The organism is Kaistia adipata DSM 17808 (genome assembly GCF_000423225.1).
Taxonomy (GTDB): Bacteria; Pseudomonadota; Alphaproteobacteria; order Rhizobiales; family Kaistiaceae; genus Kaistia; species Kaistia adipata.
Genome location: NZ_KE383991.1, coordinates 1 through 54,542 on the forward strand (window position 1 = coordinate 1; position 54,542 = coordinate 54,542).

60 protein-coding genes and 1 pseudogene (1 of these 61 running past the window's edge) are annotated in these 54,542 nt (G+C 67.8%); 20 read left to right on the top strand and 41 right to left on the bottom strand.

Annotated features, from left to right (window positions below):
* From G539_RS26730 to G539_RS0112890, 9 genes are all read right to left on the bottom strand, one after another.
* On the bottom strand, positions 1–203 hold a 203-nt coding region (locus G539_RS26730; RefSeq protein WP_156911956.1), incomplete at its 3' end, for a transposase.
* Positions 204–445: 242 nt separating this feature from the next.
* The gene (locus G539_RS0112850; RefSeq protein ID WP_029075560.1) at positions 446–658 is read right to left on the bottom strand and encodes a rcc01693 family protein; all 213 of its coding nucleotides are present in this window, start codon (positions 656–658) and stop codon (positions 446–448) included.
* Complete coding sequence (locus G539_RS0112855) at positions 655–969, bottom strand: gene transfer agent family protein (RefSeq protein ID WP_029075561.1); 315 nt, start codon at positions 967–969, stop codon at positions 655–657. Before G539_RS0112855 ends, G539_RS0112850 begins: the two co-directional genes overlap by 4 nt.
* Positions 969–1,385: a phage major tail protein, TP901-1 family gene (locus G539_RS0112860; protein ID WP_029075562.1), complete on the bottom strand. Its 417-nt coding sequence runs from the start codon at positions 1,383–1,385 to the stop codon at positions 969–971. Before G539_RS0112860 ends, G539_RS0112855 begins: the two co-directional genes overlap by 1 nt.
* A 48-nt stretch (positions 1,386–1,433) precedes the next feature.
* The gene (locus G539_RS0112865; RefSeq protein WP_029075563.1) at positions 1,434–1,832 is read right to left on the bottom strand and encodes a DUF3168 domain-containing protein; all 399 of its coding nucleotides are present in this window, start codon (positions 1,830–1,832) and stop codon (positions 1,434–1,436) included.
* A gap of 418 nt (positions 1,833–2,250) precedes the next feature.
* The gene (locus tag G539_RS0112875; RefSeq protein ID WP_029075565.1) at positions 2,251–2,580 is read right to left on the bottom strand and encodes a phage head closure protein; all 330 of its coding nucleotides are present in this window, start codon (positions 2,578–2,580) and stop codon (positions 2,251–2,253) included.
* Entirely contained in the window at positions 2,577–3,146 is a 570-nt protein-coding gene (locus G539_RS0112880) for a head-tail connector protein (RefSeq protein WP_029075566.1), read from the bottom strand. The genes G539_RS0112875 and G539_RS0112880 overlap by 4 nt, the downstream gene beginning before the upstream one ends.
* Before the next feature lie 258 nt (positions 3,147–3,404).
* Positions 3,405–4,634: a phage major capsid protein gene (locus G539_RS0112885; protein WP_029075567.1), complete on the bottom strand. Its 1,230-nt coding sequence runs from the start codon at positions 4,632–4,634 to the stop codon at positions 3,405–3,407.
* A complete protein-coding gene (locus G539_RS0112890; RefSeq protein ID WP_029075568.1) occupies positions 4,631–5,194 on the bottom strand; it encodes an HK97 family phage prohead protease in 564 nt (187 codons plus the stop codon). The genes G539_RS0112885 and G539_RS0112890 overlap by 4 nt, the downstream gene beginning before the upstream one ends.
* A 59-nt stretch (positions 5,195–5,253) precedes the next feature.
* On the opposite strand from G539_RS0112890, the gene G539_RS0112895 reads away from it, so the two are divergent.
* Positions 5,254–5,466 (top strand): hypothetical protein, encoded by a 213-nt coding sequence (locus G539_RS0112895; RefSeq protein ID WP_029075569.1) that lies wholly within the window; start codon positions 5,254–5,256, stop codon positions 5,464–5,466.
* A 512-nt stretch (positions 5,467–5,978) separates the two neighbouring features.
* Here the strand turns inward: G539_RS0112895 and G539_RS0112905 are convergent.
* Together G539_RS0112905 and G539_RS0112910 are read right to left on the bottom strand one after the other, a co-directional pair.
* The gene (locus tag G539_RS0112905) at positions 5,979–6,167 is read right to left on the bottom strand and encodes a hypothetical protein (protein ID WP_018184130.1); all 189 of its coding nucleotides are present in this window, start codon (positions 6,165–6,167) and stop codon (positions 5,979–5,981) included.
* Positions 6,155–7,372 carry a phage portal protein gene (locus G539_RS0112910; RefSeq protein ID WP_084640101.1) on the bottom strand — a complete coding sequence of 406 codons (1,218 nt, stop codon included), beginning with the start codon at positions 7,370–7,372 and terminating at the stop codon, positions 6,155–6,157. The genes G539_RS0112905 and G539_RS0112910 overlap by 13 nt, the downstream gene beginning before the upstream one ends.
* Before the next feature lie 222 nt (positions 7,373–7,594).
* On the opposite strand from G539_RS0112910, the gene G539_RS24675 reads away from it, so the two are divergent.
* A complete protein-coding gene (locus G539_RS24675) occupies positions 7,595–8,812 on the top strand; it encodes a GGDEF domain-containing protein (RefSeq protein ID WP_156911957.1) in 1,218 nt (405 codons plus the stop codon).
* Here G539_RS24675 and G539_RS0112920 read toward each other — a convergent pair.
* The 3 genes from G539_RS0112920 to G539_RS0112930 form a co-directional block, all read right to left on the bottom strand.
* Entirely contained in the window at positions 8,809–9,585 is a 777-nt protein-coding gene (locus G539_RS0112920) for a bestrophin-like domain (protein WP_245576880.1), read from the bottom strand. The genes G539_RS24675 and G539_RS0112920 overlap by 4 nt on opposite strands.
* A gap of 153 nt (positions 9,586–9,738) precedes the next feature.
* Positions 9,739–11,019 carry a DNA-packaging protein gene (locus tag G539_RS0112925; RefSeq protein ID WP_210162833.1) on the bottom strand — a complete coding sequence of 427 codons (1,281 nt, stop codon included), beginning with the start codon at positions 11,017–11,019 and terminating at the stop codon, positions 9,739–9,741.
* Positions 10,979–11,452 carry a hypothetical protein gene (locus tag G539_RS0112930; protein WP_029075574.1) on the bottom strand — a complete coding sequence of 158 codons (474 nt, stop codon included), beginning with the start codon at positions 11,450–11,452 and terminating at the stop codon, positions 10,979–10,981. The genes G539_RS0112925 and G539_RS0112930 overlap by 41 nt, the downstream gene beginning before the upstream one ends.
* A gap of 300 nt (positions 11,453–11,752) precedes the next feature.
* On the opposite strand from G539_RS0112930, the gene G539_RS0112935 reads away from it, so the two are divergent.
* Together G539_RS0112935 and G539_RS0112940 are read left to right on the top strand one after the other, a co-directional pair.
* A complete protein-coding gene (locus G539_RS0112935) occupies positions 11,753–12,529 on the top strand; it encodes a bestrophin-like domain (RefSeq protein ID WP_156911958.1) in 777 nt (258 codons plus the stop codon).
* Between the two features lie 105 nt (positions 12,530–12,634).
* On the top strand, positions 12,635–13,405 hold the full coding sequence (locus G539_RS0112940; protein ID WP_029075576.1) for an SDR family NAD(P)-dependent oxidoreductase: 771 nt from the start codon (positions 12,635–12,637) through the stop codon (positions 13,403–13,405).
* Positions 13,406–13,435: 30 nt separating this feature from the next.
* Here the strand turns inward: G539_RS0112940 and G539_RS0112945 are convergent, their stop codons facing one another.
* The 5 genes from G539_RS0112945 to G539_RS0112970 all read right to left on the bottom strand — a co-directional run bounded on the left by G539_RS0112945 (position 13,436) and on the right by G539_RS0112970 (position 18,480).
* Positions 13,436–14,299, bottom strand: a complete 864-nt coding sequence (locus tag G539_RS0112945) for a protein-L-isoaspartate O-methyltransferase family protein (protein WP_156911960.1) — start codon at positions 14,297–14,299, stop codon at positions 13,436–13,438.
* 159 nt (positions 14,300–14,458) lie between these two features.
* Positions 14,459–14,788, bottom strand: coding sequence for a DUF2322 family protein (locus tag G539_RS0112950; protein WP_029075578.1), 330 nt, complete (start codon positions 14,786–14,788; stop codon positions 14,459–14,461).
* 152 nt (positions 14,789–14,940) lie between these two features.
* Positions 14,941–15,921 (bottom strand): aldo/keto reductase, encoded by a 981-nt coding sequence (locus G539_RS0112955; protein ID WP_029075579.1) that lies wholly within the window; start codon positions 15,919–15,921, stop codon positions 14,941–14,943.
* 199 nt (positions 15,922–16,120) lie between these two features.
* On the bottom strand, positions 16,121–16,993 hold the full coding sequence (locus G539_RS0112960) for an aldo/keto reductase (RefSeq protein WP_029075580.1): 873 nt from the start codon (positions 16,991–16,993) through the stop codon (positions 16,121–16,123).
* A gap of 548 nt (positions 16,994–17,541) precedes the next feature.
* Positions 17,542–18,480: a phytanoyl-CoA dioxygenase family protein gene (locus G539_RS0112970; RefSeq protein ID WP_029075581.1), complete on the bottom strand. Its 939-nt coding sequence runs from the start codon at positions 18,478–18,480 to the stop codon at positions 17,542–17,544.
* A 151-nt stretch (positions 18,481–18,631) separates the two neighbouring features.
* On the opposite strand from G539_RS0112970, the gene G539_RS0112975 reads away from it, so the two are divergent.
* Positions 18,632–19,507, top strand: coding sequence for a helix-turn-helix domain-containing protein (locus G539_RS0112975; protein ID WP_029075582.1), 876 nt, complete (start codon positions 18,632–18,634; stop codon positions 19,505–19,507).
* Between the two features lie 396 nt (positions 19,508–19,903).
* Here G539_RS0112975 and G539_RS0112980 read toward each other — a convergent pair whose 3' ends face one another.
* Positions 19,904–20,434 (bottom strand): YcgN family cysteine cluster protein, encoded by a 531-nt coding sequence (locus tag G539_RS0112980; RefSeq protein ID WP_084639974.1) that lies wholly within the window; start codon positions 20,432–20,434, stop codon positions 19,904–19,906.
* Between the two features lie 265 nt (positions 20,435–20,699).
* Between G539_RS0112980 and G539_RS0112985 the strand changes: the two genes are divergently transcribed.
* The 3 genes from G539_RS0112985 (at position 20,700) to G539_RS0112995 (ending at position 25,005) form a co-directional block, all read left to right on the top strand.
* Positions 20,700–22,811 (top strand): transglycosylase domain-containing protein, encoded by a 2,112-nt coding sequence (locus G539_RS0112985; protein ID WP_051231732.1) that lies wholly within the window; start codon positions 20,700–20,702, stop codon positions 22,809–22,811.
* A 177-nt stretch (positions 22,812–22,988) separates the two neighbouring features.
* A complete protein-coding gene (locus tag G539_RS0112990) occupies positions 22,989–23,720 on the top strand; it encodes an outer membrane protein (protein WP_051231359.1) in 732 nt (243 codons plus the stop codon).
* Between the two features lie 148 nt (positions 23,721–23,868).
* Positions 23,869–25,005, top strand: a complete 1,137-nt coding sequence (locus G539_RS0112995) for a serine hydrolase domain-containing protein (RefSeq protein WP_029075586.1) — start codon at positions 23,869–23,871, stop codon at positions 25,003–25,005.
* Positions 25,006–25,395: 390 nt separating this feature from the next.
* On the opposite strand, the gene G539_RS24680 is transcribed toward G539_RS0112995, so the two are convergent.
* Positions 25,396–25,851 carry a PACE efflux transporter gene (locus tag G539_RS24680; protein WP_051231360.1) on the bottom strand — a complete coding sequence of 152 codons (456 nt, stop codon included), beginning with the start codon at positions 25,849–25,851 and terminating at the stop codon, positions 25,396–25,398.
* 111 nt (positions 25,852–25,962) lie between these two features.
* On the opposite strand from G539_RS24680, the gene G539_RS0113005 reads away from it, so the two are divergent.
* Entirely contained in the window at positions 25,963–26,844 is an 882-nt protein-coding gene (locus G539_RS0113005; protein WP_029075587.1) for a LysR family transcriptional regulator, read from the top strand.
* A 36-nt stretch (positions 26,845–26,880) separates the two neighbouring features.
* Here G539_RS0113005 and G539_RS0113010 read toward each other — a convergent pair whose 3' ends face one another.
* Both G539_RS0113010 and G539_RS0113015 read right to left on the bottom strand, forming a co-directional pair.
* Positions 26,881–27,528 carry a DUF2161 domain-containing phosphodiesterase gene (locus tag G539_RS0113010; RefSeq protein WP_029075588.1) on the bottom strand — a complete coding sequence of 216 codons (648 nt, stop codon included), beginning with the start codon at positions 27,526–27,528 and terminating at the stop codon, positions 26,881–26,883.
* A 176-nt stretch (positions 27,529–27,704) separates the two neighbouring features.
* The gene (locus tag G539_RS0113015) at positions 27,705–28,394 is read right to left on the bottom strand and encodes a Crp/Fnr family transcriptional regulator (protein WP_035831321.1); all 690 of its coding nucleotides are present in this window, start codon (positions 28,392–28,394) and stop codon (positions 27,705–27,707) included.
* Between the two features lie 291 nt (positions 28,395–28,685).
* Between G539_RS0113015 and G539_RS0113025 the strand changes: the two genes are divergently transcribed.
* Together G539_RS0113025 and G539_RS0113030 are read left to right on the top strand one after the other, a co-directional pair.
* Positions 28,686–29,708, top strand: a complete 1,023-nt coding sequence (locus G539_RS0113025; protein WP_029075590.1) for a DUF1214 domain-containing protein — start codon at positions 28,686–28,688, stop codon at positions 29,706–29,708.
* On the top strand, positions 29,705–31,072 hold the full coding sequence (locus G539_RS0113030; protein WP_029075591.1) for a DUF1254 domain-containing protein: 1,368 nt from the start codon (positions 29,705–29,707) through the stop codon (positions 31,070–31,072). The genes G539_RS0113025 and G539_RS0113030 overlap by 4 nt, the downstream gene beginning before the upstream one ends.
* A gap of 108 nt (positions 31,073–31,180) precedes the next feature.
* On the opposite strand, the pseudogene G539_RS27590 reads toward G539_RS0113030, so the two are convergent.
* Positions 31,181–31,435, bottom strand: a pseudogene (locus G539_RS27590) (hypothetical protein); the annotation flags it as partial.
* A gap of 426 nt (positions 31,436–31,861) precedes the next feature.
* On the opposite strand from G539_RS27590, the gene G539_RS26740 reads away from it, so the two are divergent.
* From G539_RS26740 to G539_RS0113035, 3 genes are all read left to right on the top strand, one after another.
* Positions 31,862–32,935, top strand: a complete 1,074-nt coding sequence (locus G539_RS26740) for a DGQHR domain-containing protein (protein WP_084639975.1) — start codon at positions 31,862–31,864, stop codon at positions 32,933–32,935.
* The gene (locus tag G539_RS27070; protein WP_156911961.1) at positions 32,919–33,722 is read left to right on the top strand and encodes a hypothetical protein; all 804 of its coding nucleotides are present in this window, start codon (positions 32,919–32,921) and stop codon (positions 33,720–33,722) included. Before G539_RS26740 ends, G539_RS27070 begins: the two co-directional genes overlap by 17 nt.
* A gap of 390 nt (positions 33,723–34,112) precedes the next feature.
* A complete protein-coding gene (locus tag G539_RS0113035; RefSeq protein WP_029075592.1) occupies positions 34,113–34,547 on the top strand; it encodes a lipid-binding SYLF domain-containing protein in 435 nt (144 codons plus the stop codon).
* A gap of 193 nt (positions 34,548–34,740) precedes the next feature.
* On the opposite strand, the gene G539_RS0113040 is transcribed toward G539_RS0113035, so the two are convergent.
* Together G539_RS0113040 and G539_RS0113045 are read right to left on the bottom strand one after the other, a co-directional pair.
* Positions 34,741–35,184, bottom strand: a complete 444-nt coding sequence (locus tag G539_RS0113040) for a CBS domain-containing protein (RefSeq protein WP_029075593.1) — start codon at positions 35,182–35,184, stop codon at positions 34,741–34,743.
* A gap of 120 nt (positions 35,185–35,304) precedes the next feature.
* Positions 35,305–36,219: a DMT family transporter gene (locus G539_RS0113045; protein ID WP_029075594.1), complete on the bottom strand. Its 915-nt coding sequence runs from the start codon at positions 36,217–36,219 to the stop codon at positions 35,305–35,307.
* Between the two features lie 221 nt (positions 36,220–36,440).
* On the opposite strand from G539_RS0113045, the gene G539_RS0113050 reads away from it, so the two are divergent.
* Positions 36,441–37,016 (top strand): DUF1214 domain-containing protein, encoded by a 576-nt coding sequence (locus G539_RS0113050; protein ID WP_029075595.1) that lies wholly within the window; start codon positions 36,441–36,443, stop codon positions 37,014–37,016.
* Positions 37,013–37,603 carry a DUF1254 domain-containing protein gene (locus G539_RS24685; protein WP_051231361.1) on the top strand — a complete coding sequence of 197 codons (591 nt, stop codon included), beginning with the start codon at positions 37,013–37,015 and terminating at the stop codon, positions 37,601–37,603. Before G539_RS0113050 ends, G539_RS24685 begins: the two co-directional genes overlap by 4 nt.
* Before the next feature lie 6 nt (positions 37,604–37,609).
* Here the strand turns inward: G539_RS24685 and G539_RS0113060 are convergent, their stop codons facing one another.
* Positions 37,610–37,804: a hypothetical protein gene (locus G539_RS0113060; protein WP_029075596.1), complete on the bottom strand. Its 195-nt coding sequence runs from the start codon at positions 37,802–37,804 to the stop codon at positions 37,610–37,612.
* Between the two features lie 230 nt (positions 37,805–38,034).
* Between G539_RS0113060 and G539_RS0113065 the strand changes: the two genes are divergently transcribed.
* Entirely contained in the window at positions 38,035–39,549 is a 1,515-nt protein-coding gene (locus G539_RS0113065) for a hypothetical protein (RefSeq protein ID WP_156911962.1), read from the top strand.
* A gap of 72 nt (positions 39,550–39,621) precedes the next feature.
* Here the strand turns inward: G539_RS0113065 and G539_RS0113070 are convergent, their stop codons facing one another.
* The 4 genes from G539_RS0113070 to G539_RS24695 form a co-directional block, all read right to left on the bottom strand.
* Positions 39,622–39,963 carry a DUF1491 family protein gene (locus G539_RS0113070; RefSeq protein WP_029075598.1) on the bottom strand — a complete coding sequence of 114 codons (342 nt, stop codon included), beginning with the start codon at positions 39,961–39,963 and terminating at the stop codon, positions 39,622–39,624.
* Positions 39,964–39,999: 36 nt separating this feature from the next.
* Entirely contained in the window at positions 40,000–40,806 is an 807-nt protein-coding gene (locus tag G539_RS0113075) for a peptidoglycan-binding domain-containing protein (RefSeq protein ID WP_029075599.1), read from the bottom strand.
* A complete protein-coding gene (locus tag G539_RS24690) occupies positions 40,799–42,541 on the bottom strand; it encodes a PAS domain-containing sensor histidine kinase (RefSeq protein ID WP_051231362.1) in 1,743 nt (580 codons plus the stop codon). The genes G539_RS0113075 and G539_RS24690 overlap by 8 nt, the downstream gene beginning before the upstream one ends.
* A 190-nt stretch (positions 42,542–42,731) precedes the next feature.
* Positions 42,732–45,110, bottom strand: a complete 2,379-nt coding sequence (locus G539_RS24695; RefSeq protein ID WP_084639977.1) for an alginate lyase family protein — start codon at positions 45,108–45,110, stop codon at positions 42,732–42,734.
* A gap of 87 nt (positions 45,111–45,197) precedes the next feature.
* Between G539_RS24695 and G539_RS24700 the strand changes: the two genes are divergently transcribed.
* Positions 45,198–45,569, top strand: coding sequence for a DUF5330 domain-containing protein (locus tag G539_RS24700; protein ID WP_051231363.1), 372 nt, complete (start codon positions 45,198–45,200; stop codon positions 45,567–45,569).
* Between the two features lie 84 nt (positions 45,570–45,653).
* Complete coding sequence (locus G539_RS0113095) at positions 45,654–46,094, top strand: SufE family protein (protein ID WP_029075600.1); 441 nt, start codon at positions 45,654–45,656, stop codon at positions 46,092–46,094.
* Between the two features lie 7 nt (positions 46,095–46,101).
* Here G539_RS0113095 and G539_RS26745 read toward each other — a convergent pair whose 3' ends face one another.
* Positions 46,102–46,905, bottom strand: a complete 804-nt coding sequence (locus tag G539_RS26745) for a DUF6456 domain-containing protein (protein WP_084639979.1) — start codon at positions 46,903–46,905, stop codon at positions 46,102–46,104.
* The gene (locus G539_RS24710; protein ID WP_156911963.1) at positions 46,902–47,288 is read right to left on the bottom strand and encodes a helix-turn-helix domain-containing protein; all 387 of its coding nucleotides are present in this window, start codon (positions 47,286–47,288) and stop codon (positions 46,902–46,904) included. Before G539_RS24710 ends, G539_RS26745 begins: the two co-directional genes overlap by 4 nt.
* Before the next feature lie 194 nt (positions 47,289–47,482).
* Between G539_RS24710 and G539_RS24715 the strand changes: the two genes are divergently transcribed.
* The gene (locus G539_RS24715) at positions 47,483–47,830 is read left to right on the top strand and encodes a DUF6477 family protein (RefSeq protein WP_245576882.1); all 348 of its coding nucleotides are present in this window, start codon (positions 47,483–47,485) and stop codon (positions 47,828–47,830) included.
* Between the two features lie 43 nt (positions 47,831–47,873).
* On the opposite strand, the gene G539_RS0113115 is transcribed toward G539_RS24715, so the two are convergent.
* The 8 genes from G539_RS0113115 to G539_RS0113150 all read right to left on the bottom strand — a co-directional run.
* Positions 47,874–48,290, bottom strand: coding sequence for a Ros/MucR family transcriptional regulator (locus G539_RS0113115; protein ID WP_029075601.1), 417 nt, complete (start codon positions 48,288–48,290; stop codon positions 47,874–47,876).
* Between the two features lie 269 nt (positions 48,291–48,559).
* Entirely contained in the window at positions 48,560–50,242 is a 1,683-nt protein-coding gene (locus G539_RS0113120) for a proton-conducting transporter transmembrane domain-containing protein (RefSeq protein WP_029075602.1), read from the bottom strand.
* Complete coding sequence (locus tag G539_RS0113125) at positions 50,235–50,453, bottom strand: hypothetical protein (protein ID WP_029075603.1); 219 nt, start codon at positions 50,451–50,453, stop codon at positions 50,235–50,237. The genes G539_RS0113120 and G539_RS0113125 overlap by 8 nt, the downstream gene beginning before the upstream one ends.
* 1 nt (position 50,454) lies before the next feature.
* A complete protein-coding gene (locus G539_RS0113130; RefSeq protein WP_035831324.1) occupies positions 50,455–51,918 on the bottom strand; it encodes a proton-conducting transporter transmembrane domain-containing protein in 1,464 nt (487 codons plus the stop codon).
* On the bottom strand, positions 51,915–53,396 hold the full coding sequence (locus G539_RS0113135) for a monovalent cation/H+ antiporter subunit D family protein (protein ID WP_029075605.1): 1,482 nt from the start codon (positions 53,394–53,396) through the stop codon (positions 51,915–51,917). The genes G539_RS0113130 and G539_RS0113135 overlap by 4 nt, the downstream gene beginning before the upstream one ends.
* Positions 53,393–53,773: a cation:proton antiporter subunit C gene (locus G539_RS0113140; protein WP_029075606.1), complete on the bottom strand. Its 381-nt coding sequence runs from the start codon at positions 53,771–53,773 to the stop codon at positions 53,393–53,395. Before G539_RS0113140 ends, G539_RS0113135 begins: the two co-directional genes overlap by 4 nt.
* Positions 53,770–54,189, bottom strand: coding sequence for a Na(+)/H(+) antiporter subunit B (locus G539_RS0113145; protein ID WP_029075607.1), 420 nt, complete (start codon positions 54,187–54,189; stop codon positions 53,770–53,772). The genes G539_RS0113140 and G539_RS0113145 overlap by 4 nt, the downstream gene beginning before the upstream one ends.
* Positions 54,189–54,542 carry the 3' portion of a DUF4040 domain-containing protein gene (locus tag G539_RS0113150; protein WP_029075608.1) on the bottom strand. 186 nt of this gene lie beyond the right edge of the window, so the window shows 354 of its 540 coding nt (coding positions 187–540); the start codon falls outside the window, past its right edge; its stop codon occupies positions 54,189–54,191. Before G539_RS0113150 ends, G539_RS0113145 begins: the two co-directional genes overlap by 1 nt.

Here is a 54,542-nt window from a genome sequence, read left to right on the forward strand (position 1 = left end):
ACCGAACGCCATTGGCACCCCGTCGACAACACATACAAGAGCGCATTGACGACCGCCCGCATCGACGTGGACGGCGGGCGGCCCAGCGCCGACTTCGCCGGCAAAAATGGCAGGATCAGCGCCCATTCCGTATCCGTCAAATCGCTTGCATAGCGCCCCGCCGCACGCTCATGCTGCCGCCGGGTGGTCTTGGTCCAAACCATGCTGTGAGCCTCCCTGATCTTCGCAAATCAAAGAGAATCACACTTGATCAGGACCACCTAGACATTACGGGCCAGACACTGAGGCGCTTCGCGCCAGCGAAGCCTCGAAGGAGGGTCCAGCGAACTCCGCAGCCCTCCGGATCGCCGAAGGGAGCCAACTGGACCCTCCTTCGAGGCCCGGCTTTGCCGGGCACCTCAGGATGATGGCGGTGCTGGCCCTTTCGCTGCGCCCCAGAGAGCTGTCAGGGCGTCCGATCCGGAAACCGCCGCGCCAGGTCGTCGAAGGCGGCGCGGTCCATCGGCGCGGGCGTCCTTCCGGTCAGGCCCTCGATCGCGGCGGCGAGCTCGCGTGGCGTCAGCGCCCAGAACTCGCGGCTCGAAAGCCGCAGCCGACCGAAGCCGACCGCCATCGCCTCGCGCCAAGGGAAGGCGGCGACCTCGCGCGGCGGCGTCATGCCGTGCCCCCGAACGTCGCGCCGAGCAGTTCCGCGACGATCCCGGCAAAACCCGCCGCGCCGCCTTCGGCGCGCATGGCGGCGACCCGATCGTCATCGATCGCCGCGCCCGCCCCGCGCAGGCCGGCGCCGAGGATGCGGATCGCGTCGCGCGCCGACAGCCGGCCCTCGCCGAAGCGGGCGGCGAGCGCGGAAAGATCCTCCGCGCCGAAGGAAGCCTCCAGTTCCGCCAGCGCGCCGAGCGTCAGGCACAGCGTGTGCCTCGTGCCGTCCAGCTGGGCCTCGATCTCGCCGCGATGCCGGTTCGCCATCACGCAGCCGCCGTGAAGCTGACGAGACCTGCCGATTCCAGCGCGATCTCGTAGGTGACGGCGCCGTCATGCTCGCCGGCATAGTCGAGCGCGGTGAGCTGGAACGGCCCGGCAAGCGTGCCGAAATCCGGCACGATCAGCTGGAAATCGCGGATCGCGCCGTCGAAGAACAGGCTGCGCATCGCCCCGTCCGTCGTTGCATCACGAAAAATGCCGGAGCCGGAGACGCTGGCGCGCCGGACGCCGGCGCCGGCGAGCAGTTCGCGCCAGCGCCCGGCGGAATCCGCGTCGGTGGTGTCGACCGTCTCGGCGTTGAGCGCGAAGCGCCGCGCGCGGAGCCCGGCCACGGTGGCGAAATCGCCGGAGCCGGAGGTGTCGATCTTCAGGAGCAGATCCCTGCCCTTCTGCGCGGTCATGGCGGGTCCTTTCGATGCGGCCGTCGGGCCGTTCGGAATTGACTGCGGCTAGTTCTCGATGAGCGCCGCAACACGGACGACGCCATGCTCGGTCTGGCCGTCCGGGTCGAGGCGGACCTCGGCGAAGGCGACGCGGACGAGCACCAGCGCGCTGTCCTCGAGGACGAGCGGCGCGTCGTGCAGCCGGCGCATCAGATGGCCGATGATCGTCCAGGCTTCGCGCTTGCCGATCGCGCGCGACCAGACATGCAGCGTCAACCTGACATCGCCGCCCGGCTCGTTGTCACTCGACCAGTCGGATTGCCAGGCCTCGCCGAAGGTGACGGCCGGAAATTCCATGGCGCGCGGCGCGCCGTCATGGATGCGGTCGCCGACCAGCGCGGCGAGGTTGAGATCGGCGGCGAGCGCGGCGACGATCGCCGCCTGCAGGTCGAGGGCTGCGATCATCGGGATCTCCTCCGCAGGCGCTCGATCGCGGGCGCGAGAACAGGATCGGCGGCTGCGTCGAACGCGCCGAACTCGCGGCCGAACAGGGTTTCGCCGGCGAGCGTGACGTCGAGGGAGAGGCTCCCCGACACGCGCAGCGCAGCGGGAAAGCGCTCCGTTTCCCTCTCCCCTTGTGGGAGAGGGTCAGGGTGAGGGGTACCGGCGCCGATGTCGGGAGGTCCAGCTCGTAGCGCGGAGCTGGTACCCCCCTCTCCAACTCTCCCCCACAAGGGGGGAGAGGGCCGACCGAGGCCCTCCCCGGTATCGGCAACCGCGACCCGCAGCCTTTCAGCATTCCGCTCCAGCGCCCCCGAGATCGCCGGAATCGCCGCCTTTCGCAGCGCCGCGGCGAGCGCCGCGCCGGTCAGAGCCCGCGCGTTCATGCCCGTACCTCCTCGGCGTCGAGAACGAGAAAGCGCCGCTGCTCGTCCGGGTCGCGCCAGGCGACGACGGCGAGCACGCGGCCGCGATGGCGGATTCGCATGCCGCCCGCGACATCGGCCCGGAAGCGGAGCGTGATCCGGTGGCTGACGCGGGTCGCGAGACGGTCGGCGGCGAAGCGCTCGCCGGCCGCGACGGGTTCGATCCGCGCCCAGAGGGTCGCGACCTCGACCCAGTCGACGGTGGCGCCGCCGGCGCCGTCCGCCGCCCGGACCGGCCGTTCGAGGACGACGCGGCTCGAAAGCTGGCCGGGATCGAAGCCGCTCACAGCGAACGCACCCGGTAGGGCGCGACCAGCGCCTCGAAGCCGAGCGGCGCGACATCGCCGGCCTGGTCGAAGCCGACCGCGCCGCGATGCTCGTACCAGTGCGCGACCAGCATCATCACCGCCTGGCGCAGCGGCGCCGGCACGGCGAGGCTGGTGACGCCATAGCCGGCCGTCACATCAATCTCGATGCCGTTGTCATAAAGCGCGACCGCCGGCTTCAGCTTCGCCACGATGCGCGGCGGCTGGCGGGCGGCGTCGACGCGGTAATCGTCGGGATCCAGCACATGCGCCGCGCCGACAATGTCGTAGAGCGTGACGCTCTCGACCGAGATCAGGGGCAGGATCGGCAGCTCGATCGCCCGGCCGGACGGCCATTCGTCGAGATAGACGCGCCAGGATTGCGCGATCAGCTTGCGCCGCGTCGTGCTCTCGACATGGGTGCGCGCCGCGACGATGGCGGCGGCGATCAGCTCGTCCTCGGCCGTGCCGTCGACGCGCAGATGCGCCTTGGCATCGGCGAGCGACACCGGCTCCGTCGCCGGCCCGGAAATCAGCGCTGCGGTCATGAGGGCGCTCCTGCGAAAGATGGATGAGGGCGGAGCGGCACCGGCGCGAGGCCGGCGCCGCTCCGGGCCGCTCCCGGCGGGAGGGAGACCGGGACCGGCCGAAGGCTGGCTTGTTCCCTCCCCCTTGTGGGGAGGGTTAGGGAGGGGGTACCACCTGCCAGGTCGCAGGACGGGCACGTTGCGGACCGGATGGATCGGCGCCGGTACCCCCACCCCGCCCCTCCCCACAGGGGGGAGGGAGAAATGGAGGCACGCCCGCTAGCTCGTGCCGAACTTCAGCAGCTTGATGGCATCAAAATCCTGGACGCCGCCGCCGACGCGCTTGGTGGTGTAGAAGAGGACATAGGGCTTGGCGGAATAGGGATCGCGCAGCACGCGGACGCCGAGACGGTCAACGACCAGATAGCCGCGGCGAAAATCACCGAAGGCGAGCGCCAGCGCATTGGCGCCGATATCGGGCATGTCCTCGGCCTCGGTGACCGGGAAACCCAGCAGCGACGCCTCGCCGCCCGCCACCGCCGCCGGCTGCCAGAGATAATGGCCATCGGCATCCTTCAGCTTGCGGATCGCCGCCTGGGTGCGGCGGTTCAGCACGAAGCGGGCATTGGCGCGATAGCCTGCCTTCAGCGTGTAGATCAGGTCGACCAGCACGTCGGATGGATGGGAGGACGGCAGCGCGCCGGACGCACCGGTGACGACATAACCGATCTTGCCCCATTCCCAGCTCGCCTCGGCGACGGTCGAATAGCCGAGGAAGCCCTTCGGCTTGTTGGTGCCGTCGCCGGATACGAAGGCGGTGCCCTCCTGCGCGGCGAAGGCGCTCTCGACCTCGGCGGCGATCCAGTCGTCGATGTTGACGGCCGAGTCGTCGAGCAGGGCCGCCGTCGCCGCCGGCATGGCGTAGAGCTCCATGGCCGGGAAATCGAGCGCGGCGATGGCCGGCGACGTGGTCTGCGAGCGCGCGCCGGTCTCCGCCACCCAGCCGACCGCCGGCCCCGCCGTCATGAAGGGTTTGCGATAGGTGCCGGTCGAGACCTGGCGGACATCGGCGATGGCGCGGATCGGCGAGAGCGCGGCGAGGCGCCTGCCGATCTCGGTCTCCGTCTCGACCGGCACGAGATAGCCGCCATCGGCGTTCGAGCCGGCCGACAGCGCCTTCTGCTCGAGTTTGCGATAGCCGTCCTCGTCGCCGCCGCGCACATAGCCCTCGAAGGCCTGCTTGTGCTCGGACGGGCGCGCCGTCGCGCGCTCGGCGGAAAGCGGCGGCCGGCGGCCCTTCAGCGTCAGCTCGTCCAGCGCCTTGTTGATGCGGTCGAGCTTCTCCGTCGTCACCACGTCGGCGGAGAGCTTGGTCTCGATCTCGACGAGCCGCTCGTCATTCGTGTCCTTGAACGCCTCGAAGGCGCGCATGAAGTCGTCGAAGGCGGCGGAAACGTCGCCGCCCTCGGCTGCCTTCGCCTCGGGTGCGGCAGGAAGGGTCTCGGTCATCGGCTGGTCCTCGAATGGTGGGAGGGGCTGGTCGGGTTGAGGGAACGGGCCGCCCGGCGCATTTTCGCCGCGAGGCCAGTGGTCTTGACGCTCGAGACGCGGGCGTCGGGCTGCATCGGGAAGGTGACGACGGAGATCTCCCAGAGGTCGATCTCGGTGAGGCGGCGGATGCCGGCCGCCCGGTCGGGGCGCGCCTTCACGGTCTTGAAGCCGATCGAGAGCCCGTCGAGCGCGCCGGCGCGCATCAAACTCGCCACCTCGCGGCCGCGCGCCACGTCGGCCATGAGACGGCCGCGCACGAAGAGGCCGCGCGCGTCCTCGCGGATCTCGGTCCAGACCCCGATCGGCTCGGCCGGATCGTGCTGGTAGAGCATGCGGATGCCGCCGGCACCGCGCCGCGCCAGCGAGCGGGAGAACGCGCCCGGCATGACCAGGTCGCCGGAGAGGTCGGCCGTGCCGAACAGGCTGGCATAGCCGGAAAAGACGCCCTCGCCGTCGATGCCGGAGAGATCGGCGGCGGCGAACTTGGTCTCGAGCGCGGGAGGCTGGGTGATGGCCATGCGGTCTCCTTCGCGGGCGAGGCCGCGTGGAAGATGAGGAGTCGGATCAACGGGTTGGGGTGGACGGCTCAGGCGTCGATTCAGGCGGCGGTTTCGCGCTCATCGACCTGACCGCCGACCAGTTCGGCGCCGCGCCGGTGATCGTCACGCCGGCCGACGATCCACGCTATGGCGCGCATACGCAGGACACGGCGACGCCCGAGGCCATCGCCGCCCGGCTGCGGACGGTCGACGAACTCTGGCGCGACTGGCTGGCGCGGCCGAGAAGCTAGCCACGCGACATCAGGCGCTCCAGCGCACCGATGAAATCGCGGAACACCTGCCGATGATCCGGGCCAAGGCGTCGCAGCATGCGGTTCAGGAGGACTGTCATGTCGGCATGTTCTCCGGTTTGCATTCCACGTTTTGCAGCACGCTCACCGTCATCCCGGGCTTGCCCCGGGATCCACTCGGCGGCCGTGTCGGTAGGTTCGCGTCGAACGCCCGGGCTGCATGGATCCTCGCCTCCGCGAGGATGACGGCGGAGGGCGACGTCGGACTGAGAGGGGCGGAGGTTCCTCACCAGAGAGCCTGCAGGCACGGCCTATCCATTCAGCTCGCCGTCATCCCTGCGCAAGCAGGGATCCATATTCATGCAGGCAAGGCTTCGGGGATCGGTGCCCGCGAGCGGCATGGATCCCTGCTTGCGCAGGGATGACGGTGGCGCGTGTGGCGACGGCCTGACACCCACGAGAGGAAGAAGGCCGCTCCGACGGAGCCCGAAATCCCGAATCCTAGGAATCCCTTAGCGACGGTCGTTGAAGAAGCGATTCAGCCGCGCGATCTCGGCGACGAAGTCGTTGAAGCGGCGGTTGGAGCTGGCGAGTTCGCGGAGCGCCCAGACCAGCAGCGCGCTGGCGCCGGACGCCCAGAGGAACAGCGCCAGATGCGCCAGGTCGCCACGGCTGGCGAAGATGCGGGTCAGGTCGTCCACCCCTCTTCTCCCTCTTCGAGAGCCCGCCCCACCCCGTATCCCACTGCCTGCCGCTTCTCGTCGCGGGAGAGGAAGTCGGCCGTGCCGACCCTCGCCCAGAGCGCGGCGCGCTCGGTCGAGAGCGCGTCGACGGCATCGGTGTCGAAGCCGAGACGCAGCGCGCCCGGATAATGCGGGCCGAGCCAGGCGGCGATCGCCTCGGCTGTGCGGCCGACCAGCGGCAGCACGGTCTGGCGCCAGAACACGCGGTTGGCCTCGGCGTAGTTCGCATAGGTGTTGTCGCCCGGAATGCCGAGCAGCATGGGCGGCACGCCGAAGGCGAGCGCGATCTCGCGCGCCGCGCCGTTCTTCGCCTCCATGAAATCCATGTCGTGCGGCGTGAGCGCCATCGACGTCCAGTCGAGCCCGCCCTCGAGCAAGAGCGGCCGCCCCGCATTGACCGCGCCGGTATAGTTCGCCTCCAGCTCGCGCTTCAGCCGCTCGAACTGCTCCTGCGAAAGGCTGGCGCCGCCCTCGCCCTTATAAACCAGCGCCCCGGAGGGCCGGGCCGCGTTGTCGAGCAGCGCCTTGTTCCACGAGCCGGCGGCGTTGTGCAGGTCGAGCGCGATGGCCGCCGCCTCGAGCGGCGCGAAGCCGTAGTGGTCGTCGAGCGGATGATAGGTGCGCAGATGCAGGATCGGCGACAGGCCGTCCTCGACGGGAAAGCGCACCGACCGGCCGGCGACAGTGTATTCATAGGCCTCCGGCCAGCCATCCGGCCCCGGCACCACCTTCATCCGGTCGGGCCGGAGCGCATGCAGTTCGGCCGGGCTGCCGCCGAGCTGAACCAGCTCGGCATAGGCGTTGCCCGAGACGAGCAGATTGCCATAGAGGCCGGCGAGCCAGTCGCCGCCCGATTGCCGCGCGTTCGGCCGCGCCAGAAGCGCGAGCAGCGGATGCTCCGGCCGCTCGGCGTCACCCTCGTAGAGAAGAAGCGGCACCGAGGCGGCCGCTTCGGCGATCATCGTCACGGCGCGATAGACGATGGCGTTCTTCATGAAGCCCTCGCGGGCGAGCGTCGCCGGGTCGCGCGCGGACCAGGCGGGCCGTCCCTGCCCCTGCAGGGCGATCAGCGCGCCGGTCCGTGACGCCTTGGTCTCCGATACGAGGTGCTCGGGCGCGGCATCGCGACCGCCGAACAGGCGGAGAAGAAAATTCTGTCTCACGGGCTTCTCCCATCGGGCAGGACGCTTGCGCAGGGCGTTGTTCACCTTGCCGCAAGGTCATGGCGTAGTTTTCCTTGCGTTCCGGGCCACAAGCGGGACTAAGTGGCGCACTTTTTACGAGCAAGGCGGCGATCGAAGCTCCGGCGACCCTTGCGACAGCTGCACGCCCGCCCGCAGGCGCCACTCTTGGCCCTGGTCCGGCGGACCCGGAAGGACGAACCGGTGCTCGATTTTGCCTCGCTCCTGGTCGCCATTGGTTTCTCGACGGCATTCCTGGCGGCGATCCTGCTAGCGGCCTGGAAGACGACGCGGCGGGACGGCTTCCTGTTCAGTTGCGCCGCCGGCGCGCTGTTGATTGCCGTCAGCGTCGGCTTCTCGACGATCGACAGCATCAGCCCTTCCCTGTGGGCGCAGAGCCTGGGCCTTGGCCTTCTGCTGGCAGGCGAAGCCTATCTCTATGGCAGCGCGGCCCAGTTCCGGCTCGGCACCTCGCCCTCGCGCCGGATCGCCGTCGCGACCGTCGCATCGGTGGTGCCGCTGCTGCTGTCGCTGCTCGCCGGCTATAACGGTCTCGCCTATTCCGTCAGCTATATCGCCTCGGCGATCCTGCTGTACCTGGTGGCCTACGAGTTCTGGCGCGCGCGCACGGAAGCCCCGATGACCGCCATCGGCATCGCCGTCCTGTACTTCCTCGTCGGACTATCCTTCTTGCCGCGCGCGCTGCTGGTGCTGACCTGGGACGGCCTCATCGTCGCCGGCCCGCCGCGCAACTGGGCGCAGGATCTGTCGCTCATGCTCATCATCGGCGCGATCCCGGCGCTCGGCGCCATGACGATGGCGCTGAGCCAGATCCGCACGACCCAGGCGCACCGGCGCGAGGCACTGACCGATCCGCTGACCGGGCTGCTGAACCGGCGCGCGCTTTTCGAAACCCTCGAAAACGGCTTGCCGCCTTCCGGCGTCGCCGTGCTGTTCGACATCGACGAATTCAAGGCGATCAACGACACGCACGGCCACGCCATGGGCGACCGCGTCATCACCCTGTTCGCCGAGACCCTGCTGCAGGACCTCCCCGCCGACGCCTCCGCCGCCCGCATCGGCGGCGAGGAATTCGCCCTCATCCTGCGCGATACGACAATGGACCAGGCCCTGCGCCGGGCCGAGGATGTTCGCGCCCGCTTCATCGCCCGGGTCCGCGGCGCGACCCGCCTCGACTGCACCGTGAGCGCGGGCCTCGCGCCCGGCGGCCGCGACCATGCCAACATCGATCGCGTCCTCGCCGAGGCCGATCGGGCGCTCTACGAGGCCAAGCGCGGCGGCCGGAACCGGGTCGTCGCGGCGCGGCAACAAGCCAATTCGGGCGCCCCGCCATCGGGAGCGGCGCCGGCCTCGTCCGGCGCGGACGACACCACCGAACCGATCCCCTCGCCCCTCGCCTAGGGCGCGTCGAAGGCGAGATCGAGGTTCTTGTGGTTGGTGTAGAGCAGTGACGGGTGCAGCTCTTCCAGCCCGTCATAGGGATTGGCGTGGATGGCCAGGATCCAGAGGCTGATCGATGCCGTGATCGCATAGATCGCAATCGCGCGCTTCGCGGCGCGCGGCCGGTCGGCGTGGGTGGCGGCGATGGTGATCGCGGTCAGCAGCGTCAGGAAGATCACCAGATACCACTTGTAATAGTCGATCGACGTGTTGCCGACGGCGAGGCGCAAATTGCGCGCGTCCTGCAGATCGTTGAAATCGTGCACGGTCTGCGAGAGCAGCACGGACGGCTTGTCGCCGCGCGCCAGCCGGGCGATCTCGCCGGTAATGTCGCGCAGTACCGCCTCGACCTCGGGGTCCGGCGCTGTGTTCTTGCCCTGCAGCCATTCGCGCGCCGCGACCTGCTTGCGGTAGGCCTCGACGCTCGCGGCCAGCGGCGCGGAATCGAGCACGTCCGGCTCGGCGCTGCGCAGCATATGGGTGATCGCCGAGCGTTCGAGGCTCGTCGCATGATCGGCCCGGGCGTTGACGGTCCAGATGTCGGCGGCGATGAAGCCGAGCGACAGGGCCCAGGCGGTGGCGATGGTACCCAGAAAGGCGGCCTGCGGTATCGAGAGGCTGTCGCGGACGGCGTGTCGCGACAGGCCATAGAGCGCCAGCCGGCCGACACCATAGAAGAACAGGCCGAAGCCGACGAACACGCCAAACAGCACCAGCAACGACAAGTGGTTCATCGGCTCCATCGAATGCGCCCCGCTCCGTCCGCCCAGACTGCCGGGCCGAACGCCGCCTTGCGGGGCCGATCGTAAGGCTCGACTACAGACCGATGCATCCGGGGATTCGCATCACAAGGCAACCTGTGATCGTCCGCTCGGGAGCGTGAAGCGCTACATGGCGCGGATGCGCGGTTCGCCCGGCGCCCGCAGCATCAGCGCCGAAAGCGCCCAGACCAGCGCGTCGAGCCGGTCCGGCGATCTGCCGTTCGCCAGGCCTTCCGGGCCGAAATCCGCCATCTCGTCCTCCAGCGCCGGAAACGTCCCGGCATGGCGCACCCGGCCCTGCGCATAGAGCGCCGCCACCGGCTCGGCCCGCAGATATTTGCCGCGCGTCGCCCGGACCGCCGTCACCGGCACGCCGGGATCGACCTCGTTGATCACGCTCGCCACCATGTCGCCGCCCTGGTTGACCTCGGCGACGAGCAGATCCGCGTCGAGCGCGCGAAACAGCCCGACCGCGGCGGCGGCCCAGGCGGCCGGCTTCACCTCGGCGAGGCTGCGATCGGCCAGAACATAGGCGACGCCGTCCGCCGCGAGGCCGCAGGCGACGATGCCGCAGGCGTCCGCTCCCTTCCGCCTGGAGGCGGGCGGGTCGACCGCGACGGCGATGCGGACCAGTTCCGGCGCCTTCTCCACGCGCTGCCGCTCGATGTCGTCGCGGCTCCACAGCGCATCGGCGCGATCCTCGATCCACTCGCCGTCGATCTCCTGCCGGCCGAGCCGCGTGCCGCGATAGCGCCCGACGACGCGTTCCAGAAAGCCCGGCGCCAGGTTGGCGAGGTTGGCGGAAGTGCCGGCCCGGGTGACGACGCTTCGCTCGGCCTGAAGCAGGCGCTTCAGCAGCGGGATCGGGCGCGGCGTCGTCGTCACCAGCTGGCGCGGCAGCGCGCCGACGCGGAGACCGAACTGCAGCATGTCCCAGCACGCCTCCGGATAGCGCCACTTGCCGAGCTCGTCCGCCCAGGCCGCCTCGAATTGCGGTCCGCGCAGGCTCTCGGGATCCTCCGACGAAAAGCAGAGCGCCACCGCGCCGTTCGGCCATTCGAGCCGCCGGCGCGAGGGCTGCCAGTTGGGCCGCTCGGCGCGCGGATGCACCGCGAGCAGGCCGGAAACGCCCTCGACCATCACGTCGCGGACATCGGCGAAGGTCTCGCCGATGAGCGCGATCCGTCCGACCGGCGTTTTCGCGAAACCGGGGCGGCCGCCTGCGAGGCCGCGGATCCATTCGGCGCCGGCGCGCGTCTTGCCGGCGCCGCGCCCGCCGATCATCAGCCAGGTGAGCCAGTCGCCCTCGGGCGGAAACTGGTCGTCACGGGCCCAGAAATCCCAATCATACTGGAAGGCCTCGAGTTCAGCCGGCCGCAGCGCCGCCAGCAGCCGCGTCGGCCGCAGGCCCCGTCGCGCCGAGTCGTTCCAGGCGTTCCTGAAGGCGCGCCCGGAGAGCGGCGATGTCGATGCCTGCTCCGTCGCCGTCATCCTCCGTGCCTCCCCTCAGCTTCGCCAGAGTCTCCAGCGTCCGGGCAAGGACGGAGAGCGTGCGGGCGTCCTTCTCGTCGACGCCGCCCTCGCCATTCGCGAAACGCAGCTCCAGCTCGGCGACCTGGCGCTCGAAGGTGCGGTAGAGCCGCGCCACCAGCTTTTCCTCGGCCGCCTCGTCCGGCAGCGGCGGCGCCTCGCCCGGCCGGAGCCAGCCATGCCGCTCCGCCTGCTTCGTCACCGAGACATGGCTGACGCCATGCGCCGCCGCGATCTCCCGCAGCGGCAGCGCCGAGGTCTCGTAGACGACGCGGATCGCCGCCCACTGATCGAGGGTGAGTTCGGGCATTCTTCCTCGCCTCGGTGAGGGGAATGGCAGAAACGCGGCACGCCGAACGGATGAGGCGGCCCGCGAGACCTGCGAAGAAGGGGCACGACCGGAAATCTTCCCCCGCCGGACGCAACTCTTGGACGATGGCTGAACCCTATCCGAACAGCGTCACGCTGTCAAGGATTATTTTCCTATATCTGATCGCGCCGCGTCCGCCGTCCGGCCGGCCCGCGATGCCCGCGAAAGGCCGCGGAAGCGCTTTTCTTGGTTTTGGGCGACTGTTAGGCTGTCGTCGGATGTGGTGCGGGGGAGGCAAGCGTGTCGGCTGCTTTCGGGCTGTCCTATGAGATGACGGTCGCTCTCCTGACATTCGCCTGCCTCTGCGTCGCGTCGCTCGGCACCCTGCACGCCTATCACCACCTGCCGCCCTCCTGGCGCGAGGACGAGACGCTCCGGACCGTCCGGCTCGTCGCCAACCTCTTCGGCATGCTGAGTTCCCTCGTGCTCGGCTTCATGGTCGGCTCGGCGAACAGCAATTTCGGCGACGCCGACAAGGCGGTTCACGCCTATGCGACCGAGATCATCCTGCTGGACCACGCCTTGCGGGGCCTCGGCCAGGATGCCGCCGCGATGCGGACCGAACTGGCCGGATATGTCGCGACGATCGTCGGCTCGCGCGAGGTCGAGCGGGCCGCGCTGCCGGGCGAAAACCGGACGGCCGAGGCCACGCTCCGCGACATCCGCGCCCGGCTTCTGTCGCTGCCGCCGCGCGATCCCGCCTGGACCGCCGACCGCGACCAGGCCAGGGCCCATCTCGACACAATGCTGCGGAACCGCTGGGAGCTGATCCATCGCCCGGAAGCGGTCATCCCCCTTCCGCTGGTCGCCTCGCTCGTGCTCTGGCTCAGCATGACCATGGCAAGCCTCGGATATTGCGCGCCGCGAAACGGGCTGGTCAGGGCCAGCTTCGTCGTCGCGTCGCTGCTTCTGTCCGGCGCGGTCCTGTTGATCCTCGACATGGCCAACCCGTTCGACGGCCCGATCCAGGCGTCGGCGCAGCCCTTCCTCCGCGCCCTCGCGGAACTGAAGCTCTAGGACGACGCGTCCGCCGCCGTCCGCCCGTCGCAACCGGCGACAGACAAGCGTCCGCCCCTCCTCTATCCTCGGCGAAAACCAGAAAATCCCTGGGAGGGGACCATCATGACCGATCTGCCGAGCTTCGATCTCACCGGCCGCACGGCCCTCGTCACCGGCGCCGCGCGCGGGCTGGGCCGCGCCACGGCGCTGGCGCTCGCCGCCGCCGGGGCCGACGTGGCGCTCGGACTGCGCGATGCCGCCTCCGATGGCGGGCTGGTCACGGAAATCGAGGCGATGGGCCGGCGGGCGCTGGCGCTGCCGATGGACGTGCTCGACCTCAAGCAGGCCTGCTCCGCCATCGACACGGCGATCGCCCGGTTCGGCCATCTCGACATCCTGGTCAACAATGCCGGCGGCGGCACGGAAGGCCCGGTCGAGGACTTTCCCGAAGACGAGTTCGACTTCACGATCAATCTGAACGTGAAATCGACCTTCTTCCTGTCGCAGCATGCCGGCCGCCACATGATCGCGCGGAAATCCGGCGTGATCGTCAACATGGGCTCGCAGGCCGGCTCGATCGCGCTGCCGGGCGAGGCGATCTACTGCCTGAGCAAGGCGGCGGTCGGCCACATGACCAAGTGCTTCGCGGTCGAATGGGGCAAGCACAATGTCCGCGTCAACTGCGTGGCGCCGACCTTCATCCGCACCGACGGCACCGCCGGGATGCTGTCCGACCCCGCCTTCCACGCCGACGTCATCGAGCGCATCGCCGCGCTGCACCGGATCGGCGAGCCGAAGGAGGTCTCGGGCGTCGTCGTCTTCCTCGCCTCCGACGCCGCCTCGATGATCACCGGCCAGACGATCCTCGTCGATGGCGGCTGGACGGCACGGTAGCCGCTGCCGGCCCCACAGGGGCGCAACCGCTCACCCGGTCGGGTCGACCGGGCCCGGCTCCAGCCGCGACAGGCACCAGCGGTCGCCATGCAGCCAGCACGAGGCGTCGGCCCGGTGCTCGTCGCGGCGCAGCGAGCGGACGGCATCGCCCCCATCCCGCGACAGGGCGGCGGCGAGACGACGGCTGACGCTCTCGTCGCGCGCGCCGACAAAGGGGATGAAGGCGGCGCCGCAGAGGAACTCGGCCGCATAACCCTCCGCCTGCCGCGTGACGAGCAGCATCGCTCCCGGTCCATGGGACGACGTCATTGGAAAGAGCAGCTGCCCGCCCGGCCGCAGCGCATCGAGCCAGAGCGCCAGCGGATGGGTGGCGCCGGCGCTGGCGACGACGAGGTCGGCGCGCGGCAGCGCCATCTGCGCCCCGTCGCCGGCGACCACCCGCACCTGCGGCCAGGCCGCGAGCGCGTCGCGGGCCAGCGCCGCCAGGTCCGGCTCGATCTCGATCGCCGTGATCGAGGCCGACGGCCCCACGACCTCGGCGAGGATGGCGGTGTAATAGCCCGTGCCGCAGCCGAGATGCACGATCGTCATGCCGGGCCGCAGCTCGAGCCGGTCGAAGACCTGCGCCCACAGGCTCGGCTGGCCATTGTTGATGCCGCGCATCCGGTCGAGCGAGACCAGCACGTCCTGGTACAGCAGGCGCGGATCGGGGCCGGTCGTCGTCCAGAACTCGGTATAGGCGGAGGGATCCTTGATCCGCCAGGGTGGCGGCCCGGCGAAGCGCTCGCGCGGGACCGTGGCGAAGGCGTCAACCAGCGCCTCCGAACGGAGAACCGCCCGGCGCCGCAGATCTTCGGCATAGGCCCGCCGCACCGCGGCGATGTCATCCATCATGGCGCCGTCCTCGGGTCCGAGCGGCCGGCCGGCATGTTGCACCCGCCGCCGGCGCCGGTAAAGAGGCGCGTGCCGCTCGGGAGCGGCAGCCCTTCCGGCCGGGTTACATCCCGGCCGACCTGCACGTTCAGGTCCGGGCGATCGGCCTGCCGTGCCGCATCAGGCAGGGACAAGCCCGATGCGGAGCGGGGCGCCGCCGCCGAGGATCTCCAGCAGGCGGTCGACATTGGGATGGGCACCCGGCCGGTTCCTGGCATCGGCCGTATGCTCGGCGAAAACCTCGAGGCCATGGGCCGCCGCCTCGGCATGGAGCGCGCCGAAGCTCTGCTGGAGATATTGATAGACGGCCAGCGAACCCTGCTTGCCCGGCTGGTTCTCGATGCTCGCCACGATCACGCCCGAGGAATCGATGAGGTCGATACGGGCAAGACCGTCGATCGAGGGCAGCAATTGCAGGTTCTCTTTGAAGGAAGCCGTGGGCTGGATCACCGTGAAATCCTCTGGATGACGCCGAAATGTTCCGGCACGTCTAACAGCTCCGGACGGCTTCCTCCACATCCGCCCGCCGACGACAGGGGCGCCCGCGCGGCGCCGCTTCAGAGGGGCAAGACAGGCGCCCGGACCGTTCCTGGCCTGCCCGCTCACATGAAGCCAGCCACCGCGTGCGGGACATAGGCGGCCTCGAGCGCGGCGATCTCGAAATCGTCGAGCCGGACGGAAAGCGCCGCGACGGCGTCGTCGAGATGCTGCATCCTGGTGGCGCCGACGATCGGCGCGGTGATGACGTCCTTCGACAGAAGCCAGGCAAGCGCGATCTGGGCGCGCGGCAAGCCGCGTTGCGCCGCCACCTTGGCCACCGCCTCGACCACCTGCCGGTCGGCCTCGGCGGTGCGGGCATAGAGCCCCTTGCCGAACTCGTCCGTTTCGGCGCGCGCCGTCATCTCGTCCCAGTCGCGCGTCAGCCGGCCCCGCGCCAGCGGGCTCCACGGGATGACGCCGATGCCCTCCGACGCGCAGAGCGGCAGCATTTCGCGCTCCTCCTCGCGATAGAGCAGGTTGACGTAGTTCTGCATCGAGACGAAACGCGCGAGCCCGAGCCGTTCCTGCGCGCCGAGCATCTTGGCGAACTGCCAGGCATGCATCGACGAGGCGCCGATATAGCGCGCCTTGCCCGCCTTCACGACCTCGTCGAGCGCCTCCAGCGTTTCCTCGATCGGCGTCAGATAGTCGAAGCGGTGGATCTGGTAGAGATCGACATAGTCGGTGCCGAGCCGCGCCAGGCTGGCGTCGATCTCGTGCAGGATGGCCTTGCGCGACAGACCGGCGCCGTTTGGGCCGCGACGCATGCGGCCATGCACCTTGGTGGCGATCACCACCTCCTCGCGGCGGGCGAAATCCTTGAGCGCGCGGCCGACGATCTCCTCGCTGGTGCCGTCGGAATAGACGTTGGCCGTGTCGAAGAAATTGATGCCGAGGTCGAGCGCCTTGCGGATGAAGGGCCGGCTCTCCGCCTCGGGCAGGGTCCAGGCGTGGTTGCCGCGTTCCGGATCGCCATAGCTCATGCAGCCGAGGCAGAGGCGGGAGACTTCGAGGCCGGTGCGGCCGAGACGGGTATGGTCCATGACGATGCTCCTTCGACGACCGGCGGGCGGCGCGACGCCACCCGCAATCTGAACGATATGCGGGCAGCGGGCGCGGCATCAACTGGCGATGCCAGCCGGACGCGACGGAAGCAGCGCCATCGACGCGAAACGGCCGGCCGCGGGATGGCGGCCGGCCGGGGATCCGTCGACGGGAGCTTCGTTCGCGAACGCTTCGGGCTCAGGCGGCCCGGCGCGCCTCGTCGTCGAGCGCGGCGAAATCGGCGTCGGAGAGGACGAGCGCCGCCGCGGCGGTGTTCTCCTCCAGATGCCGGACGCTGCCCGTGCCTGGGATCGGCAGCATCACCTTCGACCGCTTCAGCAGCCAGGCAAGCGCCACCTGGCCCGGCGTCGCGCCGAGCTGATGGGCGATCCGGGTCAGCACCGAGCCCGGCCGGGCGAGATCGCCGGAGGCGAGCGGCGCCCAGGGGATGAAGCCGATGCCGTTCGCCTCGGCAAAGTCGAGCACCGCCTCGCTCTTGCGATCGACGAGGTTGTACTGGTTCTGCACCGTGGTGACGGGGAAGAACTTGCTGGCCGCCTGGATCTCCTCGATCGAGACCTCGGACAGGCCGACATGGCGGATCAGCCCTTCCTTCCGCATCTCGGCGATCACCTGGAACTGCTCGTCGCGCGGCACGCGCGGATCGATGCGGTGCAACTGCCAGAGATCGATGCGGTCGAGCTTCAGCCGGCGTAGGCTCATCAGCACCGCCTGGCGCAGATATTCCGGCCGGCCGAGAACCCGCCAGATGTCCGGGCCATGCCGGGTCAGGCCGCCCTTGGTGGCGATGACGAGCCCCCGATAGGGATAGAGAACGTCGGCGATCAGGTCCTCGCTGACATAGGGACCGTAGCTGTCGGCCGTGTCGATCAGGTCGATGCCGAGCTCGGGCACGCGCTTCAGCGTGCGCTCGGCCTCGACGAGATCGCTCGGCTCGCCCCAGATGCCGCGCCCGGTGACGCGCATGGCGCCGAAGCCGAGGCGGTTGACGGTCAGGTCGCCGCCGATCTTGAACTGCCCGGATGCGGCAGCGGAAATGTCCTTGGGCATTGTCTCGTCCTTCGATGATGGAGCCGAAGCACGCCCGCGAGCGGCACGCGCATCCGGCCATGGGGTCGAGTTGGTTTCCCTCGATCCGCCGTTCCGGAGGCGCCACGTGGTGCCGGGCGGCGGATGCCCCTGGGAAGGGCTCCCGAGACATGGGAGCCCGCGGCCCGATGTCAAAGGGCGGCCATCATCACGGACGCGTGAAGACCATGCCTGCAAGGCGGCCCGGGACGGCCCTGCCCTCCGCCGTCATCCGCGCGCAGGAAGGCATCCATGCAGCCGCGCCATCGGGAGCTTCGCGCGGCCGGGAACCCGGCGGAAATGGATTCCGGGCCGAGCCCGGGATGACGGCGAGCGCGGGGCGGCGCGCAATCACCTCTCCCTGAGGGAGAGGTCGACGGCCGAAGGCCGGCGGGTGAGGGGTTGCGGCCTCTCCGGTGAGTTCCCTACCCCCTCACCCGGAGCTTCGCTCCGACCTCTCCCCATGGGAGAGGTGAAAGGGAGGTTTCGGCCATTCAGACAAGATTGAGTGCCCCGCCAAGGCCGCCCCCCTACTCCCGCCAGCTCTTCAGGCCGAGCAGCTTCTCGCCGAGCTCCGTCAGCGTCGCGACTTCAGCGTTATGGCGCTCCCATTCGCGCGGGTCGCCCGGAAACGCCTCGCGCTTCGGGTGGTCGCGCTCGCGCCAGAGTCGGATGCGCTCGGCGCGCCCGGCGACATCAGCCTCCTCGGCCGGATGCATGGAGATATACTGCGCCATGCGGACGCGGCCGTCGGAATGGTTGGGCCGGACGCCATGGGCGAGCAGCGAGTTGAAGATCAGCAGGTCGCCCGCCTCCATGTCGATGTTGGTGATCGAAAGCCCGGTCGTGTCCGGATGCATCGGGTCGCGATCCCCAGGCTGCGTCTTCACCCAGTCGTCGAAGCCGGAGAAGAGTTCGGGGATGCACTGGAAGCCGCCGACGTCGCCATCCTGCTTCTTCAGGCTCAGCACGCCCTGCACGCCGATCGGCGGCGGCACGAGCGAGGTGTCGGCGTCCCAGTGGATGAAGCCGTTCGGATTGCCCTTCACCTTCTTCGGCGGGTTCAGATTGGCGCGGTCGATCGTCACCCAAAGATCCTCGCGGTCCCAGATGTCGACGAAGGCGTCGTAGACACGCTGTTGCTGGCGATTGTCCCAGAGATGCTGGTGATTGTAGATCTCCAGCATGCCGGTGCCGTTCAGCTCCTTCATCAGGTGATCGCGGCGCTGCGGCGCGTACCAGGTCGCGGGGTCGGCCGGGTCCTTCTCGTCGAAGCGCCAGAGCGTCTCGACCAGCCGCTCGACATTTTCCGCCGGCACGGCCTGGCGGACGATGACATAGCCACGCGTGATCCAGTGCTGCCAGTCGGCTTCCGAGAGCACGCGCAGCGGCAGCGTCTTTTGGATGTCCTTGAGCTGCTGCTCCTGCTGCGTGGTCGGGTGGCTGTCGCGCTTGATCGCGCTGCCCATTCCGGCGGCCATGGTCATTCGATCCTCCCTCTCCTCGACCGTCCCGATGGACGGTCCATGCAGCAAGCCTAGCGCCGCGACGGCGGCCATGTTCGCGGATCCCGGCCAATACTGATACTATTCCAGCGTTGCGTGGGATCCGGGGACCAGAATGAGGCCATTTCTCGAAAGGCTCGCCGTGCCGGAGGGCGCGTCCTGGGCGACCTTGAACCGCCGCCTCGACGACGAGATCCCGTTCCAGTGGCACCATCACCCCGAATTCGAGCTGACGCTGACGCTGAACTCGCGCGGGCAGCGCTTCATCGGCGACCATATCGGCACCTATGACGACGGCGATCTGGTTCTGGTCGGCCCCAATTTGCCGCACAGCTGGTGCTCTTCAGACAAGATCGATCCGGCCCGCCCGCATGTCGCGCTGGTGATGTGGTTCCTGCCGCAATGGACGGCACCGCTCGGCGGCGTGTTCACCGAATTCCGTAGCGTGGCCGAGATGCTGGCGCGCGCCCGCACGGGACTGAAATTCTCGGACGAGGCGGCGCGCGCGGTTCGGCCGCGGATCGAGATGCTGTTCACGCTGCCGCCGGAGGAGCGGCTGATCGAGCTCTTGCGCGTGCTGGCAGGCCTCGCGCGCGACACGGGCGCGGAACCGCTCGCCTCGCCGCTGGCGCTTCCCGCCGCCGCGCCGGAGCGACAGGCCGATCGCGGCCGCATCGACCGCGTGCTCGAGAATCTGCACCGCCATTATGCCGAACGGCTCAGCCTCGACGCGCTCGCCGACATCGCGGCGCTGAGCCCGTCCGGCCTGCATCGGCTCTTCGTGCGCCAGACCGGGCAGAGCGTGACGGGCTATCTGGCGAAGATCCGCATCGGCGCCGCCTGCGCGATGCTCTCGGGCGGCGGCAAGCCGATCGCCATGATCGCGGCCGATTCCGGCTATGACTCGCTCGCCCACTTCAACCGCCAGTTCAAGGCGCAGCGCGGCGTGACGCCGAGGGAGTACCGGCAACGGTTCCGGACGGGTGGGTAGGGTTCGTCGCCGTCATTCGCGCGGCGGCCCATACCCTCCGCCGGCCTCCCCGCGCGGGCGGGGATCCAGGCGCCCGCGACATGGGGAGGCTCACGCGGCGCTCAACCCGGCGGAAATGGATCCCGGCTCGGAGGCCGGGATGACGGCGAGCATGGGGCGGAGCTGCAGCCATGGACTGCGCTGGATTCACATCTCTCCGGGGAGGTTGTGGGACAGCGTCCACAACAGGCTGAGGAGGCCCGAAGGGCCATCTCGAAGCACGCAGAGCGGTCCAGCGGCTGCCCCACGACCGCGCATCCTTCGAGACGGCCTGGCTCGCCAAGCCCCCTCAGGATGATGAGGATCGGGACCTGCATGGCCGCACGCGCCGCGCTCCGACTGGACCGAGGCGGCGTCTCAGTCCTTCGGCTTCTCCGGCTCGATCCGCTCGCCGGGCCAGGCGACGATATAGTCCTCGTATTCCTCGACCGGGATGTCGCTTTCGCTCACCGTGCGGCCGGAGGTGGAGATGCCGGCCTCGTGCACCGTCTCGGGGTCGCCGGAGACAAGCGGGTGCCACCAGTAGAGGTCGCGCCCCTCGGCGATCAGCCGGTAGCCGCAGGTCGGCGGCAGCCAGGTCAGCGTGCGCACCGTCTTGGGATCGAGCGGAATGCAGTCCGGCACGAAATCATGCCGGTTCGGATAGTCGCGGCAGCGGCAGGTGTCGTCGTCGAGCAGTTCGCAGGCGATCGCCGTCCAGACGATCTCGCCGGTATCCCAGTCCTCGAGCTTGTTCAGGCAGCAGCGCGCGCAGCCGTCGCAAAGCGACTCCCACTGCTCGGTGCTCATCTCCTCGAGCGTCAGGCGCTTCCAGAACGGCACCTCTTCTGCGGCATCGTGCGCAGCCGGGACCGCCACCGATCGCGCGTCCTTTCCTTGCAAGGGCATGGAGATTGCGTATCCTCTTGGCATCGGCGAGAACGGCCCCGACCGGGGGACGGTTTCGTGCGCCGGGCACTCCCCTTAGCGCCGCGGCGCGGGAATGCGATGTTTCGAACCGCGTTCTAGAACCATTCGACCTTCAAGGGAACAGGCGTTGCGCAAGCTCAGGGATCGCATTTCGGGATGGACGGCGGCGCTCGGCGCCCGCTTCGCCCGCAAGGCGCCCGCGCCTGCCGAGAAGGAAGCGACGCCACCCGCGCCGAAGGCCCCGATCCGCCTGATCGAGATCGACGCCTATATCGACAGCACGCTCTTCCGGATCTGGACGGCGCTCAAGGACGGCGCCGAGGCCCTGTCGCGCTTCACAAGGCGTTTCCGCATGACCGGCTGGCGCCGCGCGCCGATTGAGCTGCTCGGCGACGGCCTGACCATGGGCGTCGGCGCGGGCCTCGTGATGCTGACGCTGGCGCTGCCCGCCTTCGACGCCACCAAGCAGGACTGGCTGGCGCAGTCCGACTATTCCGTCACCTTCCTCGACCGCTACGGCGCCGAGATCGGCAAGCGCGGCGCGCGGCATTCCGAGGCCGTGCCGCTGGAGGAAATGCCGGACAGCCTGATCAAGGCGACGCTCGCCACCGAGGACCGGCGCTTCTACGCGCATTTCGGCATCGACATCATCGGCACGGCGCGCGCCCTGATGGAGAACCTTCGCAACGACGCCGTGCGCCAGGGCGGCTCGTCGATCACCCAGCAGCTGGCGAAGAACCTGTTCCTGTCGAACGAGCGCACGCTCGACCGCAAGATCAAGGAAGCCTTCCTGGCGCTCTATCTGGAGAGCAACCTCTCCAAGCACGACATCCTGCAGCTCTATCTCGACCGCGCCTATATGGGCGGCGGCAATTTCGGCGCCGCGGCGGCGGCCGAGTTCTATTTTGGCAAGAAGGTGACCGACATCACGCTGGCGGAAGCCGCGATGCTGGCCGGGCTCTACAAGGCCCCCGCCCGCTACGCGCCGCACATCAACCTGCCGGCGGCGCGCGCCCGCGCCAATGACGTGCTCACCAACATGGTGCAGGCCGGCTTCATGACCGAGGGCCAGGTGATGGGCGCGCGGCGCAAGCCCGCCGACGTCGTCCGCAAGGCGGCCGACGCCTCGCCCGACTATTTCCTCGACTGGGCCTTCGACGAGGTCAAGAAGCAGGTGCCGAACGGCGACCGCAACCTGATCGTCCGCTCGACCGTCGACATGAACATCGCCAGGGCGGCCGACGAGGCGGTCGAGAGCGCGCTGCGCGAATCCGGCGAACGCTACCGCGTCAGCCAGGCGGCGATGGTGGTGGCCGAGCCGGACGGCGCCGTGCGCGCGCTCGTCGGCGGCCGCGACTATGGCGAGAGCCAGTTCAACCGCGCCACCGACGCGCTGCGCCAGCCTGGCTCGTCCTTCAAGCCCTTCGTCTACACGGCGGCGGTGCAGCACGGCTATACGCCGAAGAGCATCGTCCTCGACGCGCCGATATCGATCGGCAACTGGTCGCCGAAGAACTATGGCGGCCGCTTCATGGGCTCGATCCCGCTGACCACGGCGCTGGTGCGCTCGCTCAACACCGTCGCCGTGCGGCTCGCTGGCGCGGTCGGCCGGCCGACCATCATCGACCTCGCCCACAAGATGGGCATCACCACCAACATCATCAATTCGAAGTCGCTGCCGCTCGGCGCCACCGACGTCCGCGTCGTCGACATGACCGGCGCCTATGCCGTCTTCGCCAATGGCGGCTACAAGGCGACGCCCTACGCCTTCACCCAGATCGTCAACAGCCAGGGCAAGGTGATCTTCGACCGCAAGCGCGACGTCGGCCCGCCGGAGCGGATCCTCGACGAGAAGACGATCGGCGCCATGAACTACATGCTCGGCCAGGTGCCGGAGCGCGGCACCGGCCGCGCCGCCAAGCTGCAGGGCATCAAGACCGCTGGCAAGACCGGCACCACCAACGCCTATCGCGACGCCTGGTTCATGGGCTTCACCGGCAACTATGTCGGCGGCGTCTGGTTCGGCAATGACGACTTCACCTCGACCAACAAGATGACGGGCGGCTCGCTGCCGGCGCAGACCTGGAACCGGGTCATGACCTACGCCCATAATGGCATCGACCTGAAGCCGATCCCCTATATCGACGAACCCGCCTCGGACGGCGACCGGCCGGCCCCGGCGATCGCCAGCGCCGGCGGCGACGCGCAGCGCCCGCTGTCGCTCTCCGCCCGCACCACCGAACGCCTGATCGCGCTGGAAAAGCTGTTCGAGACGGCGCCGCCGCTGAAGCCGCAGAGCGCCGTCTCCTACGAGGCGACGCCGCCGCTGCGCGCCGCCGCCCTCGCCGGCCAGTAATCTGAAATCAAATATAAATTCAAATCAATCCAAGAATAGAGTCATATATTCTTGATTCAACTTCCGGACCGACAGGGCATTCGCGCAACAACGCCCCGAAAGAAGCGCGAACAAGTCGTTCCTGGCACTGACATTCACACTTCTTTATCGACGATATCCTCTATTGTGGCTGATCATATGGCCGGCATAGTGGAGGTCGATTTGAAGCAGGCGGTGACGGGTATTCTGCTGGCCCTTGGATTGGCCGGCACGGCGCAGGCGGCGGACCTGTCCATTCCCACGCCGGCCGAGGCGCCGCCCGCGCCAGCGTTCCGCTGGACCGGCCTCTATGTCGGCGGCCATGCCGGCTACGGCTGGAGCGATTTCACCGCCGCGCCGACCGACTCCTATGGGGTGGAGCAGCCGAACGGCTTCTTCGGCGGCGGCCAGGCCGGCTTCAACTACCAGTTCGACAACCGCCTCGTGCTCGGCATCGAGGCCGACGCCTCGTTCGGCGACCAGAAGACCGGCTATACCGCCCGCTTCGGCGACGACGACGTGGCGATGCAATTCGGCCACGACTTCGAGATCCAGTCGTTCGGCACCGTGCGCGGCCGCGCCGGCTACGCCTTCGACCGCCTCCTGCCCTACGTCACCGGCGGCCTCGGCTGGGCCCGGGCGGAGATGACGTTCCGCAACAATCTCACCGTCGGGGATACCGTCTTCCTGGACCAGACGGTCTCGGACCGCCGCACCTTCACCGGCTGGACGCTGGGCGCCGGCCTCGAATATGCCATCACCGACAACCTCACCGCCAAGGCCGAATATCTCTATTCCGACCTCGGCACGAAGGATTTCGACCTCGGCACGCCGGTCAGCGCCGACCTGACGATGCAGACCGTCAAATTCGGCCTGAACTACAGGTTCTGATCGGCGCCTGTCGCCCTTCGCGAGCCCCCGCGCCACCCGGCCCGGGGGCTTTTTTGTGCGCGCCGCAGGCCGTCATTTTCACGCCGCAAGGGTTGCGGGAAGCCTCCATCCTGATTCATTCTGTCTGCCCTGCCGCACGGAGCCCAGCATGACCCTGATCGACGCCGCCATCACCGCCGCCCAGGAGAAGCGCGCCGCGCGCCTCGACGCCGTGATCGACGCGGCGATCCGCGACGAGCAGATCGTCGGCGCCGTCGTGCTGGTCGCCGAGGACGGCGCCATCGTCTATCGCCGCGCCGCCGGCCATGCCGATCGCGAGGCCGGCCGCAAGGTCGCCGAGGACACGATCTTCCGCCTCGCCTCCGTCACCAAGCCGCTCGTCGCCGCCGCGACCCTGTCGCTGGCCGAGGCCGGCGTCATCGGCCTGGACGATCCGGTGACCCGCTTCCTGCCCGACTTCCGGCCGAAGCTCGCCGACGGCAGCGAACCGGTGATCACCATCCGCCAGCTGCTCACCCATACGAGCGGACTGATCTACGGCTATCCGAAGGAAGCCGGCATCTCGGAAGGGCTCGACCAGCCCGGCCGCGGCATGGCCGAGAACCTCGAAAAGATCGCGGCCCAGCCGCTCGCCTTCGCGCCGGGAAGCTCCTGGGCCTATTCGGTCGGCATCGACGTGCTGGGCGGCCTGCTCGAAAAGGCGACCGGCCTGATGCTGCCGGAAATCGTCGCCCGCCGCGTCACCGTTCCGCTCGGGCTCAAGGACACCGCCTTCCTGCCGAGCGACCGGGCGCGCCTCGCCACCGCCTATGCCGATGGCGATCCGCGCCCCGTGCCGATGGCGGCGCACCAGCCGGTGATGGGCAAGGCCGGCCTGCTCAACTTTGCGCCCGACCGCAATTTCGATCCGAACTCGTTCCCATCCGGGGGCGCCGGCCTGTTCGGCACGGCCGGCGACATCCTCGCCTTCCTGGAGGCGATGCGCAAAGGCGGCGCGCCGATCCTTTCGGCCGAGAGCCGCGCGCTGCTGGCGCAGAATGCGATCGGCAATTTCGACACCACCGTCGCCGGGCGCGGCTTCAGCCTCGGCTGGTCGATCACCTATGACCCGGCCGCGAGCGGCACGCCGTTCTCGCCGGGCACGTGGCAATGGGGCGGCGTCTACGGCCACTCCTGGTTCGTCGACCCCGTGCGCAAGCTTTCGGTCGTGTCGTTCTCGAACACTGCGGTTGCCGGCGTCAACGGCCCCTACCCCGACGCCATCCGCGCCGCCGTCTACGGCTGAGGGCCGGCCAGGTCATCCGTCGCGGCCGCCTGTGGCCGTTTCAAGGGGCGCGCTTCGAGACGGCCCTGCGGGCCTCCTCAGCATATCGGGGTTCCGGATGCCGTTATCGGCGACGTCAAAACCCTCGACATCCTGAGTGTCTGGCCCGAAATGCAGGGGACACTCTACTTTCACCTCTCCCTGAGGGAGAGGTCGACGGCCGAAGGCCGGCGGGTGAGGGTTTACGGCCTCACCGGATGGTTTCCTAAACCCTCACCCGGAGCTTCGCTCCGACCTCTCCCTCAGGGAGAGGTGAAGGGAAGGCGGCGTGGCGGGCCTTGTCCAATTACGGGCCAGACACTGAGGAGCGACCGGCAGGTCGCGTCTCGAAGGACGCACGATCTTCAGACGTCACGCGGCGGCTTCCGCCTCGTCGCCGATCTGGCCCTTGGTCACCGAATCCGGCAGGCCGAAGACGAGGTCGAAGGCCCAGTTGTAGACGAACATGTAGATCGGGAAGAACACGATCAGCACCGCGTCGAGCAGCAGCGCCTCGATGAGCGAGATCTGCATCCACCAGGCGATCAGCGGGATCAGGAACATCACCAGCGTCGTCTGGAAGCCGGCGGCATGCAGGATCCGCCGTGCGAACGACCGCGTGCGCGCCGCCTGGCGCGATTCCCAGCGCTCGAACAGCCACGTATAGACCAGGTTCACCGTCACCGCAGTGGTCGAGATCATGACCGCGAGCGGCCCGGTATGCGACGCCTCGGTGCCGGACAGATAAGCCAGCATGAAGGCCGAGATGATGGTCCCCGAGATCTCGAACACGGAAACATAGACCACCCTGCGAAGAACGCCTTGCACAAAACACCTCAATGGAGAAACGGCCGAACGGCCAAGATTGGTGGCCTTCTATCAGCACCGGACGAGACAGGAAAAGTTGCCATCTGTCAGATTGACTGATAGATCGATCGCATGGTGTTCTCCAGCGAAACCATCGCCCTGTTCCTCGCCGTGATCGACAACGGCTCGTTCTCGGCCGCCGCGCGGACGCTTCACCGCGTGCCCTCGGCCGTCAGCATGGGCATCGCCAATCTCGAGGCCGAGCTCGGCTATCCGCTCTTCCTGCGCGAGGCGCGCCAGGTGCGGCCAACGCCGGCGGCGCTGGCGCTGGTGCCGCATGCGCGCGTCATCGCCGAACAGCTCGAACAGCTCGCCGCGCACGCGACCGAGCTTTCCGACGGGCTGGAGACGCGGCTCGCCATCGGCATCGCCGCCGACATCGACAACGCCCGGCTGATGGACGCGATCTCGGCCGTCTCGGCGCGGCACCCGCTGCTCGCGATCGAGATCACCACGGCGCCGCAGGACGTCGTCGTCGAGCGGCTCGAGGCCGGCCGCGTCGATCTCTGCATCGCCTATGGCGGGCTGGAGACCAGCCTCAAGGAGGATTTCCACTTCATCGGCACGGAGACGCTGGTCGCCGCCGTCTCGGCCCATCACGGCTCGGAGCTGCTGGACGTCGAGACGCTGAAGCTCGACGACCTGTTCCACCACCGGCAGATCCTGATCGCCAGCCCCGAGCACCCGATCCGCGATTTCCGCCAGCTGATCGCCGGCACCTACTGGCGCACCGACAGCCTCGCCACCGCCGTCAACATGGTGAAGGCCGGGCTCGGCTGGGGCAACCTGCCGCTCTCCGTCGCGACGACGCTGGCCCGCGAGGGCAGCGTCCGCATCCTGCCCTTCTCGAATGTCGCGAACGGGCTGAAGCTGCCGCTGCATCTGCGCTGGATGCGCCAGAACCCGCTCGGCAAGGCGGGCCAGGAACTGCTGGCGCTGCTGAAGGACGGCTGAACGGCCTCGGCCCTCGCCCGGTCCGGCGTGGGAAGCTCAGTCCTGCGCGGGCTCGACGGCGGCGCGGCCGAGTTCGGTCAGCCCGTAGATGCCCCGGCTCTCGCGGACAAACCAGCCATAGACGTTGCTCTGCAAAATCCCCGGCGCGCGCGCGACCACCGTCTTCAGCTGCTTCGGGCTCTGCGGCCCGGACGTGAGCGCCGTCGCGATCCGGATGCAGTCCTGCCGGTAGGCGGTCATGATCGGCTTGCCGCGCCCGCCGCCCTTCACGGGATCGCCGACCCGGCGCTTGTGCTCGTCGAGCAGGCGCGAGCGTCGCTTCGGATCGCGGCGCGGCGTCTGCGCAAAGGGCGCGACGATGACGTCCACCGTGCCGGCGGCCGAGACGGCGATCAGCCCGAAGCCGAGGCGCCGGCAGAGATTGCGGAAGCGCGCGTCATGCTCGCGGCCCTTGCCCTTCGAGGCGCGCGCCGCGAGCCAGACCTCGTCCGAGATCGTCGCCCGGTTGACGCCCTGCATGACGAGCTCGAGGTTGAAGGAAAGCTTCATCTCGCAGACGACGAGGACGGGCGGATCGCCATCCCGCACGCCGACCAGGTCGCAGCCATTGACCTCGCCCTTCACGGCATAGCCCGCGCCCTCCATGAAGGCCTTCAGGGGAAGATAAAGATCGGTCTCGGCCATCGATCCAGTTCGGGTCCCGGAGGGTTCGGGAGGGTTCGGGAGGGTTCGGGAGGGTTCGGGAGGGTGTTTAGCTGAGTCCCGGAGGTGGTGCACCTGAAGCCTGCCAGGGTCGGCACTCGATTGGCAATGCGGCAGCGCTGGGCCAGAATCGCGCGCGGTCTCACCGCCTGCGGCAGCTACACATCCGAATCGTCGCCATCCGAGAATTCCCGCAGCGCCTCCGGGTCTGTCACGGTGATGGATCGATAGGTCGAGGTCACCCAGCCCGCAGCGGCAAAGCGGCTCACCGCGGCATTGACCTGCTTGCGCGAGGCATTCGCCATGATGCCGAGGGCGGACTGGGTGAGCGGGATCGGCATGTCCCCGAGCCATCCGGCGCGCTCGATCACGGAAGCGATTCTCCGGCTCACGTCGCGCTTCTGCAGATCGCGGATGATCCGGACGAGCACATCGACGGTAAAGGCGGTATTCACGCTCACCGCGCGCACGACGCGCGGATCCTGCGCCGCCATCTGCTCCAGGGCATCCAGCGGCACATGCATCATCCAGGCGACGCCGAGCGCCCGCATCTCGATCCGTCGCGGCTGGCCGGTCAGGAACGGGCCTTCGCCAGTCCAGGCTCCCGGCATGCCGAGATGGATGAGTTGCGGCGTCAACTCGGGCGGCGCCGAGTTGATCGTGAGGGATCCGGCGACAAGCCCGTACATGCCGCCGCCAATATCGCCATGTCTGTAGATGACTTGCCCCGGCGCAAAGCGGAGCAAATGGGCGCTGCGCAGGAGAGCGGTCTGGAATGGCTCCCCCATGTGCGAGAGCCATGCACCGTTCCGCATGACGCGCTGGGCCTGCTCAAGCGTCAAATCCAACTTCAGCCCCCGGTTTCGCAATACAGGTATGTGTCGTTTCCGACGCTCAGCCTCAGCGCCACCGCCAACCCGTCCAAGTTGAACGAAGTCACGCGGAAGTCCATGGATTGTGCCAATCGGGACAAACTACCTACTGCGAATGTGCAAGATGGCCAGGTCGGGGGCGACGACGGAATTTCGGCCGCGGCCGGATACCAGGCTCCCAGCGCCGACGAAAGCCGTCACGGCTGCCTTTTTGAAGGGGGCCGGCAGGGATCACGCCACTCCAGCACATCAATCAACGGGGTTCCGATGTCTAGAATGAAATTGGGCTTTTCGACCATGGCCGCCCTGGCGCTTCTGGCGGCGCAGCCGGCCGCGGCAGAGCCTGTTCCTGTCAACAGCGACAATTTCGTCCGCGCCGAGAGCGATCTCTATTTCTCCGGCATTGTCGCCAATGGCGGCTTCGGCAAGTTCGATCATACCCGCGCGATGGCGCCGCTCGACAAGCAGACGGTCATCCGCCTGAACCGCGACACGCTCTATTCGTCGGCTGTGTTCGACCTGGATGCCGGACCGGTGACGATCACGGTGCCTGATACCGGCGACCGCTTCGTGTCGCTCCTGGTGATCGACGAGGACCACTATACCCACGGCGTGCACTACGGCGCGGGCACCCACACGCTGAAGCGCGACGACATCGGCACCCGCTTCGTGGTGGCGGCCTTCCGCTTCTTCGCCAATCCCGCCGACACCGAGGACATGAAAGAGGTTCACGCGCTGCAGGACGCGGTCAAGGTCGAGCAGGCGTCGACCGGCAGCTTCGAGATTCCGGAATGGGACGGCGAGAGCCGGAACAAGACCCGGCGCGCGCTGCTCGACCTCGGCGCCCTGCTGCCCGACACCGCGAAGATGTTCGGAGCGCGCGACGAGGTCGACCCGATCCGCCACCTGATCGGCGCCGCGCTCGGCTGGGGCGGCAACCCGGAGAAGGAAGCGCTCTACCTGAACATCACGCCGGAGAAGAACGACGGCAAGAGCATCTACCGGCTGACCGTCAAGGACGTGCCGGTGAAGGAATTCTGGTCGGTCACCGTCTACAACAAGGACGGCTTCTTCACGCCGAACGATCTCAACGCCTATTCCCTGAACGACGTGACCGCGCAGAAAAGCGAGGATGGCTCGATCACGATCCAGTTCGGCGGTTGCGACGGCAAGGTGGCGAACTGCCTGCCGACGCCGGCGGACTGGAACTACATGGTTCGCCTCTATCGCCCGGACGCGCAGATTCTTGACGGAAGCTGGACTTTCCCCGTTGCAGAGGAAGTGAAATGAACCGCCGGAATTTCCTGAAATCCACGGCCGCCCTCGCCGCCCTGCCGGCGCTCCCGGCCTTCGCGCAGGACAGCCTCGCGGCGCAGGCCCGCGAGGCCTACATCTACACCTATCCGATGGTGAAGAACTACCTCACCATGTTCCAGTACGCCCTCGAGCCGGGCGGCAGCCAGTACAAGGGGCCGCTGAACACGCTGGTGAGCATCGCCCGCGTCTACACGCCCGAGGATACGGCGATCATCACGCCCAACTCGGACACGCCCTATTCCTTCATCGTCTTCGACCTCAGGGCAGAGCCCGTCGTCGTCACCATGCCGGCGATCGAGAAGGAGCGCTATTACTCGCTGCAGCTGATCGACCTCTACACCAACAATGTCGACTATCCCGGCACAAGGGTGGACGGCAATGACGGCGGCGACTTCCTGATCACCGGCCCCGGCTGGAAGGGCGAGGTGCCCGAGGGCATCAAGCGCGTGATCGAGATGCCGACCGCGCTCGCCATCGGCATCGTCCGGACGCAGCTGTTCGCGCCGGACGACCTCGACAAGGTCAAGGAGATCCAGGCCGGATACAAGGCGGCGCCTCTCTCGACCTACGCGAACACCCCGGCGCCGCCCGCGCCGCCGGCGGTGGACTGGATGCCGATCTCCGACGAGCTGATGGTCTCGAACTACTGGCCGCTCGCCGCCTTCCTGCTGCCGTTCGCGCCCGCCTATCCGGGCGACGAGGGCGAGCGCGAGAATCTCGCCAGGCTCGGCGTCCGCGACGGCGCGGCATGGCCGGCGCCGGATCTCGCGCCCGACGCCGCGGCCGCGATGCGGGATACGGTCGTCGCCACGGAGAAGGAAATCCGCGACCAGGCCGGCCGGATGACGGATTCGTCAAAACTGTTCGGCACGCCCGAATTCATGAAGGGCCGCTACATGGACCGCGCCGCGGCGGCGCAGGGCGGGATCTACGGCAACAGCGTCCAGGAGGCGCTCTACGTCATCTACGCGGTCGACGAGGCCAAGGCGCCGCTCGACGGCAAGGCCGGCAAATACACGCTGACCTTCACCGACGAGACGCTGCCGCCGGTCGACGCCTTCTGGTCGCTGACCATGTATGACCGGCCCAGGCAGCTCCTGGTGAGCAATCCGATCCATCGCTACCTGATCAACTCGGCCATGCTGCGCGGCCTCAGGAAGAACGACAAGGGCGAGATCGTGCTCACCCTCCAGCACGAAAGCCCCGGAGCCGAGTTGGAATCGAACTGGCTGCCGGCGCCCGCCGAAACCTTCTACGCGGTGATGCGGCTCTATCTGCCGAAGGCCGAGGCGCTGGACGGCCGCTGGATCGCGCCGCCGATCCGCCCATCCAGCTAGCAGGGCAGCCCAGGCCCCCTGCCTGGAGCCCTGGCGGCATCGCGTTGGTGGCACGGCCGTCCCGGATGGCCGTGCCACCTCTCGCAGACCCGCAGCCGGTCGCGCCAGCCTGAAGCGGACGGCTGCCTCACGCCCTCCCCCCCCGAGCCGCGAGCCGCGAGCCGCGTCCGGGATCGCCGCCCGGTTGACGCCCTGCATGACCAACTCGAGGTTGAAGGAGAGCTTCATCTCGCAGACGACGAGGACGGGCGGATCGCCGTCCCGCACGCCGACCAGGTCGCAGCCATTGACCTCGCCCTTCACGGCATAGCCCGCGCCCTCCATGAAGGCTTTCAGGGGAAGATAAAGATCGGTCTCGGCCATGCGCTTTGTGTGGGTCCCGCGGTGCACGAGAGGGATTTGGCTGAGTTTGGGGGGAAGGCGCGAGGGGGGGCGGCCGCCGTGGCTGCACGGGAAGCAGCTAAGGTACGCGACCGCAGCCTCACTCCGATTTGACAATCAACCTAGAGCTGCCACCACGCCTGCGCCGGATGCCCATAGTCCTCCAGACAAGCAAGACGCCTAGTACACGAGAAGACGCCTGAGCGTGGCACTGCGAATCGGCAATAAATACCGCAAAAGAAGACTCCTCTATCGGAAGGGACGTTTTGATACTGCCGTAGCCGGATCAACCCAAATGAATATTCCTGCACGGCAAGGCCAATTCACCCCCCTTAGAAAATTAATCCCCCATTGGCATCTACATAGATAGCGTCTATTTGGTGTGAGGCAGATTGGGAGATCGATTTGATGGTTAAGAAGAGCGTTGCACGCACAACTCAAACCTACACTACACCATTTCTTGAAACGCACTTTGGTAGCACGCCAGCTTACACGTTCGCGATAAAAGCAAGAGACCTTATAACTCTTCATTACGTAGCAGTAAGAGGGCGAGACGACGAAGAGGGGGCCGTTCAACGTCCTCTAAATGCCAGAAGAATCAACGGAATTCGAACATATATTCTAGACGGCAATACTTTCTTTAACTCGTTTATATTGAATTGGACGGATCAAAATTTTGCACCTTCGTTCTCTGGCAACAAGATAACATTGCCGATAGTTAAATCAGCAGCTCAAGTGATAGATGGCCAACACAGGCTAGCAGGTCTATCACAGGCCATCGACACCCGCGATTCTGTCGGCGATCAAGAGCTTCTTGTAACATTGTGCGTCGGCCTAACTACAAGCAACGCCGCGAAAATATTCCTGAACATCAACACGGAACAAAAGCCTGTTCCCAAGAGCTTGATTTACGATCTTTTTGGCGAGGTTGTCGACGACGAGGCCCATGCAGTCAATCGCTCGACTGATCTCGCACGCGAACTAAATGACGACCCTGACAGTCCGCTGTATAATCAGATTAAGTTTCCTGGCGCTCCCCGAGGTCAGGGCAGTATTGAACTTTCTACGTTTGTATCCGCCTTCAAGGACCACTTCAAACCTGACACGGGCACGTTTTACACGTATAAAATAAGGGATTACGAACGCCAAAAGGCAGCAATCAATAACTTCTTTCAGTCCCTCTATGATTTTTACGACAACAGCGGCCTATGGAACTCCAGCAATAAGAACCCATTTTTGAAAGCTGCCGGCTTCAATGGCGCCGTAGACTTTTTTGTTGAAGTACTCATCAAGCACTGCGCCGAAAAGAGATCGTTTTCCACATCAACCATGAAGCAGTTCATTGGACTCGATCAATCTGGCCTCGTTACATGGGACGAACTGCGGGGAAAAGATGGCAAGACTGCTCGAAAAGCAATCAGAACCCTTCTTGAAAGCAACTCATTGAACGCGCTTCCGGATCACGATGAATACGAGTTCTAGTCGCCATCGCTTCCAGGAGGTTCTGGAGAACCATCTCGGTTGTCCAGAACCCTCACAATTGAAATCCTTCAGGCCTGCTTTTGAGGCACTTATCGTAGACGACAACTTATCGGGAGAGCTATCACATGCTCTAGTACAGGATGCCAGCAGCACTTACTTCAAGGCTGCACTGAGCATGGTAGAAGCGATGGTTTCTATTCATAGAGGCTATCACTCTTGGGCTGTAGTCAAGCTATACTACGCGAGCTTTTATTTGGTTCGACTTGCGTTCGCAGTTCGACGCCACGGCATCTTTCGTTGCGGAACACTTTATACGCTAAATACATCGAGAGGATCAAAGCCCACTAAGCGGCCAGGAAAAGGCGACCATAAGGTCATACTCGATGCCTTTATTAAGGACTACGAGAGCTCCGAAGGAATTCTCTCCAACAAAATAAACAACGAGCACACTTTCAGGTGGCTAATGGACAGGAGAGAAACCGTACACTACAGAGACGCAACCTTCAATGAGCCCGACCTACCTCATTTTGATCGTTCATTATCCAACGGCGAGCTAAGCAAGTGGATATCCATTTACCTTGGCGATTCCAACCTCGTCTATTGCTTTCTTGAGGGTCATGCTTGCTTGGCAGTGCCATTGAAATTTTGCGACCAAATACTGAACGAAGCAGCCAGTGTTGGCTTGATCAATCTGCTCACTCCAGAACAGAAAAATGTTATCCTTTCGTTACTCAACGAGGCGCACGCATCTGACGTTGCAGAGATAAAGTCTCTCTTGCTAAGATAGTTCGCGCAGGAACTGCGGCTTTCGTTCGGGGAACGGATTTCTGTGCCAGCGACCCCTGAAAACTGCAATCTCCATGAAATTGAGCTGTTGTTGCACGCAATACTTGATAATATTTATATTCTGCAATAGATATGATGTATGTTGATGGATAAAATTAAGCCAGTCTATATTCGAAGGCGTGTTCGATGATTTGCGCGAAGCTTCATATTGACATCAATTTCACCATTAGACTGATCTTGATCCTGCATGAATCATAGTTGAGCCTCTGCCCGTCCATCCCCCCATTCAACCCGTGTGCCTGGAACCAAGCACCCGCCAGACTGTTCATGCCTTGATAGGACGCTGACAGGCCCCGCCGCCGGGTAGGCGGTATCAGGAGGAACGCGCATCATGATGACTTCGCCCTCTCTTCGCACCCTCGCGGCCGCCGTCGTCGCTGTCGGGGCGCTTTCCGGCGCCGCGCTGGCCGACAGCGGGACGATCCGCTTCTCGGTCTTCAAGGCCGCCTTCTTCGTCGGCGGCTCGGGGGGCGATGGAACGCTGACCTTCAAGGGGCGCAACTATCCGATCTCGATCGCCGGCGTCTCGGGCGGCCTGGCGTTCGGCGCCTCGAAGACCAATTTCAAGGGCAGGGTCAGCAACATCCGCCGCGCCCAGGACGTCAGCGGCGTCTATGCCGCGGTGGGCGGCGGCGGCGCAGCCATCAAGGGCGCGCAGGTGATCGTCATGACGAACGAGAAAGGCGCCCGGCTCGAACTGACCGGCACGCAGGTCGGCCTGCAGGTCAACGCCGATATCAGCGGCCTCGCGATCACGGTGAAGTAGCCGTCGAACACGCCGCCACGACCGGGCAGCCAAGACACGGCAACCACCCAACGGACCGAACGCACCGTCGGCATTCTGCCCCGTGCAGACAGCCGACGGTTCGTCTTGGCTCGAACGCGGCGCTTGACGCTCGCGACCATGGCCGCGCCTGCGAGCCGGCAAAGCAAGCGGGCGACACCTGGCGAGCCCTCGCCTACCGGTAGCCGAGCCCCATGACATAGTCCCGCAGCAGGCGTTCCTCGATCTCGGTGTCGAGCAGCAGGGTCATGAGGGCGTCGCGGGCGTTGAGGATGCCGATCGGGCGATCGGCCGGGTCGACGATCGGGATGTTTTTCAAGTCGCGCGACTGCATGAGCCGCCAGACGGCATGCAGCTCGTCGTCGAGACGGCAGGTGACGACCTCGGTGCGCGCGACCAGCGCCGCGCCAACCGGCCCTTCCAGCCCCGCCGCCGTGACGAAATGGGCGACGAGATCGGTCTTGGTCAGGATGCCGACCAGCGCCCCGGACGGCGCGCAGACGACGACGATGTCGGTTCCCGCATGCAGCCGGCGCGCCACCTCGATCAGCGGCGCATCCTCCGCCACCGCGACGAGCCGGCCGCGCGCCATGTCCTTCAGTTCATCGACGAAGGCCAATTCGGTTCCCCTTTCGGTGATCCCGTCGCGCCCATCGGGAGGAGCCGCGCCTGGCCCCGCCTCGGTCGAGCATAGGATCGGAACGCCGGCGCGGAAAGTCCCGCGAGGAGGCCGGCGGGCCTACTCCGCCGCGGCCGCGCGCCGCCCCCTCAGCCAGCGCCACGCCCGGCCGTCGATTGCGACGAGGCCGAGGGCGATCAGCGCCATGCCGGCGAAGTGGCGCGGCTCCAGGCGTTCGCCGAGCACCCAGGTGCCGAGCAGGATGGCAGAGACGGGAACGAGGAGGGTCACCAGCGAGGTGTTGGTGGCGCCGGTGCGGCCGAGCAGGCGGAAGAACAGGATGTAGCCGAGCGCGGTCGAGAGCGCCGCGAGGCCGAGGATCGCGCCCCAGACCGGCCAGCTCGGCGCGGCGAGCCGCCAGGGCTGGTCGAAGAGGAGCGCGAGCGGGATCATCATCGTCGTCGCGGCGATCATCTGCCCCGTCGCCGCCGTCATCGGCGCGACGCCGAGGCGCGGCAGCTGGCGGCCGAGCGCGCCGGAAAAGCCGTAGGCGAGGGTCGCGGCGAGGATCGCCAGCGCGCCGAGCCCGTCGCCGCCGAGATCGCGGAAGGCGGCGGGCCCGATCAGAACGCCGACGCCGGCGACGCCGATCGCGATCCCCGCCACCTTGGGCGCCGTCAGCTTCTCGTCGACGGTGAGAAAATGCACGATCAGCGCCGTCCAGAACGGCGTCGTCGCGTTCAGGACGGCCGCGAGGCCGCTGGCGATCTGGGTCTGGCCCCAGACGATCAGCGAGAACGGGATGACGTTGTTGATCAGCCCCATGCCGAAGAGCACGCGCCAGACGCGGCCGCCAGCGGGCAGCGGCCGGCCGCCCATGACGAGCAGCGCGATCAGGATCACGGCCGCGAGCGAGACGCGGAGCGCCACGACAGTGAAGGGCGGCAGCTCGCGGCCGGCGATGGCGACGAAGAAGAACGAGCCGCCCCAGAGGATGGCGAGGGCGACGAGCAGCGCCCAGTCGCCGCCGGACATGGTCTGGCGAATGCCGGTTTGCCGAACGCAGGTGGCGCGGATGCTGGTCGGGGTGGTCTGGCGGAGCGGGATGGTCATGGCGGCGGGCCTCGCGGGATAGCCTGCTCTGCCCGGCTTCGCCGGCGCTGGCAATCCGTTTCTTGCGCCTCGCCTGCCGTCCCCTGCTATCGCCGGGCGTGCGGGCGGGTTATCTTCGCCGCGCTCCCTATCGAGGCTGATCCTTGCGCTTCCTGATCCTTCTCGCCATCGCCATCGCCATCGCCGTCGCAACCGGGCTCGGCTCGGCCGCGCTGATCCTCGACCGCGACCGGCTGTTCGGCGCGGTGACGCGCGGCCAGTGGACGGCCTGGCCCGATTCCGGCAGCCCGGACGCCGATCCCTATACCGAGGCGATGCTGGCGCGCACCGGCGAGGTGCCGCTCGGCGGCGGCGAGGGCCTCGCCTTCGCGGCGGAGGAGGACAGCGGCGGCCAGCGCCTCACGGGAGAATGCCGCTACCGCGTCAACGGGCAGACGCCGCCGGCGCGGCTCTGGACGCTCACCGTGCATGACGGCGACGGCCACCTGATGGAGAACCCGGCTGGCCGCACCGCCTTCCACTCGCGCGAGGTGCTGCGGCGCGAGGACGGCCGCTTCGAGATCGCCGTTTCGCCGACTCCGGAGCCCGGCAACTGGCTGCCGGTCACGACCGACGGGCGGATCCGGCTGATCCTCCGGCTGTACGACACGCCGCTTTCCGGCGGCGCCACGATCGGCGACATCGCCATGCCCGTCATCGAGAGGATGGGCTGCCCATGATCCGCCTGCTGCTCTACATCCTGGGCGGGCTGCTGCTCGGCGGCATCATCCACATCGCGGTGATCCTGCTTCTGCCGGATTTCGCCAATCGCGACGCCTGGACCTCGCTCGGCCGGTTCGGCCCGGACGGCGCCTTCCACGTGCTGCCGATGGCCGAGCCCGGCACCGAGGCGCTGCCCTATCTCGATCCGGAGATGGCCTATGCCGCCTGCCGCTTCTCGCTCGAGGGCGGTCCGATCCGCATCAAGGCGGCGATGCCGGACGATTTCTGGTCGATCGCCGTGTTCAACCGGCGCGGCAGCAACGTCTACAGCCTGAACGACCGCACGGCCGAGCGCAGCGACATCGACCTCGTCATCGCGACACCCGTCCAGATGGCACAATTGCGGGAAAACCCGATCGCGGCGCTCAACCAGTCGATCGTCATCGAGGTGCCGATCACCCGCGGCTTCGCGCTGATCCGCAGCTTCGTCGCCGACCCGACGCTGGTCGGCCGGACGGAAGCGATGCTGCGCGCGGCGAACTGCTCGGCCGAACTGCCGAAGGCCGACGCGCCGCCCGCCGTCGATCCCGACGAGAAGAACTGACCCCGTTCAGGCGCCCCGGCCGGGCTTCGGCGCCTGCGCCACGGTCGGCGCCGGCGGCAAGGGCCGGTCAGGCCGGTCGGGCCTGGTGCGGTCGATTCGCACGCCGGTGAAGATGAGGATCTGGCAGCTGCCCTCCCTGGGGAGCGCGGCGCGCCCTCGCCTGCCGCGCCGGTCTGCCGCATAGGTCAGTATCGTGCCCATGTGACCTCCTTCGAGGTCCGTCCGGCCGGATCGACGCCCCGACTGCCTGGCGGACCTCTCAACCACAATAGCATCATTAACCGACCGGCAAGGTTAACGGAACGCTAACGACTTTCAGTGACACTCATCACAGGCTCGGCGATCGGGGCCGCCAAGGGGACTATGCGATCGCGCGACGGCTCTTCGGGTAACGCGTCATCATGCATCCCTCGTATTTTTCGGATGGTCTCATGGCCATGGCCGTATCGAGCCAGCAAAGCCGCGACGCCGCGTTGCTCCGGGCGACGACCGAACTGTTCGTGCTCGACAAGACGCACGACCAGGCGGAAATCCGTCGCTTCGAAGAACTGGCCGCGCATTTTCTCACCAAGGTCTCGCCCTCCGACCGCGCCTTCGTGGCCGAGCGGCTGGCGCGCCACGAGGATGCCCCGCCGGCGGTTTTGCGCTTGCTGGGCAAGGACTTGACCGAGATCGCCTCGCCGGTGCTGCGCCACGCGGCGCTCTCGTCGTTCGACCTCCTGGCGATCATGGCGGCGAGCGGGCCGGCGCATTGGCGGCTGATCGCGGCGCGGCCGGATCTCGCGCCCGACATCATCCAGGCGCTGCGACTGACCGGTGACGCCGAGACGATCGCGCTGCTGCCGCCGCCGGCCGAGGTCGCCGCGCCGGCGCCGACCCTCGCGATCCCCCGCGCCGCCGAACCCGCCGCCGCGCAGCCGCCCTCCGAACCGCAGGTCGCCACGGCCGAGATCGCCGCCGACGCCGGTCCATCGGTCGATGAGGCGCCGGTTGCGGCCGCGAATCAGTCCGTCGAGCCGAAGGCCGCCGAGCCGCTCTCCGCCTTCGCGGCGGCGCGCGTCCTGACCGCCAGTCTCAGCGCCGAGCTGACGGCGCTCGCCACGGAAAAGCCGGTACCGGAAGGCCTGTCGCGCCGCACCTTCGAGCAACTCGAACAGGCCAAGGCCGCTCCGCCGGCCGAAGCGGCCCCGCCCGCAGCCGTCGAGCAGAAGCCCAAGGCGCCTGCCGTCGAGCAGAAGCCCGAGGCGCCTGCCGTCGCCGCGAAGCCGGTCGTTCCGGTCGCGGCCGAGGCCGTCGAGCCCAAGGCCCCGGCCGCCCCCGCCATCGCTGCGGAAATCGCCACGGCCGCATCGAGCGAGCCCAAGGCAGCGGCGCCCTCCGCGAGCGCTTCGTTCCTCGCGCTTGATCGCGACGCGCGGCTCGCCCTGCTGAAATCCCTCTCGGGCAAGCCGGCGGCGGTGACGCCGAGGCTGACGCCGGCCGCCGTCGACAACGCCTTCCGCGCGGCGCTGAGCCGGGTCCGGCTCAGCATGCTCGCCCGGCAGCGCCAGCGCGACGCCCTGATCGCGACGCTCGCCGAAGGGCTTCGCCTCGACGCCGCCGACGTGAAGGCCTTGCTCGACGACCCGTCCGGCGAGGCGCTGGCGGTGTTGCTGAAGGCGATCGGGCTGGCAGAGGCCGAGATGCAGCAAGTGCTGCTGCTCGCCAATCCGGTGATGAGCGCCGCGGTCGAGACCTTCTTCCGCCTGTCGGAACTCTTCGGCGGTCTGGAAAAGCCCGCGGCAGACCGGCTCGTCGGGCAATGGCGCGGCGAGGAAGCGGCCGAACAGGCGGCAACGCACCAGCCGCATTTCGCCGACGCGCCCCGCAAGGATGCCCGTCCGGCAGCGGGCGAAACGGCGACCGTCGCCGCCTCGGCGGCGCTTCGGAGCAGCCTCGCCGGCTGACATCCCGATTCAATCGGTATCGCCAACCCGTTGGCGATACACGCAGATGGCTATTCTTCCGGCGCCGGGCGCTCAGTCCGGCGCGATGTCCAGGAAGGCGCGACCGCCGCGATCCTCGATCTCGACCACCCAGACGTCGGGATCGAAGCGCATTTCGGAAGCGAGGCGCTGCTGCAGCGCCAGCCGGTCGATCCCCTCGCCCAGTCGGGAGAACAACCGATCCGTCGGCCTTTCGTCGTCGAAGGCGGTCTGCGGCGCGGGTCCATAGAGATCGACCGTGCCGTCGAGCCGGTCGACGACCACGAAGATGGCGCCGGCCTCTTCCGCGCCGCGCCGCACGACGGCGGCGAACGCTCCCTCGACGAAGGCGCGCCGGACATAGGCGGAGACCCAGATTCCGGAGGTCAGGCGCATCGCCGCTCCCGCATCATCGACGTTCCAGGTCCGAGCTCACAATTCGCTCATCGCGCCGATCAGCACCAGCTTGGCGACGACGGCGGCGCCGGCCGTTCCGGTCATCGGCAGGCCGTTGTCGAGCTCGAAGCGGCGAATGGCGTTGGCGGTCTTGCCGCCGCCGCGACCGTCGACCTCGACCGGACCATAGCCGATCTCGTTCAGGGCGGCCTGCACGCGCTTGATCTGCGCGCGGGTCTCGGGATCCTCGATCGAGCCGGTCGAGACCGGGTCGGCGACATTGGCGCGCGGCAGCCCCTTGCGGATCTGGCCGAGGAGGCGTTCGCTCGGCTCTCCGGTCGGGATCAGGCCGATCTTCTTCTCGAAGGCGGAAATCGCCGCCCGCGTCTGCGGGCCCATGACGCCATCGACCGTGCCCGAATAGAGCTTGGCGGCGGCCAGCGCCTGCTGGGTGTTGGCGACGAGATTGCCCTGCCCCACCGGCTTGGTCGCCACCGCGACCGGCAAGGGCGGCGGCGTCTGCGGAAGGCGCAGATCCGTCCGGCCCTTCGGCATCGGCTGCGGCAGCGGCGTCGTGTCGGACGCCAGCTCGGCGGCCGGCGCGGCCTCGGTCGCGCTCGGCCGGGTGGCGAAGAGCGGGTCGGGGTGACGGTGGGTTTGCATGAAGGCGGCGTTGGAGATGATCGCCGCCGTCGCGACCGCGATCAGCAGGATGCCGCCGGACCGACCGGGGTTCTCGATGATCTTGCCGGTCAGCCAGTTGAGCAGGCTCTCATCCGCCTCGACGCGCTGACGCGCGCGGCTGTTGGCGGGGCGCTTGCGTCTTGCCGGAGCCTCACGCACGCCTGCGCTCCCTTTCCCGGAGGACGGGTTCGCCCGTATCGAGTTCCGTCGCGCGCGCGCCCCGGAGCGGCAGGCGCACCGTCGCCGTGGTGCCGCGCCCGGCCTCGCTTTCCAGCGTGAACGTCCCGCCCTGCAGCTCGGTCAGGCCGCGAACCACCGAAAGGCCGAGGCCCGTGCCCTCGTCGCGATCCTGCGCGCCGACCTGGACGAAGGGCTTGCCGATCCTGGGAAGGTCGTTGGCGGCGATGCCGACGCCGGTATCCGCCACGGCCAGCACGAGTTGTTCGCCCTCGCGCCGCGCCACGACGGTCACCGTGCCGCCGGTCGCGGTGAACTTCGCCGCATTCGAGAGCAGGTTGAGCAGGATCTGCCGGCAGGCGCGCCGATCCGCGACCAGCTCGGGCAGGCCGGGTTCGATCTGTCGGACCAGCTTCAGCCCGCGTTCGGCGATCTGCTGCGACATGATCTCGGTGGTGCCGTCGATGACGGAGGCGACCGGGAACGGCGCGGCCGCGACCGAGAAGGTGCCGGCCTCGATCCTGGACATGTCGAGCACGCTGTTGACGACCTGCAGCAGGTGCTCGCCGGACGAATGGATGAGCCGGATATAGTCGCGCTGGCGGGCCATCTCGAACTTGCCGAACAGCTCGCGCTCCAGGAGTTCGGAGAAGCCGATGATCGCGTTAAGCGGCGTGCGCAGTTCATGGCTCACATGCGCGATCATCTGGATCTGCGACTTGCCGGCTTCCGCCACCGAATTGCGCGCCTCGACGATCTCCGTCTGACGCTGCCGCGCCTCGGTGACGTCCCGGGTGACCGCGATGACGCTGCGCGCGCCGGTGCCCGCGTCCAGCGCCACGCGGCACCGCATCTCGACCCAGAGGAAGCCACCGGTCTCGGAGGGACCGCGCAGCCGGAACTCCAGGCTGCGCGCCTCGCCGGTGCGTTCCGTCTCCGAAAGCGTGTGCAGGAAGGCCGGCCGGTCCGCGACGTGGACGCGGTCGAACAGGCCGTGGCCGAAGAGATCGGACGGTGCGCAACCGAGCAGCGCCCGGCCCGAGGGCGAGGCATATTCGACGGCGCCGACGCGGTCGTGGCGGGTGATGAGGTCCGTGCCGTTCTCGGCGAGCACGCGATAGCGCGCCTCGCCGTCACGGGCGGCGCCTTCCGCCTTGCCCTGGACGCGGCCGATGCGCATCGCCAGGCTGGCGCCGTGCAGCAATCCGGCCGCGACGAGGACCGGGGTGAAGCCCGTCGCCATCGCCGGGAGCCCGGCCATCGACACGAGGCCGAGCAGGACCACGACCGCCATCGCGCCGGCGACCGACGCGAGGATGACGCGGCGCGAACCGGACAAGGCGGCCTCGGCAGGCTGGAGTGCCAGCAGGAACAGCGCGGGCGACGCCAGCCCGCCCGTCAGCGCGCCAACCCAGGCGACCAGGCCGGACAGCGCCAGCATCGACATGAGATGCGCCGCCTCGTAGCGGCCCGTCCGCGACAGGAACGCGGCGATCGGCAGCGGCAGGGCCAAAAGCGCGAGCGCCACGGCGGCGCCGATCGAGGGCGCGCCGGAAAGCGCCAGCGAAACGGGAAGCAGCAGGAGAACGCCAAGCCCGACGATCAAATGCGCGGCGATGAAGGCGCTATGGCGGACCGCGGCCAGCGAATCGTCGCCGACCGAAGCATGCACCAGGCCGTCGATAGTGCGCCGCAAGGGCTCGAAGGAAACCGTCATACGCAATACACCGGCGACGCTCGTTCCGGCCGTCCGATCCGCGCGGAAAACACCTCCGCGCCGGCCATCCGGCAATGCCCGCATCATGGCAGGCGGCGCTTAAGGGAACCCTAAGGGGAGCGTTTCGAGCGAGGCGCGGCCCGCCACCCTCCCCTCCGGCGCCGGCATCCGCGCAACGATTGCGCCGGATCTAGCGCAGAAGCTGCCAGTAGGGCGGCAGGCCGCTACGCGGCAGGAAACGGTCCTCGACCGCGACTTCGAGATGCGCCTCGCCGCCCGAATCGCCAAATCGCTCGCGATGGGCAATCCGAAGCGGCAACAACGGCGCCGCGTCGGCCTCCTCTCGCCAATCCTGCGTTTGGTGGGATTCGTCCAGGACGAAATCGAGCCCGCGCTCGATCCCCCTTCCGCTCGCCGTCCTGTAGGTCCAAAGCCCATCGCCAACCGCCTCGGCGAGCCGGGCCGCGAGGGTCCAGGCGACCAGATTGTAGCGGGAATAGTGCTTCGGCCGGGTTCGCTCGATTTCATGCGGCTGGGAACCGTCGACGGCAAAATGATGCGGTATGCGCTCGCGAGCCCGGCGCAGCGTCGTCGCCAACTCAGCGCCGTCGCCCAGGAAGCCGGCGATGGCGAGCACCTGCACGTCGAAGAACGTGCCGTGATTGTTGTGCGCGCTGCAGGCATGCCGGCCCTGCGGGCTGGCGTGCAGCCAGTCCAGATAGGCGCGCAGCCAGTTTCGAAAGGCCTGGCGCTCGGTGCCATCAAGCAGTCCCGCGGTCTCGATGAGACGAACGGCATCGAGGAGCGGAGCAATACAGGCCAGATCGAGCACACCGGAGCCCGAATTCTCGTCGTTGTTGTGCCCCCGCGTGACCTGGGCGAAGCGCAGATGTGGCGCCATACGGGTCTGAGGATCGAGGAACCAGGCACGCACCAGCTCGGCGGCACGCTCGAGATAGCGCCGCTCGCTCAACGCCGAGCCAGCCAGCGCGAGCATGATGACGTCATCGGAGAACGACTGGACGCGATCCCGGTCGAACTGGTCGGCAGCGAAATCCGGCAAGCCGGCGGAGAAAACGTCCTCACCGTCCCGTCTCCGGAAAGGGCGACCGTCCGGCGTGGAGGGATCGGGCCACCAGTAGCGAGCGAGGCTTAGATAGTCGTGCGGATTGCCACTCGGCGCGGGGCGTGGCTTGTCGGTGACGGAATAGGGTCCGCGAAGCAACGCTTCCTCGGCATCGGCCTTCAGCGCGATCGCCAGCGCCGCAGTCGGCACATCGGCGAGCCGCCGGAGCCGCGCGGCGTCATAGAGCGCCAGCGCCTCCGGCCGATAGCGCTCGGCGATGGCCCGTGCATCGAGAGCGTCCAGGGCGATGACGATGCCGGCTGCCCGCGATACATAGCGCATGGTGTCGCTGTTCGTACCTCGTTCGAGTTCGGGGCGGCCCGACTCAAGTCGTCCGACCCACCCTGCGGAGGCAAACTGGCCGGCGTCAGCAGATAGACTTGGTGCCGGCAGGTCCCATGGATCTCGTTCCCAGGAGTTCCAGACTCCGGAGACACCCAATCGCCAGAGCAACTCCACCTTGGGTCGCACCCCATAGGGGAAGGCTTCATCGAACATTTCGGTCGCATCGCGGCGGAAGATGAGCTGCGGTTCATCTTCAGCAGGCGGCAACTCCTGATCACGCAGCAGCATCTCGTTGGTGGATGCTCGTAGCATCGGGACGACAAAGTACTTGAGATAGGCCTGCTCCACGACGGCCTTCCTCAAGGCCCTCCACGCACTGGCTGTCACGAAGCAGTTTCCGTCCCAAGGCAGAATCCACTTCGCGAGGGAACGCCCTTCCCGCAAGGCTACATTGCGCCCGCCGTTGTTGTTCATGACATAGAGATTCTTCACGCGACGCGCATGCACCTCAGCACGTAGTTTGGTGTCATCGCCCAGCCGCGCGAATGCCTCGTCGAGGAAAAACCCTTCTCGTTTGAAGCCGTTCGCTTCCCAGCCGATGCTCCCATACTCCGCTAAATCGAATGGGATGCGAGTGTAGCTTTGGCCGCTCCGCTCGAGAAGATCGATGATACGGGCCTCTTCCTCCGAGTCATAGATCCTGTTCAAAATCCAGCGCTTTTCGCAGTCCTGAAACTGCGGCTCATGGGCCAGAATTAGGCCCAGATTGCTGCGCGTCTGACCTTTGCGGTGGCGGGGCGGCAGGTCATTGCCAAGAATTCGGTAGAGGGCGAAACTATCAGGCTCCGCGGACACCGGCGATGCGAAGTAGGCGGCTTTCAGCGCGTCGAAATCGACCGAGATTGACTGCCTAAGCTGCTCCAAGGAGGCGGCCTTGGATGGCCGCCCTTCCCGACGACGGCGTTGCCAGCGCCGCATCTCCCGCTCGACCTTGTAGAACGGCCTGGCGACCTTCCAGGCCCAACTCGCCTGCAACGCCTCGATCTCGGCCGCGGTCAACTTCTTCGCCATCGATACTCCAATCTGCCCCGCCCGCACGTGGGATCCGATCATGGTTATCGAGATCTTGCGGCGTTCGGTCAAATGCGACGGCGCCATGCAACCTCGCCTTGAGCCGGGGCCGCTAGGATCAACTCGACGGCCAAGACTGCGCCGGAAACGGCCGAACGCGAGAGGAGTGGCTCCATGTTTCTGATCCGGGCGGCATTCTGGTTCTCCGTCGTCGTGCTCCTGATTCCCGGCGACCCGAACGGCGGCACCGAGGCGCCGCGCATCAGCGCCGTCGACGCGATCGTTGCGGCGCAGGGCGCCGTCGCCGACCTCGCCGGCCTGTGCGATCGCCAGCCCGACGTCTGCACGAGCGGCGGCGCGGCGCTGGCCGCCTTCGGCGCCAAGGCGCGCTACAGCGCAGCGTTGCTCTACGGCCTCTTCGAGGGCACAGAGACCGCCCCGCGACTGCCCGGCGTTCCCGCCGGCGGCACGCTGACCCCGGACGACATGGCGCCGCAATGGCGCGCGCCCCGCTCGATCGACGCGCTGATCGAGCGCGACGCCTGAGCCAGGCGCCGTTTTCCTTCGTCGTCGGTTTCTTTCGTCCCGGCGGTTTCATCCGCGCGCCCGAAACGCTATATGCCGGGTACCATGGACACCACAGCCACGCTCGCCCCCATCGACCGGATTCTCGACGATTTCGCCTTTCTCGACGAATGGGACGATCGTTATCGCTACCTGATCGAGCTCGGCCGCGGCCTGGCGCCGCTATCGCCCGAGGCGCACAACGACGCCAACAAGGTGCAGGGCTGCGCCAGCCAGGTCTGGCTGGAAAAATCCCTCCGGCAGGAAGCCGACGGGCCGCATCTCGACTTCAGGGGCGACAGCGACGCGCTGATCGTGCGCGGCCTCGTGGCGATCGTCATCGCCCTGTTCTCGGGCCGGCCGGCGAACGAGATCGTCGAAACGGACGCGGAAGCCGTATTCGAGAAGATCGGCTTGCGCGAGCACCTGACCGCGCAGCGGTCGAACGGCCTGCGTTCCATGGTGACGCGGATCAAGACCGAGGCCGCCGCCGCGGCGGCGGCTTGACCCGCCCTCAGCCCACTTCCGGCCGATAGTCGTCGCTGCCCCAATGGCGCAGGCCGCGTGCGCGGCGATGTCCCTCAGCGGTCGACGACAGTCCGTAGTGGCGCGCCAGCGCCGAAAGCGCCAGCTGCAGCACCAGCTTGGCCGAACGCTTCGGCCAGCCCCGCGCCGTCTCGATTGCCTCGATCCCTTTCAGGAAGCAGCAGAAGTCGACGAGCACACCGGCGAATTCCGGCCCGACCGCCGCGAGCGCCCGCTCGCAGCGCAGGCGAGCCGAGAGCGCCGCCTCCGTCAGCTCCGCCATGCCGCCGGCGCCGCCGCGCCGGCCGCTGGCGACCGCCGCCGACCAGTTCGCCGTCACGCGCGGCATCATCTGGCCGCGCGTGAAATCCGCTCGCAGCCGCTCGCCGGCCTGAAAGGCGGCATCGTCGATCAGGGGCCTGCCGTCGCGCCCCTTGCGGACGCGCAGCCAGGCGAGCGGACTTTCCGCGAGATCGACCGTCACGGCGATGCGCTCGCCATCAAGCTCCGTGGTGGCTGCCGCCCGCGCTTGGTGCTGGCCGGCGAAATCGTCGCCTCCGGCGAGAAGCCGGCGCACCATCGTCCGCCCGGCCGCGGAAAGGCCAAGCGCCCCCGACGAATCCGGCTCGAGAGCCCCCTGCGCCAGAAGCGTCCTGACGTCCACGGCCTCGACGGGAGACTGGGCCGAGGTTCCGGACAGCACGAGGACGTGGCCGCCGGGACGCGACTCCAGGCGCGCGCCCGACGCCGCCAGGCGCCGCGCCAGCCGGCCGGCGCCACGCGACGGCCTCATGACACGCTCCGGGATCGAACGGACGGTTTCACGGCGTCGCGCGCCGCCCGCTCCAGGCAGGCGACGAGCTGGTCGACGCGCGCCTCGTCGCGCCGGTCCTCGATGCGACGGCAGGCATGCGCCGCCGTGGTCCGGTCGCGTCCGAAGAGCCGTCCCGCCTCGGTGAAGCTGAGGCCGAGCGTGGTGTGGGCCAGGTAGAGCGCCAGCTGCCTCGCATGGCTGATCTCGGCCGTGCCCCGGCCCGGCCCGCAGATGGCGCGGGGCGCGACGGAGAGCGCCGCGCCGACCAAGGAAGCCAGCCCCTGGCGGATGCCTTCCTGCTCGTTTCCACGCGGGTCGCGAGACGAGGGTTTCGGGAGCGCCTCCCCGTTCGGCCTGTACATGTCCGACCTCCACATTGATGCGATAGGAATTAAAACCTATGACACCTTAGCGCCGACGGAAACGGGCGGGGATAGATTCTTTTCACGCCCCCAGGCAGCAGCGGCCGGCGCTCTCGAGCGCGGGGACAGAGCGGCTGCGTGTCCCCGCCCACTCCAGCGGCCGGACAATGGCCTCCGAGGCAAAGGAGGCGACCATGACCGAAGCGGAAACGTGCAAGACATTCGAACCGAAGTCCCCGACGGCGATGCGCGGGATCGCCTCCCGGGCGGTGGCCTCGACCATCGCGGCGGGGATCCTCGACTATGACCGCCGGCGCTGCCTGCCCGCGCTGCTGCCGCTGATGCCCGCCGAGGTCGCAGACACCGGCGAGACGATGCGGCGGCGGATCGTCGTGCGTCTCGCCAGGGCGCTCCGTGCCGAACGCCGGCGCGGCCGGGCCGGCCACTGGAGCTACGACATCAACCGCCACATCGCCCTGCTCCAGGCCTATGAGGCCGAGCGCCGGCATCTGCGGGCCCCCGCCGGTCCGCGCCGGCCATAGAAAAAGGGCCCGGCGAATGCCGGGCCCTTTGAAGCATCGTGCGTCAGACGCGGCGCTTGCGCTGCTGGCCGAGGCCCATCTTCTTGGCGAGCTCGGAACGCGCGGCGGCATAGCTCGGGGCGACCATCGGATAGTCGGCCGGCAGGCCCCACTTCTCGCGATATTCTTCCGGCGAAAGATCATAGTGCGTGCGCAGGTGGCGCTTCAGCGACTTGAACTTCTTGCCGTCCTCGAGGCAGACGATAAAGTCCGGGAACACCGACTTCTTCGGGTTCACGGCCGGCTTTAGCGGCTCGGGCTCGGGCTCGACGACGCCGCCATGGGTGCGGTTCAGCGCCTGATAGACTTCGGTGATCAGCCCCGGGAGATCATTGGCCGAAACGGAGTTATTGCTGACGTAAGCGGAGACGATATCAGCCGTCAGATCTATAAGGTCGCTTCCTGCCGTTTTCTCGATCATGGTCTACCCTAACCTCGGTTGTGTCATAGCAATTCTGTAACGAAGAATTTGACAGCTTGCAGCTTCGAATGTGCCAGCGCCGCGGAAATTCACGCGGTGGGCATGCCATTCGGCGCGCTAAATCCGTTACTTCGTGGCACCTATATAAGTCGCATTCCGCAAAGACAAGCACTAAGTCGCCGCATCGAATGCGCCCGGCACATCTTTGTGCTCGCGACGATTCGTCTCGGCCAATCTTCCCCTGTTCACATTTCGCGGCGAAAACCCATTCACAATGCCGCGATCAACACATATGCCGCGATCAAAGTGGTGGCCCAGAACGCGATCTGACCGGTTCGCCAGTTGGCGGCATTGACCAGTTCCGCCGCGAAACGCCGCGAAAACGCCGACAGGCGGGCCCGGACGGGATCTTCCAGCACCGCGAGCGCGGCGCGCCCGGGCCGGGTGAAGCGCGCCCAGGCGGGCAGAACCTTCCGTGGCAGTTCGCGCCACAGCCAGTCGACGTCCAGCGTAGATCCGGCCCGTGGACGAAGTAACGGCAGCACCATGACAAATATGCAACTTGCGGCGACTAGGAGCTGCAACTGGAACAGGACGTGATCCGGCGTCAGGATCGCGACGCCCGAGATCTCGGGCACGAGCGGCACCAGCACCGACGGGAAGCATCCGATCGCGAGAATCGCGCCGCAGAGCAGCGCCATCGCGGCCTTCATCGACCAGGCTGGATCACGCGGCTCCGGTGCCTTGCCGGCAGGACGGAACAGGGCGAACCACGGCAGGCGCAGGCCGACATAGAGGAACGACCCGGCGGAGACCGCCGTCAGCGCGAACCAGAACAGGCCCGCGTGATCCGCCGCCAGCGCGGCCATGATGGCCGACTTGCTGACGAAGCCGGCCGTCAGCGGCACGGCGGCGAGCGAGAAGGCGCCGACCAGCATCGCCGCCGTGACCAGCGGCATCGCGGCCGCCAGCCCGCCGAGCGCGGAAAGGCGGGTCTCGCCGGTCGCCTTCAGGATCGCTCCGGCCGCCATCATCAGGAGCGCCTTGTAGAGGATGTGGGCGAAGGCGTGCAGCGCCGCGGCAGCGAGCGCCAGCTCCGATCCGAGACCGACCGCGACCAGCATGAAGCCGACCTGGCCGACGATCGAATAGGACAGCAGCCGGCGGATGTCGTCCTCGAGAAGCGCGTAGACCATGCCGTAGACGGCCATGGCGAGGCCGAACCACAGGAGCGCCGGCTCGCCGGGGAACAGGCGGATCAGCACCAGCACGGCGGCCTTGGTGGTGAAGGCCGACAGGAAGACGGTGCCCGACCACGACGCCTTCGGATAGGCGTCGGCGACCCAGGCCGAGAGCGGCGGTGCGCCGGCGTTGACGAGGATGCCGGCCAGCATCAGCCAGCGGCCGAGGCTATCGGCGCGAACCGCCTGCAACGCGACGCTGCCCGAAGCCGAGACCTCGGCGGCGATGCCGGCGAAGAGCAGGATGCCGCCGAGCACGTGGATCAACGCATAGCGCAGACCGGCGCGGGTATCGCCGTTCGACCAGATCACCACCGTCGACCCGATCGCCATGACTTCCCAGAAGACGAACAGGCTCGCGAGATCACCGGCGAAGGCGATGCCTTGCGCCGCGCCGGCATAGATGAGGGCTGCCGCCTTCTCGGCGACGTTCTCCTGGGACTGGCCGTAGAGCGCCCCGGCGAGCGCGGCGATGCCGAAAGCCGTGCCGAAGATGCGCGCCAACTGGTCGGGGGCGAGCGGCACCAGCCCGAGGCCGAGCCAGTCGACGACCAGCCCCGGCCCGAGCGGCAGAAGCCAGACCAACGCCAGCGCCGCGACCGGCGCGGCCAGGAAGAGCGCGTTGCGCAACCAGCCCCGCACGAGCGGCAGCAGCAGACCGGCGACGATCAGGACAAGAGCCGGCGACAGCGGCCCGAAGCTCTCAGTCATCCGCCCGCTCCTCCGTCCGCCGCAGGAGCAGTCCCCAGCCCTGCGCCAGGACGACCGCGAGGGCGGCGCCAACCAGCCCGAACCAGGCGGCGAAACCGGGCGTGCCGTCGATCCAGAAGCTGCCGTGATCCTCGACGAAGAAGTCGGCGACCACCAGCAGGGCCAGCACGACGAGAAGGGCCATCAGGGCGAGGCGGCGGGATCGTTCCATCTCAACCTCCCACGATCATCGAAGCGAGTCGGTAGGGAACGCCCGGCAGCAGGAAAAGCAGGACCGTCCCGGCGGCCGTCGCGGTCAGCGCGATCACCATCGGCAACGGCGCCTCCTTGCGCGGCCCGTTCGCCGGCCGCAGGAAGGCGCGGATCAGGATCGGCAGGAAATAGGCGGCATTCAGCACGGTCGAGAGCGCAATGGCCGCCACCGCGACCCAGTCGGTCGCCCCCGTCGCGGCATCGAGGATGAACCATTTGCCGAGGAATCCCGCCGCCGGCGGCAGGCCGATCATCGAGAGCGCGCCGATGGCGAAGGCACCCATCGTCCACGGCATGCGACGGCCGATGCCGTCCATCTCGCTGACCTTGGTGACGTGCTCGGCCGTGTAGACGGCGCCCGCGCCGAAGAAGAGGGTGATCTTCGAGACCGCATGCGCCGCGATGTGCAGCGCCGCGCCGAGAACCGCCACCGGCGAGGCGAGCGCCGCCGCGAGCACGACATAGGAGAGCTGGCCGACCGTCGAATAGGCGAGCCGGCGCTTCAGGTCGTCGGCGCGGAGCGCGACGAACGAGGCGGCGACGATGGTGAAGCCGGCGGCATAGACCAGCCACTGGCTGGCGCCCGATTGCGCCAGCGTCTCGATGCCGAACACCGAGACGACCACCTTCAGGATGGTGAAGACGCCCGCCTTGACGACGGCGACGGCATGCAGCAGCGCCGAAACCGGCGTCGGCGCCACCATCGCCGCCGGCAGCCAGCGATGCAGCGGCATCACGGCCGCCTTGGCGGCGCCGAAGACGAACATGGCGAGCAACAGCGCCAGCGCGACGGGACCGAGCTTGTCGCCAAGGATGCCACCGGTGCGGAAATCGAGCGTGCCCGCGATCATGCCGGTCCAGACGATCGCCGGCAGCAGCAGCACCATCGAGGCGCCGATCAGCGTCAGGAGATAGACGCGGCCCGCCCGCATCGCCGTCGGGCTGCGCTTGTGGGTGACGAGCGGATAGGTGGAGAGCGACAGCAATTCGTAGAAGACGAAGAGCGTGAAGAGATTGCCGGAGAAGGCCAGGCCCATCGTGGCGAAGATAGCGATGGCGAAACAGGCGTAGAACGGCGTCTGGCGCGGCTCGTCATTGCCGCGCATGTAGCCGATCGAATAGAGCGAGTTGACGATCCAGAGCGTCGAGGCGACGGCGGCGAACAGCATGCCGAGCGGATCGATCCGGAGCGCCAGCTCGAGGCCGGGCGCGACCGAGGCGAGGTGCAGCTCGGGTCGCGCGCCGGCGAGCACGCGCGCCAGCAGCGCCATCACCGTCGCGAACAGCAGCCCCGCGCCGAGAAGCGTGGCCGTCTCGCGAAGATTCGGCCAGCGGCCGAGCAGCGCGATCGCCAGCGTCGCCAGTGCCGGCAGCGCCAGCGAAAGCGCGAGCAGCTGCGGATCGCCGAAACCGGGAGCCGTCATGGCGCACCTCCGAGCAGCACGCGCGCGGCGGAAGCGGCGAGCCCAACCGGCCATTCGGCGTCGATGCCGAACCAGATCGTGGCGCCGGCGAGGATCCACATCGGCAGGAGCAACTCGAGCGGCGCCTCGCGGCATTCGCGCGCGACAGCGGCCGGCTCGCGGAACCAGACCACCTCGACGATGCGGCCGACATAGAGCACGGCGAGCAGCGAACTGGCGACGATGAGGATGGCGAGCCAGCCGAGCCCCGCCTCCAGCGCGCCGAGGATCAGGTAGTATTTCGAGACGAAGCCGCTGGTGCCGGGCACGCCGATCAGCGCCAGACCGGCGATGGTCAGCGCGGCCACCGTCCAGGGCATGGTGCGGCCGATGCCGGACAAATCGTCCAGCCTGGCCGTGCCGGCGCGATAGACGACGGCGCCGATCGCCATGAAGGCGGCGCCCTTCATCAGAGCATGGTTGAAGAGATGCAGCAGGCCGCCGGTCAGGCCCGTCTGGTTGGCGAGCGCCAGGCCGAGCGTGATGTAGCCGATCTGGCCGACCGACGAGAGCGCGAGGATGCGCTTGACGTCGTTCTGGAAGATCGCGGCCGCCGACGGGATGAACATCGCCGCCACCGACAGCCCGATCAGGATCGCGCTGATCGGGATCGCGCCGACATCGATATCGCCGCCGAAGACGGTGAAGAGGTAGCGCGCGAGCAGATAGACCGCCACCTTGGTCGCCGTCGACGCCAGCAGCACGGTCGCGGCCGAGGGAGCATAGGCGTAGGCGTTGGGAAGCCAGGCATGCAGCGGGAACAGGGCGAGCTTCAACGCGATGCCGACGACGATGAACGCCTCGGCGACCGTCAGCGCGCGCGACCCCTGCAGGCTCGCCAGCCGCTCGACGATCAGGCCGATGTTGAGCGTGCCGGTCGACAGGTAGATCAGGCCGACGCCGATGACATAGAGGGTGGCGCCGATCGTGCCGACGATCAGGTACTGGTAGGCCGCCACCAGCGCCCGGCGATCCCGCCCCAGCGCGATCAGCGTGTAGGTCGCCAGCGACGAGACCTCGAGAAACACGAAGGCGTTGAACGCGTCGCCCGTCGCCGCGATGCCGAGCAGGCCGGCGACGCAGAGCAGCAGCATCGTGTAGAACCAGGCGACGCGCTCGGCGCTGATCTCGGCCAGGACGCTGCGGCGCGCATAGATCATCGTCAGGAAGGCGATGGCGCTGACCAGCACGACGATGAAGGCGCTGACGGCGTCGATGCGGTATTCGATGCCGAGCTCCGGCGCCCAGCCGCCGATGCGATAGGAGATCAGGCCCTCCGCCTGCACCCGCCAGAGCAGCGCGAAGGCGACCGCCATGGTCGCGGCGGAGGCGAGCAGCGCCACCAGCCAGGCCACGAAGCCGTGCCGCGACAGCGCCGCGAGCACGGCGCCGAGCAGCGGAACGATGATCAGCAGGACAGGTAGATGCGAGGCGATCATGCGGATTTCCGGCCCCGGCCGGGCTTCGAACCGTCCGACCGCATGTCCCCGGCGATCTCGTCTTCCTCGATCGTGCCGAAGGCTTCCTTGATGCGGACCACGAGCGTCAGGCCGAGGGCGAGCGTGGCGACGCCAACGACGATGGCGGTCAGGATCAGGACGTGCGGCAGCGGATTGGCATAGACGGAATAACCGGCACCGAGGATCGGCGCGGTGCCGCCGATCAGCTTTCCGGGCAGGATATAGAGCAGGTAGACGGAACTCTGGAACATCGACAGGCCGATCAGCTTCTTGACCATGTTGCCGCGCGCGATGACGATGTAGAGGCCCGCGACCATCAGGAGGATCGTGGCAGACTGGCTGAAATGCGCGGTCACGAGCGCCCCCGTCCGGCAAAGGCATAGAAGATCGCGACCATGGTCGAGGAGACCGTGACGAACACGCCGATCTCGACCAGGAAGACGCCCCATTCCTGGCCATGCACGGCGTCATGGGCGAGATGGTCGTAATCGAGGAAATTGTCGCCGAGGAAGAAGCTGGCGATGCCGACGGCCATGTAGATCAGGACGCCGCCGGGGATCATCACCTCGAGCAGCCCCATCGGCACCAGGCGCTGCACGGGCGCGAGCCCGACGATCAGCCCGTACAGGATGACGGCCGCCGCCGCGATCACGCCGGCCTGAAAGCCGCCGCCGGGACCGTAGTCGCCATGGAACTGGACGTAGAGCGCGAACAGAAGCAGCGGCGCCAGGATGAACTTGGTCGCGACGCGCAGGACGATATCGAACCGCATCAGCTGCCCTCCTTGCCGTTCCGGCGCCGGCGCAGCAGCACCAGCACGCCGATGCCGGCCGTGAAGACCACCGTCGTCTCGCCCAGCGTGTCGAAGCCGCGATAGCTCGCCAGGACCGAGGTGACGACGTTGGGAATGCCGGTATCGGTCATCGACCGCGCCAGATAATCGGCCCCCTGCTGATGGATCGGCTGGTTGGGCGAGCCGAATTCCGGCAGGTCGCTCAGCCCCCAGACCAGCGCGCCGGCCGTCACCAGCGCCACGACGAGCGGCATGAACTGACCGTGCACGGGCGGCGCCTCGACGGTGTCGGTCAGATAAAGGGCGCCGAGGAAGAACACGGTCGAGACGCC

What these genes read in the sequence shown, in the direction of transcription:
- G539_RS0112850 (WP_029075560.1), bottom strand. Translation starts at nt 658, where the DNA reads ATGACGCCGCCGCGCGAGGTCGCCGCCTTCCCTTGGCGCGAGGCGATG.
- G539_RS0112855 (WP_029075561.1), bottom strand. Translation starts at nt 969, where the DNA reads ATGGCGAACCGGCATCGCGGCGAGATCGAGGCCCAGCTGGACGGCACG.
- G539_RS0112860 (WP_029075562.1), bottom strand. Translation starts at nt 1,385, where the DNA reads ATGACCGCGCAGAAGGGCAGGGATCTGCTCCTGAAGATCGACACCTCC.
- G539_RS0112865 (WP_029075563.1), bottom strand. Translation starts at nt 1,832, where the DNA reads ATGATCGCAGCCCTCGACCTGCAGGCGGCGATCGTCGCCGCGCTCGCC.
- G539_RS0112880 (WP_029075566.1), bottom strand. Translation starts at nt 3,146, where the DNA reads ATGACCGCAGCGCTGATTTCCGGGCCGGCGACGGAGCCGGTGTCGCTC.
- G539_RS0112885 (WP_029075567.1), bottom strand. Translation starts at nt 4,634, where the DNA reads ATGACCGAGACCCTTCCTGCCGCACCCGAGGCGAAGGCAGCCGAGGGC.
- G539_RS0112890 (WP_029075568.1), bottom strand. Translation starts at nt 5,194, where the DNA reads ATGGCCATCACCCAGCCTCCCGCGCTCGAGACCAAGTTCGCCGCCGCC.
- G539_RS0112920 (WP_245576880.1), bottom strand. Translation starts at nt 9,585, where the DNA reads ATGAACCACTTGTCGTTGCTGGTGCTGTTTGGCGTGTTCGTCGGCTTC.
- G539_RS0112930 (WP_029075574.1), bottom strand. Translation starts at nt 11,452, where the DNA reads ATGCCCGAACTCACCCTCGATCAGTGGGCGGCGATCCGCGTCGTCTAC.
- G539_RS0112940 (WP_029075576.1), top strand. Translation starts at nt 12,635, where the DNA reads ATGACCGATCTGCCGAGCTTCGATCTCACCGGCCGCACGGCCCTCGTC.
- G539_RS0112945 (WP_156911960.1), bottom strand. Translation starts at nt 14,299, where the DNA reads ATGATGGATGACATCGCCGCGGTGCGGCGGGCCTATGCCGAAGATCTG.
- G539_RS0112955 (WP_029075579.1), bottom strand. Translation starts at nt 15,921, where the DNA reads ATGGACCATACCCGTCTCGGCCGCACCGGCCTCGAAGTCTCCCGCCTC.
- G539_RS0112960 (WP_029075580.1), bottom strand. Translation starts at nt 16,993, where the DNA reads ATGCCCAAGGACATTTCCGCTGCCGCATCCGGGCAGTTCAAGATCGGC.
- G539_RS0112970 (WP_029075581.1), bottom strand. Translation starts at nt 18,480, where the DNA reads ATGGGCAGCGCGATCAAGCGCGACAGCCACCCGACCACGCAGCAGGAG.
- G539_RS0112975 (WP_029075582.1), top strand. Translation starts at nt 18,632, where the DNA reads ATGAGGCCATTTCTCGAAAGGCTCGCCGTGCCGGAGGGCGCGTCCTGG.
- G539_RS0112980 (WP_084639974.1), bottom strand. Translation starts at nt 20,434, where the DNA reads ATGCCCTTGCAAGGAAAGGACGCGCGATCGGTGGCGGTCCCGGCTGCG.
- G539_RS0112990 (WP_051231359.1), top strand. Translation starts at nt 22,989, where the DNA reads ATGGCCGGCATAGTGGAGGTCGATTTGAAGCAGGCGGTGACGGGTATT.
- G539_RS0112995 (WP_029075586.1), top strand. Translation starts at nt 23,869, where the DNA reads ATGACCCTGATCGACGCCGCCATCACCGCCGCCCAGGAGAAGCGCGCC.
- G539_RS0113005 (WP_029075587.1), top strand. Translation starts at nt 25,963, where the DNA reads ATGGTGTTCTCCAGCGAAACCATCGCCCTGTTCCTCGCCGTGATCGAC.
- G539_RS0113010 (WP_029075588.1), bottom strand. Translation starts at nt 27,528, where the DNA reads ATGGCCGAGACCGATCTTTATCTTCCCCTGAAGGCCTTCATGGAGGGC.
- G539_RS0113025 (WP_029075590.1), top strand. Translation starts at nt 28,686, where the DNA reads ATGTCTAGAATGAAATTGGGCTTTTCGACCATGGCCGCCCTGGCGCTT.
- G539_RS0113030 (WP_029075591.1), top strand. Translation starts at nt 29,705, where the DNA reads ATGAACCGCCGGAATTTCCTGAAATCCACGGCCGCCCTCGCCGCCCTG.
- G539_RS26740 (WP_084639975.1), top strand. Translation starts at nt 31,862, where the DNA reads ATGGTTAAGAAGAGCGTTGCACGCACAACTCAAACCTACACTACACCA.
- G539_RS27070 (WP_156911961.1), top strand. Translation starts at nt 32,919, where the DNA reads ATGAATACGAGTTCTAGTCGCCATCGCTTCCAGGAGGTTCTGGAGAAC.
- G539_RS0113035 (WP_029075592.1), top strand. Translation starts at nt 34,113, where the DNA reads ATGATGACTTCGCCCTCTCTTCGCACCCTCGCGGCCGCCGTCGTCGCT.
- G539_RS0113045 (WP_029075594.1), bottom strand. Translation starts at nt 36,219, where the DNA reads ATGTCCGGCGGCGACTGGGCGCTGCTCGTCGCCCTCGCCATCCTCTGG.
- G539_RS24685 (WP_051231361.1), top strand. Translation starts at nt 37,013, where the DNA reads ATGATCCGCCTGCTGCTCTACATCCTGGGCGGGCTGCTGCTCGGCGGC.
- G539_RS0113060 (WP_029075596.1), bottom strand. Translation starts at nt 37,804, where the DNA reads ATGGGCACGATACTGACCTATGCGGCAGACCGGCGCGGCAGGCGAGGG.
- G539_RS0113065 (WP_156911962.1), top strand. Translation starts at nt 38,035, where the DNA reads ATGGCCATGGCCGTATCGAGCCAGCAAAGCCGCGACGCCGCGTTGCTC.
- G539_RS0113070 (WP_029075598.1), bottom strand. Translation starts at nt 39,963, where the DNA reads ATGCGCCTGACCTCCGGAATCTGGGTCTCCGCCTATGTCCGGCGCGCC.
- G539_RS24690 (WP_051231362.1), bottom strand. Translation starts at nt 42,541, where the DNA reads ATGACGGTTTCCTTCGAGCCCTTGCGGCGCACTATCGACGGCCTGGTG.
- G539_RS24695 (WP_084639977.1), bottom strand. Translation starts at nt 45,110, where the DNA reads ATGGCGCCGTCGCATTTGACCGAACGCCGCAAGATCTCGATAACCATG.
- G539_RS24700 (WP_051231363.1), top strand. Translation starts at nt 45,198, where the DNA reads ATGTTTCTGATCCGGGCGGCATTCTGGTTCTCCGTCGTCGTGCTCCTG.
- G539_RS0113095 (WP_029075600.1), top strand. Translation starts at nt 45,654, where the DNA reads ATGGACACCACAGCCACGCTCGCCCCCATCGACCGGATTCTCGACGAT.
- G539_RS26745 (WP_084639979.1), bottom strand. Translation starts at nt 46,905, where the DNA reads ATGAGGCCGTCGCGTGGCGCCGGCCGGCTGGCGCGGCGCCTGGCGGCG.
- G539_RS24710 (WP_156911963.1), bottom strand. Translation starts at nt 47,288, where the DNA reads ATGTACAGGCCGAACGGGGAGGCGCTCCCGAAACCCTCGTCTCGCGAC.
- G539_RS24715 (WP_245576882.1), top strand. Translation starts at nt 47,483, where the DNA reads ATGACCGAAGCGGAAACGTGCAAGACATTCGAACCGAAGTCCCCGACG.
- G539_RS0113115 (WP_029075601.1), bottom strand. Translation starts at nt 48,290, where the DNA reads ATGATCGAGAAAACGGCAGGAAGCGACCTTATAGATCTGACGGCTGAT.
- G539_RS0113120 (WP_029075602.1), bottom strand. Translation starts at nt 50,242, where the DNA reads ATGACTGAGAGCTTCGGGCCGCTGTCGCCGGCTCTTGTCCTGATCGTC.
- G539_RS0113125 (WP_029075603.1), bottom strand. Translation starts at nt 50,453, where the DNA reads ATGGAACGATCCCGCCGCCTCGCCCTGATGGCCCTTCTCGTCGTGCTG.
- G539_RS0113130 (WP_035831324.1), bottom strand. Translation starts at nt 51,918, where the DNA reads ATGACGGCTCCCGGTTTCGGCGATCCGCAGCTGCTCGCGCTTTCGCTG.
- G539_RS0113135 (WP_029075605.1), bottom strand. Translation starts at nt 53,396, where the DNA reads ATGATCGCCTCGCATCTACCTGTCCTGCTGATCATCGTTCCGCTGCTC.
- G539_RS0113145 (WP_029075607.1), bottom strand. Translation starts at nt 54,189, where the DNA reads ATGCGGTTCGATATCGTCCTGCGCGTCGCGACCAAGTTCATCCTGGCG.